This is a genomic window from Mycobacterium sp. (assembly GCF_032162605.1).
Taxonomy (GTDB): Bacteria; Actinomycetota; Actinomycetes; order Mycobacteriales; family Mycobacteriaceae; genus Mycobacterium.
Genome location: NZ_JAVROT010000506.1, coordinates 1 through 41,833 on the forward strand (window position 1 = coordinate 1; position 41,833 = coordinate 41,833).

The following is a 41,833-nucleotide window of genomic DNA, read 5'->3' on the forward strand; positions in this document are numbered from 1 at the left end:
CCGCTGATCAGCGGGCAGAAGGAATTCGACGCGATCTACGAGATTCTGCACGGCGTGTTGAGTGAGGCCGGAAGACTTCTCTAACCGCTACCGGTAACTTCTCGCAGGTGACCCCGGCAACGAGACCGTCCATCGATCCCGTCCGCTGGCACCCGCCGCCGTCGCGGCGGCTGCCAGCGCCGGATCGCGATCCGCAGTTGCGAATCGTCGTCATGCCGGGACCCGCGCCCGAGGACGTCGCCGTCGACCCCGACGGCGCCGTGTGGACCGGGCTGGCCGACGGGAAGATCGTGCGCATCGAGGCGGATGCGACGTCGCATGCTGTCGTCGCGGACACCGGCGGCAGGCCACTCGGCCTCGCCGTCGCGCGCGACGGCCGGCTCCTGATCTGCGACAGTCACCGCGGGTTGCTGCGCATGGACACCGGCACGGGCCAGATCGAGACACTGGTGGCCGATGTCGGCGCCGACGGCCGCAGCTCCGCGGGCTCCGTGCGGCGAAGTCGTCCGCTGAAGTTCTGCTCCAACGTCGTCGAATCTTCGGACGGCACAATTTACTTCACAGAGTCCACCGCACGATTTCATTACGAGCGGTACAAGGGCGCAATCATGGAGGCCCGCGGCTCGGGGTCACTCTTCCGGCGTGACGTCGACGGCACCGTGACCACGTTGCTCACCGGTCTGTACTTCGCCAACGGCGTCACGCTCACCACCGACGAGTCCGCCCTGGTATTCGCCGAGACCCAGGGCGCCCGCGTGTCCAAGTACTGGCTCGCCGGACCTGCCGCGGGCACTGCGGCTCCGCTGGCCGCCGAACTGCCGGGCTATCCGGACAACATCTCGACGGGACCGGACGGCCGTATCTGGGTGGCGATGGTGTCGGAACGCAACGCCTTCTCCGAGTGGCTCGTACCGAAGCCGCCAATCCTGCGAAAGCTCCTGTGGCGCTTGCCCTATGGCTGGCTGCCCGACGTCAAGCCCGTGGTGTGGGTGATCGGCTTCGATCCGGACGACGGCCACGTGGTCGCACAGGTGCGTACCCGGCAGCCGGGATTCGGGTCGACGACCGGTGTGGTGCAGCACGGCGACCGGGTCTGGGTCGCGGGCATCGGGGCGTCCGCCATCGCGTACTTCGACCTGTAGGCATCCACGTCCATCGAACGTGACACCAGTGCGAGATCCGGCCCCGATATTCGCAGTGGCGTCACGTTCGCTGCCGCACGCAGCGGCAGCAGTGCACGTGCAACCCCATAGGCAGCAATTGTCACTCTGGTAACAGCGTGGCAACCCGGAAATCTGCTTTCGATCTCCTAGTCTGCACACACGATGGCTACCTACGGATCAGTCTCGCGCCGCGTCGCGTGCCTCGCTGCCGCCATGGCTCTGTCGACCGCCCCGCTGCTGGTCGGGATCCCATCGGCCCACGCCGACGACGCCTGCCCGTACCGGGTGGCGACGCCACCCGCGGTCGACTCCTCCGAGGTTCCCCAGGCAGGCGACCCGCCCCAGCCGTTGCCCGTGCCCGCCTCGCCCGTCGGTGGCGATGCACTCTCCGGCTGCGGCATCGTCACCGCGCCGGGCACCGCGCCAGTGCCCGGCGACGTCTCCGCCGAGGCATGGGTGATCGCCGATCTCGACAACGGCGACATCATCGCGGCCAGGGATCCACACGGCAGGCACCGTCCCGCCAGCATCATCAAGGTCCTGGTGGCGATGCAGTCGCTACGGGAACTGCCGGTCGGCAAGCAGGTCATCGGGACCAACGATGACTCGGCGGCCGAGGGGACCCGCGTCGGCGTCGAGCAAGGTGGCAAGTACACCGTGAACGACCTGTTGCACGGCCTGCTCATGCACTCGGGCAACGACGCCGCCCATGCGCTTGCCGTCCAGCTCGGCGGCATGGACGTCGCCGTGGCGAAGATCAACGACCTGGCGGGAAAACTCGGCGGCCACGACACCCGCGCCGCGACTCCGTCTGGTCTGGACGGTCCCGGCATGAGCACGTCGGCCTACGACCTCGGGTTGTTCTACCGGTACGCCTGGCAGAACTCCGTGTTCCGCGACATCGTCGCGACCGAGACCTACGACTTCCCTGGCCACCCCGGTCGCGACGGTGGCGAGGACAGCCCCGGTTACCAGTTGGAGAACGACAACCAGCTGCTCTACAACTACCCGGGCGCACTTGGCGGCAAGACCGGATACACCGACGACGCCGGCCAGACGTTCGTGGGCGGGGCCGAGCGTGACGGACGGCGGCTCGTCGTGGTGATGCTGCATGGCACCCGCCTGCCGATCGCACCGTGGGAGCAGGCCGCCCACCTACTCGACTACGGATTCGGGACACCACCGGGAACGAAGGTCGGCACGCTCATCGAGCCCGACCCGTCGCTGACCGTCAGGGACCAGAATCCGATGGGAGACAAGGTTCCCGCACAGGACGTCGCGGCACCCCAACTCCCGACCGCGAATGCCGTGCCCGTCCGGGTGGGCGTCGGCGTCGCGGGCTCGATCGTCGTGTTCGGCCTCATCATGGCCGCGCGGTCGCTGAACCGGCGACCCACGAACTGACGTTCGCCTCCCCTAGGGGCGGCGCGTCAGCCGCGAAAGGCCAAGGGCTCCAAGTGCACCCACTCCCGCCGCAGCGATCGCACCGCCGACTCCAATGCCTTCCCTGACCTCGATCCTGGTAGTGATCTCGGCGGGATGGGGCGGACCGACCGGAGCGGCGGCGAGGCTCTCCGGCGACGTCGCCGCCCATGCCGTGGCGAAGAGGATCAGCCTCGCGGTGATGTAGGAGAAGACCATGAGGCCGAGCACGGGGCCGAACGTGGCGCCCGCCGGGCCCCGTAGCACGGATGAAAGGTAGACGGACGCGACGAGTTTGAAGATCTCGAACGCCACCGCGGCGATCAGCCCGGCCCGCGCCGCGCTGCGGAAGCTCAGCGACTCGCGTGGCAGGCGGGCGATGATCCAGGTGAAAAGCAGCCACGAGATGCCGAGGGAGACCAGCATTGATGCGACTCGCAACAGGACGCCCAGTGCCGGGAAGTCGGGGATGCCCAGCCACTCGAGCACGTTGCGCATCACCGTCTTGTTGCCGAGGACCGTCAGCCCGACGGTGACGACGATCGCGGCGAACGCCGACAGCAGCGCAAGCAGATCCGAGATCTTGGTTCTCACGAAGCCCGGCGGTTCACCGCGCTGCAGACCCCACATCTGACTGAGCGCCTCGCGCAGGTTGGCCATCCACCCCAACCCGGCCCACGCCGCGGTGGCCAGGCCGATGACGCCGACCGACGTGCGCGAGGCGATCGCGGAGTCCATCAGGTTGATGAGTTGCGCGCCGAGGTCACCGGACACGGCACCCTTGATCTTCGCCTCGACCTCCGCAAGCAGGTCTGGCCTGTTGGCAAGCACGAAGCCGCCCGCGGCGAAACCGACCATGAGAAGTGGGAACAGCGCGAAGATCGTGAAGTACGTGATGCCCGCGGCGTAGAAGTCACCCTTGCTGTCGTTGTAGCGCTCCTGGGCACGCATCACGCGGTCGAACCAGACGAATCTGGCGCGCAGCCGGTCCATCACGCCAGGCTTGGCCGGTTCGCTCACGCCGGCCTCCTGGTTGTCATGACGCTGCCGTTCTATTCTCTCTTCGCGCGAGCGCTCATCGGAAGAAACCCTAACCGGTCGTATACCCGCTGCAACGTCTTGGCAGACACCTCGTTGGCCCGCTCGGCGCCCGCGGCCAGCGCTGACTCCAGCTCGGCCACGTCGGCCAGCATTTCGTCGACCCGCGCCTTGATCGGCGTGACGAACTCCACGACGGCCTCGGCGGTGTCGGCCTTGAGGTCGCCGTATCCCCGCCCCGCGTAACCCTCGACGAGCTTGTCGACGTCGACGCCGGTGACGGCGGACTGGATCGTCAGCAGGTTCGAGACGCCCGGCTTCGCGTCCCGGTCGAAGCGGATCTCGCGTTCGCTGTCGGTGACGGCGGACCGGAGCTACTTAGCGGGCTTCTTCGGGACGTCGAGCAGGCTGATCAGCCCCGCATCGGTGGCGGCCGACTTGCTCATCTTCGCGGTCGGATCCTGCAGGTCGTAGATCTTGGCCGTCGCCTTCTGGATCATCGGCTCGGGTACGACGAACGTGCCAGGGAACCGCGCGTTGAACCTCTGTGCGACGTCTCGGGCGAGCTCGAGGTGCTGACGCTGGTCCTCACCGACGGGGACCAGGTCGGTGTCGTAGAGCAATACGTCGGCGGCCATCAGCACCGGGTAGATGAATAGCCCGACGGTGGTGGCGTCGGCACCTTCCTTCTGCGACTTGTCCTTGAACTGCGTCATGCGCGAGGCCTGGCCGAACCCGGTGAAACATCCGAGCACCCAAGTCAATTCGGTGTGGGCGGGCACGTGGCTCTGCACGAAGACGGACGATCGGGACGGGTCGATGCCCAACGCCAGGTACTGCGCTGCGGTCACCAGGGTGCGCTTGCGCAGCATCTCGGGATCCTGCGCGACGGTGATCGCATGCAGGTCGACGACGCAGAAGTAGGCGTCGTAACCGTCCTGCAGCCCGATCCACTGGCTGACCGCGCCAAGGGCATTGCCGAGGTGAAGGGAGTCGGACGTGGGCTGCACGCCCGAGAAGACGACTCTTTCGGGGGCACCGTCACTGTTCCTTGGGCTCATGATGCCTTCGATCCTTCCACTGCCGTCATCCGGTTTCGTCACGGGTCAGCCGACGCAGCACCTTCAGGAACACCCGTCGCTCCTCGGCGCCCAACTCGCCGAGCCACCGTTCCTCGCCCTGCTGAATGTCGGCCTGCGCGGCAGCCTTGACGACCCGCCCGGAGTCAGTGATCGCCAACAGGCGCACCCGTCGGTCGTCGGGGTCCGGATGACGCTCGATGTGTCCGCGTTCCTGCAGCTCGTCGAGGGTGCGGATGATGCGGGTCTTGTCGGCGCCGATCGCCTCGGCCAACGCCGCCTGGGTCCGCATCGACGACCGGTCCAGGGCCACCAGTACGACGTAGCCCCACATCGTGAGACCGTGCGCCTCCAGAACCGGCTGCTCGGCGGCCATCAGCGCGCGCACCAGCGGAGCGAGCATCGCCGCGAGGTCGGGGCGAGGGGACTGTTGCGACATCGGATCATGGTAAGCGTTGCCATATCGTACGCTTACGCCTATCGTATGCCTATGCCTATTACTTCATATGCGTTGCTCCCACTGCACCGGACCGCCGTCCTCGCGTCGATCGACGTCGTCGCCACCGTTCGACCCGAAGACCTCAACCTTCCGACGCCCTGCGCGGGCTGGAACCTCTCGGACCTGCTCGCGCACATGACCGTCCAACACCGCGGATTCGCCGCGGCGGCAGGGGGTTTCGGTACCGATCCGGAGATCTGGCGGCCCGAGACCGTCCTCTCGTGGGTCACCGCAGATCCGGCGGGCGCCTATGCCGCGGCCGCTCACGACGTACTCGACGCCTTCGCCGCCGACGGCACCCCGGACGCGGAGTTCGCACTGCCCGACTTCGGCCCTGGCGCAAGCGTCCCCGGCGTCATGGCGATGGGGTTCCACTTCGTGGACTATGCCGTGCACGGCTGGGATGTCGCCGCCACACTGGACGTCCCGTACTCGCTGCCCGCCGACGTGGTCGCCGCGGTCCTGCCACTCGTGCTGGCCGTTCCCGACGGCGACTTCCGCGCCGCGGCGGGATCACCGTTCGGCCCGGCGGTCGAATCGGCGGACACGGACGACTTCGATGCCATCCTGCGCCACCTCGGCCGCCGGCCGGACTGGGCCACCAACGACGCTCAAGTCGGGTAGTCAACTACGCAAGCCCACTTCTGAAGACCCCGTCAGACTGATTCCGAAGCGAGGGGGATCACCATGGCGGCACTGGGTAAGCACGCGGTAGTTCTCGGCGCGAGCATCTCCGGCCTGCTGGCCGCGAGGGTTCTGGCCGACTTCTTCGACTCCGTCACCGTGATCGAGCGAGACGCCCTCGGTGATGGCGCGGAGAATCGTCGCGGCGTACCGCAGGGCCGCCATCTCCACGGGCTGCTCATGCGCGGCTCACAAGTCCTGGCCGAGCTGTTCCCCGGCATTCTCGACGAACTCGTCGCCGCGGGTGCCCCACATTTCGACGGCACGGACGTCTCGCGCATGTACCTGTGCATGAACGGCCACTTGCTGGTTAGGTCGGGCGATGCCGAGCGACTCGGCGTGTACGGCCCGAGCAGGCCGCTCCTCGAGAGTCACATCCGTCGTCGCGTGAGATGCCTCGGCAACGTCACGCTGCGCGCCGCCTACGACGTCGTCGATCTCACGTCGACATCGTCCCGTGAGCGCGTGACCGGAGTCCGCGTCGCTCCCCACGGAGGAGGCGAAGCATTGGATCTGACAGCAGATCTCGTCGTCGACGCCACCGGCCGCGGAGCACGCACACCCGCCTTCTTGGAAGCACTCGGCTATCGAAGGCCGACAGAACAGAAGGTGACGGTACACCTGAAGTACTCGAGCCAGTTGCTGCGCCTGCCACAGGACGCATTGACCGAGGTGGTCTTCCTGATCACGCCGGTCGCGGGTCGTCCTTCGGGCCTCGCCATGGCCCGGTGCGAAAACGACAACTGGATGCTCACCGTCGCGGGCATGGCCGGCAACGACCCGCCCGACACCTTCGATGAGATCTGCGATTTCGCCGCTGACATCCTGCCCGCGTACGCGCTCGCGGCCGTTCGGTCCGCGACGCCGCTCGGTCCGACCGCGCAACATCGGTATCCGTCGAGTCGGTGGCACCGATATGACCGACTGCGTCGACTGCCGGACGGACTGCTCGCGGTCGGAGACGCGGTATGCAGCTTCAATCCCATTTACGCGCAAGGCATGACGGTCGCTGCTCTGCAGGCACTCGCACTGCGTGAGAGCTTGTCGAGGGGGACCGAAAATCTGCCGCAGCGGTTCTACGCGGCGGGCGCGAAGCCGATTCGACAGGCCTGGCAACAGGTGGTCGGGAACGATCTCTCGTTGCCCGAGATCGTTGGCACCCCCCCGTTGACGACAAGACTGATCAACCCGTACGTCGAACGCGTGTTGTCCGCAGCCGAGCACGACCTGGCCGCCATGGAGGCCTTCATGCGGGTCGTCTGGCTGGTGGACCCGCCACCTCGACTGATGCGTCCGACCATCGTCGCGCGGGCGCTGACTGCCGGGCGCAGGAGCCCGGAGGTCGCGAGCAGCGGCCACCGTCTAGCGGTACTCCACCGTCACGGGCGCGTGGTCGGACCAGCGCAAGGCGTAGGCGTCGGCTCGCTCGACGCGGGCTTCGACCACGCGGTCGGCCAGCAGTCGGCTGGCAAGCTGATAGTCGATCCGCCAGCCCGCGTCGTTGTCGAACGCCTTGCCTCGCCATGACCACCAGCTGTACGGGCCGGGCACTTCCGGGTACTTCACCCGAACGACGTCGACCCAGCCGGTGGCGAGCAGATCGGTGAGCCACTGCCTCTCGCTGGGCAGGAAGCCAGCCTTCTTCCGGTTGGCCTTCCAGGCCTTGATGTCGTGCTCGGTGTGCGCAATGTTCCAGTCCCCGCACACGACTGCCCCGCGGCGCTTGCGGCGTAGCACCGCCATGCGCGTGGCGACGGCGGCCATGAAGCGTTCCTTCTCCAACTGCCGACCGGTCTCGGCCTCGCCGGTCGGGAAGTACACGCTGGCGACGGTGGCGCCTGCGGTGTCGACCTCGAGGTAGCGGCCGTGGGCGGCGAACTCGTCGGCGTCCGGCCCGATGAGCACGCGAGTGATGGCATGCCGGCTCAGCACGGCAACACCGTTGCGGCCCTTGAGATGCGGGTCGGCCGACGCGAGGTGCCAACCATTGACCAGGGCGGGCGCCAACGCCTCGGCCAGCTGGTCGTCGTCGGCGCGGGTCTCCTGCAGGCAGACCACGTCCGCGCGCGTCTGCTCCAGCCACGGCAGCAGGCCGAGATTCTCCGGCGACCGTTCCTTGACTGCTGCGCGGATGCCGTTGACGTTGACGGTGCTGAGGATCACGATCGAAGACTTTAACGGCCATCGACGATTCGTCATTCTTGCGGTACCGCCGGTATCGCCTTAGGGTCGGCGGCATGGCAGAACGCGCCCCCATCCACGTCGGGTCCGGCGAACCGATCGTGATGTTGCACCCCTTCCTGTGCTCTCAGGCGGTGTGGAGCACGGTCGCGGATCAGCTGGCCGAGACCGGCCGCTTCGAGGTGTTCGCCCCCACGATGGTCGGCCACAACGGCGGACTGCGCGCTTCGTCGTGGTTCATGGACACCGCCGATCTCGTCGATGACGTCGAGCGGCGGATGGACGAATTGGGTTGGGATACTGCGCACATCGTCGGTAACTCGCTCGGCGGCTGGGTGGCCTTCGAACTGGAACGACGCGGCCGGGCGCGCACGCTCACCGCGATCGCACCGGCTGGCGGCTGGTCGCAACATTCGCCAACGAAGTACGAGACGGTGCTGAAGTTCCTCCTCGGCGGCCCGGTGCTCGTCGCGGCGCGGCTGCTCGGCCCCCGCATCCTCGACCTGCCGTTCGCGCGCCGGATTGCCACACTCCTAGTCAGCGGTCCAGCCGACGGACCGAGCCATCCCGAGCTCGTCGCGCTGGTGGATGACGCGACGCACTGCACGGCCTACCTGCAGCTCCTGGTCAAGACCCTGCGGCTGCCCGGTCTGCTGGAGCTTGCCAGCGTCGCGGTGCCCACCCAGCTGGTGCTGTGCGGTCAGGACAGGGTCTTCCCCAGCCCGCGCGGCACCAAGTACTTCGTCGACAACCTACCCACCGACGCTCGGGTGACCCGCCTCGAAGGCCTCGGCCACATCCCAATGCTCGAGGCGCCGGGGCGCATCACCGAGCTGATCGCCGACTTCGTCGACCAGCACGCCGAGCCGCAGAGACAGGCACCGCCCGCCGGTTAGGACGTCGGCGTGAGCGTGCGCAGATGCACGCACACGACGGCGTGTCGACGGGCAGACACGCGCGCTCGCGGGAAGATGGCGTCAGCTCAGGGCCTGCTTGAGATGGTCGGCGATGGTGCCGAGATACTCCTCGCTGGTCTCCCAGCCCTGCTCCGGCCCGATCAGGATGGCGAGGTCCTTGGTCATGTGCCCGCCCTCGACCGTCCCGACGACCACTTCCTCCAGCTTCTCGGCGAACTCGATCACCGCAGGCGTGTTGTCGAGCTTTCCGCGGTGCTCGAGTCCACGGGTCCAGGCGAAGATCGAGGCGATCGGATTGGTCGACGTCGCCTTGCCCGCCTGGTGCTGGCGGTAGTGCCTGGTGACCGTGCCGTGGGCGGCCTCGGCCTCGACTGTCTGGCCGTCCGGTGTCATCAGCACCGACGTCATCAGGCCCAGCGAGCCGTAACCCTGTGCGACGGTGTCGGATTGGACGTCACCGTCGTAGTTCTTGCAGGCCCAGACGTAACCGCCCTCCCACTTCAGGCACGAGGCCACCATGTCGTCGATCAGGCGATGCTCGTAGGTCAGGCCCTTCGAATCGAAATCTGCTTTGAACTCCTCGTCGAAGATGCGCTGGAACTCATCCTTGAACATCCCGTCGTAGCCCTTGAGGATGGTGTTCTTCGTCGACAGGTAGACGGGGTAATTCTGTTGCAGCCCATACTTGAGCGACGAACGGGCGAAGTCCTGGATGGACTTCTTGAAGTTGTACATGCCCATGATGACGCCGCCGCCCTCGGGGATCTGGACGACGTCGTGCACCATCGCCTCGCTGCCGTCGTCCGGCGTGAACGTCACCGTGAACGTGCCGGGCTTTTCCACCTTGGTGTTGAAGGCGCGGTACTGATCGCCGAAGGCGTGCCGGCCGATGATGATCGGCTTGGTCCAACCAGGCACCAGCCGCGGCACGTTTTCGATCACGATCGGGGCGCGAAAGATCGTGCCGCCCAAAATGTTTCGGATGGTGCCGTTGGGTGACAGCCACATCTCCTTCAGACCGAACTCCTTGACGCGAGCCTCGTCCGGCGTGATGGTGGCGCATTTGACTCCGACGTGGTGTTTCTTGATCGCGTTCGCCGCGTCGACGGTGACCTGGTCGTCCGTCTCGTCGCGGTACTCCATGCCGAGGTCGTAGTACTCCAGGTTCACGTCGAGGTGCGGGAGGATCAGGGTGTCCTTGATCAGCTTCCAGATGATGCGAGTCATCTCGTCACCGTCGAGCTCTACTACCGTGCCTTCGACCTTGATCTTCGACATGCGGGTCAGCCCTGCCCAGCCTCCAGTACCTCGTTGAACGTCTTGCTCGGGCGCATCACCGCCGTGGTCTTCTCGACGTCCGGGTAGTAGTAGCCGCCGATGTCCACCGAGGTTCCCTGCACCTCGGCGAGTTCGGCCACGATGGCGTCCTCGTTGTCGGTCAACGCCTTGGCCAGCGCCGCAAAGTGTTCCGCGAGTTCCTTGTCATCGGTCTGCGCGGCAAGTTCCTGCGCCCAGTACATGGCCAGGTAGAACTGGCTGCCCCGGTTGTCGAGTTCACCGGTCTTGCGCGACGGATTCTTGTTGTTCTCCAACAGCTTTCCGGTCGCAGCATCGAGCGTCCTGGCGAGGATCTTGGCCCGCTCGTTGTCGGTCTTGGTACCCAGATCCTCCAAGCTGACGGCCAAAGCGAGGAATTCGCCGAGCGAGTCCCAGCGCAGGTGGTTCTCCTCAACCAACTGACTGACGTGCTTGGGCGCCGAACCGCCCGCGCCCGTTTCGTACAACCCGCCGCCTGCCATCAGCGGAACGATGGACAACATCTTCGCGCTGGTGCCCAGCTCGAGGATCGGGAACAGGTCGGTCAGATAATCGCGCAGGATGTTGCCGGTCGCGGCGATGGTGTCCTGCCCCCGCATCGCGCGCTCGATCGTGTGCCGCATGGCCCGTTCCTGCGACATTATCGAGATGTCGAGGCCGTCGGTGTCCAGATCGGCGAGGTACGTATTGACCTTCTCGCGGAGCTCGTTCTCGTGCGGGCGTTCCTGGTCAAGCCAGAACACCACCGGCATGCCGGACTCACGCGCCCGGGTCACGGCCAGGTTGACCCAGTCGCGGATCGGTGCGTCCTTGACGACGGGCATCCGCCAGATGTCGCCGGCCTCGACGTTCTGCGTCAGCAGTACCTCGCCGGTGTCCACGTCGACGACGTTGGCGACGCCGTCTTCGGGGATCTCGAAGGTCTTGTCGTGGCTGCCGTACTCCTCGGCCTGCTGCGCCATCAGGCCGACGTTGGGAACGGTGCCCATGGTCGTCGGATCGAACTGGCCGTGCGTCTTGCAGAAGTTGATGATCTCCTGGTAGATGCGGGAGAAGGTCGACTCCGGGTTGACCGCCTTGGTGTCCTTGGTCCGCCCGTCGGCGCCATACATCTTGCCGCCGAGCCGGATCATCGCGGGCATCGAGGCGTCCACGATGACGTCACTGGGCGAATGGAAGTTCGAGATGCCCTTCGCCGAATCCACCATGGCCAGCTCGGGCCGATGTTCGTGGCAGGCGTGCAGGTCTCGGATGATCTCCTCGTGCTGCGAGGCCGGCAGTGACTCGATCTTGGCGTAGAGATCGGACAACCCGTTGTTGACGTTGACGCCCAGTTCGTCGAAGAGCTTCTGGTGCTTGGCGAACGCGTCCTTGTAGAAGACCTTGACGGCGTGTCCGAAGACGATCGGGTGGCTCACCTTCATCATCGTTGCCTTGACGTGCAGGGAGAACATCACGCCGGTCTTGTAGGCGTCCTCCATCTGCTCTTCGTAGAAGTCGCACAAGGCCTTCTTGCTCATGAACATGCTGTCGATGACGTCACCGTCGTCCAACTTCACCTCGGGCTTGAGCACGACCGTCTCGCCGCCCTTGATGGCGAGCTCCATCCGCACCTTGCGTGCCCGGTCCAACGTCAGCGACTTCTCCCCGTGGTAGAAGTCGCCGTGCTTCATGGTCGCCACGTGGGTGCGCGACGCCTGGTTCCACGCGCTCATGCTGTGCGGGTGCTTGCGGGCGTAGTCCTTGACCGCCTTGGGTGCGCGACGGTCCGAGTTGCCTTCGCGCAGTACCGGGTTCACCGCGCTGCCCAGGCACGTCCCGTAGCGCTGCTTGATCTCCCGCTCCTCGTCGGTCTTCGGCTCCCCGGGATAGTCGGGAAGGTCGTAGCCCTTCGCCTTCAATTCCTTGATGGCATTGAGCAGCTGGGGCACCGAGGCGCTGATGTTCGGCAGCTTGATGATGTTGGTCTCCGGCAACTGTGTCAGCGCGCCGAGCTCGCCGAGATTGTCCGGCACGCGCTGCTCTTCGGTCAGGCGGTCGGAGAACTCGGCCAGGATGCGGGCGGCCACCGAGATGTCACTGGTCTTGACGTCGATTCCGGCGGCATCGGCGAAGGCGCGTATCACCGGCAGAAATGCGTACGTCGCAAGCAGGGGCGCTTCATCGGTCAACGTGTAGATGATGGTCGGCTGCTGGTCACTCATGGTCACTCTCCCGGCGTCATGGTCGGTCAGAATCTGAGGCGCTCCGCAGGTGTCGCGGCAGCCTTCAGTATCGCGTCGAATGCGACGCTACGCGCACGTCGGGGGTCGAGAACGACCCCTCCCGAGTCGGCCCGCCGTACAGCGCCGCGAACCCGCTGGCAGGCACACGCGGTCACGAGATACGCTTCGTTTCGGTCATGAGTGCCAGCGTCAAGCCCCGGCTCGCTGGCCGGCAACCCTCCAACCGCGGTGGGGTGCCCCGGGTGATTGACCAGGTTGAGTAGCCGCAGTCGGCTACACGGCAAGCGCGGGCCCGCCATGACGGGCCCTTGAGTAGACAGGGAAACCTGATGCGGAGGCCCACATTGTGCAGTTGTCGCCGAACCATCCCCAGACTTGATCCGTGCCCCCAAGGGCACTCCCAGCTCATCTCCAGGAGACACCCGTCATGACCACACCCGAAATCGACCCGAGCGCGAACTGGGCGTTCGAGACCAAACAGGTCCACGCCGGCCAGACCCCCGACATCGCGACGAACGCGCGGGCGCTGCCGATCTACCAGACCACGTCGTACGTCTTCGACAACACCACCCACGCCGCCGCCCTCTTCGGGCTCGAAGTCGAAGGCAATATCTACACCCGCATCGGCAACCCGACCCAGGACGTCGTCGAACAGCGCATCGCGGCGCTGGAAGGTGGTGTCGCCGCCCTGTTCCTGTCCTCCGGCCAAGCGGCGGAGACCTTCGCCATCCTCAACCTGGCCAGCGCTGGTGACCACATCGTGTCAAGCCCGCGGCTCTACGGCGGCACGTACAACCTGTTCCACTACACGCTGCCCAAACTCGGCATCGAGACCACCTTCGTCGACGACCCCGACGACCTCGACTCCTGGCGCGCCGCCGCGGCGCCGAACACCAAGGCGTTCTTCGCCGAGACCATCTCCAACCCACAGATCGACATCCTCGACATCCCCGGAGTCTCGGCGGTGGCGCACGAGAACGGCGTACCGCTGATCGTCGACAACACCATCGCGACGCCGTACCTGATCCAACCGATCGCCCACGGCGCGGACATCGTCGTGCACTCGGCCACCAAGTACCTCGGCGGACACGGCACGGCGATCGCGGGCGTCATCGTGGACGGCGGGAACTTCGACTGGACGCAGGGGAGGCACCCAGGGTTCACCACGCCGGACCCGAGCTACCACGGTGTGGTGTTCGCCGAACTCGGGCCGCCCGCCTACGCGCTCAAGGCGCGGGTACAACTGCTACGCGACCTCGGCTCCGCGGGCGCACCGTTCAACGCGTTCCTCGTCTCCCAGGGCCTCGAGACGCTCAGCCTGCGCCTCGAGCGGCACGTGGAGAATGCGCAACGCGTCGCCCAGTACTTGGCGAGTCACGACGAGGTGCTTTCCGTCAACTACGCCGGCCTGCCCTCGTCACCCTGGTACGAGCTTGGAAAGAAGTTGGCGCCCAAGGGAACCGGCGCAGTGCTGGCGTTCGAGCTGGCCGGCGGGATCGACGCGGGCAAGGCGTTCGTCAACGCCCTGACTCTGCACAGCCACGTCGCCAACATCGGCGACGTCCGGTCGCTGGTGATCCACCCGGCCTCGACGACCCATGCCCAGTTGTCACCCGATGAGCAGCTCGCCAGCGGCGTGACGCCCGGTCTGGTGCGACTCGCCGTCGGCATCGAGGGCATCGACGACATCCTCGCCGACCTCGAGCAGGGCTTCGCCGCCGCCAAGGCGTTCTCCGCCGTGCCGCAGACCGCGGCATCGTTGTGAGAGTAGAGAAGTGACGATCACCCACGTGGCCCCCCCGACGCTGCCCGCCGAAGACGAGGTAGGCGTCGTCGACATCGGCCCCCTGACGCTCGAGTCCGGTGCGGTCCTCGACGACGTGCGGATCGCCGTGCAACGGTGGGGCGACCTGTCGACGGCACGCGACAACGTCGTCGTCGTCCTCCACGCATTGACTGGTGACTCGCACATCACCGGACCATCGAGTCCCGATCACCCGACACCCGGTTGGTGGGACGGCGTGGCAGGACCAGGTGCGCCCATCGACACCGACCGTTGGTGTGCGATCGCCACGAACGTACTCGGCGGATGCCGTGGCTCCACCGGACCGAGTTCCCTTGCACCGGACGGTGAGCCGTGGGGCTCGCGTTTCCCGGCGATCACCGTCCGCGATCAGGTGAACGCCGACCTCGCCGCGCTGTCCGTGCTGGGCATCACCCAGGTGGCCGCCGTCGTCGGAGGCTCGATGGGTGGTGCGCGCGCCCTCGAATGGATCGTCGGCCACCCCGACACCGTCCGCGCCGCGCTGGTGCTCGCGGTCGGGGCGCGGGCGACCGCCGACCAGATCGGCACGCAGAGCACGCAGGTGTCGGCGATCAAGTCCGACCCGGACTGGCAGAACGGCGACTACTACGGCACCGGACGCGCCCCTGGCGTCGGAATGGAGCTCGCGCGGCGCTTCGCGCACCTGACCTATCGCGGCGAGACGGAGTTGGACGACCGGTTCGGCAACGATGCCCAGGGCAACGAGAGCCCGACGACCGGAGGCCGCTACGCCGTTCAGAGCTACTTGGAACATCAGGGCGGCAAGCTGGCTGCGCGGTTCGACGCAGGCACATACGTCTCGTTGACGGACGCGCTCAGCACCCACGACGTCGGTAGGGGCCGCGGCGGAGTGGCCGCAGCGCTGAGCAGGGTCACCGTGCCGGTGGTCGTCGGCGGCATCACCTCGGACAGGCTCTACCCGATTCGACTGCAGCAGGAACTGGCCGACCTCCTGCCCATCTGTGGCGGCTTGAACGTCGTCGATTCGGTGTACGGCCACGACGGGTTCCTCGTCGAAACCGATGCCGTAGGCGAATTGATCCGGCAGACACTGGAGTTCGCGTCCAAGTGAACAATGACGAATCACGTCAGCGTCAGTCGCTGTCATTCGGTCAAGAGGCAGCCGCCTACGAACGGGGGCGCCCGTCATACCCACCGGATGCCATCGACTGGCTCCTCCAGAAGGATGCACGCAACGTCCTCGACCTTGGGGCGGGCACCGGCAAGCTGACGGTCCGACTGGTCGAACGCGGCCTCGACGTCATCGCGGTCGATCCCATTCCGGAGATGCTCGAGGTTCTCAGCCGTTCGCTACCCGACACTCCAGCCCTTCTCGGCTCCGCCGAGGACATCCCGCTACCGGATGACAGCGTGGACTCAGTGCTGGTCGCACAGGCCTGGCACTGGTTCGACCCCGCGCGCGCCATCAAGGAAGTGGCCAGGGTGCTGCGCCCCGGCGGTCGGCTCGGATTGGTGTGGAACACCCGTGACGAACGCCTCGGCTGGGTGAAGGACCTCGGCCGAATCGTGGGCCACCAGGAAGACCCCTTCAGCCGTCAGGTGACGCTGCCCCCGCCCTTCACCGACGTCGAACGCCATCAGGTCGAGTGGACGAGTTACCTTACGCCGCAAGCACTCATCGATCTCGTTGCATCGCGCAGCTACTGCATCACCTCACCGGCCGCCGTCCGCTCCAAGACTCTTGACCAGGTACGAGAGCTGCTGGCCACCCATCCGGCGCTCGTCAACACCACCGGCCTGGCGCTGCCCTACATCACGGTGGGCGTCAGGGCCACGCTGGCCTGAGCGGTCCGCTGCGCGGGTCAAGCTCGATGGTCGCCGATGAGGCACGCGAGGTGGAGCGCGATGGCCACGCCGGGTTCGCGGACGTCGGGTGTCGTCGTTCTGGAGATCTTGTCAAGGCGATAGATGACGGTGGTGCGGTGAATGGCGAGTCGCTGTGCGGTCAGGACCGTACGTCGAAACTTGCATGGTGTGCAAGATTGCCCGACGGGCAATTATTGGAGCTACACCCGCTGCGGCACTCCGCCCGCGATCACGTGGCGGACCAGCGGGACGCCCGGCCGGTAGGCCAGGTGGATGTAGGACGGGGCGTCCAGTCCGACGAAGTCCGCCCTGCGCCCGACCGAGAGAACGCCGACGTCGTCGCGGCGCAACGCTGCGGCGCCACCTGCCGTCGCCGACCACAGTGCCTGTGCGGGCGTGAAGAACATGTCACGCACCGCGACGGCGATGCAGAACGACATGCTCGACGTGAACGACGATCCCGGGTTGCAATCGGTCGCCAGTGCGACCGTGACACCGGCATCGATGAAGCGCTTCGCGTTCGGCCACTGTGCGCGAGTGGAGAATTCGGCGCCGGGAAGAAGCGTCGCCACGGTGGTGTCGGCTGCGGCGGCAAGGGCGTCGATGTCGGCGTCCGAGGCGTAGGTGCAGTGATCGACGGACGCGGCCTGCAGTTCGACGGCAAGCTGGATTCCCGCTCCGTACTCAAGTTGTCCCGCATGCAGGCGCGGCAACAGACCGGCCGCCACCCCTGCTTGGAGAATCGTTCTGGTCTCGTCGACGTCGAATGCGCCCATGTCACAGAAGACGTCGACCCATCGTGCGAGCGGCGCGCACGCCTCGAGCATGGGACCGGCGACCAGATCGACGTAACCGTCCCGATCGTCGTGGAACTCGGCGGGCACCACATGCGCGCCGAGGAACGTCGTCTCCCCGGTGAACTCACGGGCCACCCGAAGCGACCGGGATTCGTCCGCGACGGTCAGGCCGTAGCCGCTCTTGGTCTCGAATGTCGTCACGCCACCGTGGATCAGCTCGTTCGCCAACCGCCCGACACCACGTGTCAGGGTGTCGTCGTCGGCGGCCCTGGTGGCCGCAACCGTGGTGGCGATCCCGCCTGCGGCATAGGTTTGGCCGCTCATCCGCGCCGCGAACTCCGCCGATCGCTCACCCGCGAACACCAGATGTGCGTGGCTGTCCACGAATCCGGGTATCACGGCCGATCCACCGAGGTCGGTGTGCGAGTCGGCGTCGGGGGCCTGCAGTCGCTGCCCGACCCACGCGATGCGGTCGCCGTCGACGACGAGGGCGCCGTCGGAGATGACGCCGAGGGCGCTGCCGTCGCCCTGGCTGGGATCGTTGGTGACGAGCTCACCGATTCCGGTGTAGAGAGCGGTCACTGGGCGTGCTCCCTGCTGGGTGTGTCCATCAGCTGCGATATCGACTCGGCCAGTCGGGCGGCGGGATTTTCGATACCGCGGTGTCGACGTTCGGCAACGACGACGCGCCCGTCGACGACCACGTCGGTCACGTCGGCGGCACTGGCGGCGAACACGACGGTCTCCACGGTCGCGTTGCCGCCGGCGGTGCGGATCGACTCCATGTCGACGGCGACGAGGTCGGCACGCGCTCCGACGCTCAGCGTCCCCGCGTCCGTCCAGCCGAGCGCCTGCTGGCCATCGAGAGTGGCGGCGCCGAGCAGCCTCTCGGCGGCGAAGACGCCCCGTTCGCGGCGGGCCAGGCGTTCGTCGAGTTCGGTCGCCCGAGCCTCCTCGAACAGGTCGATCACCGCGTGGGAGTCCGACCCGAGACTGAACAGTCCACGGCCCGCCAGCAGTGCGGCCGCCGGACCGATTCCGTCGCCGAGGTCCCGCTCGGTGGTGGGACAGAAGCACACGCCCGTCGCCGTGCGATCGAGATCGGCGAGGTCCTCATCGGTCAGGTGGGTGGCGTGGACGGCGGTGGTCCGAGGCCCGAGCACGCCCGCATCACGGAGCAACGCCGTCGGGGTGGCGCCGTGCACGGCAAGACACTGGTCGATCTCCGCCGTCTGCTCCGACGAGTGCACGTGCAGCGGCGCCCGGTGGGTCTCTGCCCACTCGACGACGGCAGGCATGTGCTCGAGTGGCACCGCCCTCACCGAGTGCAGTGCGGCGCCGACGATCACCTGCACGCTGCCCGCTGCGGCGACCTGACGGTGCAGCGCCTCCACGCGCTCGACCCAGCGGTCGCCGCTACCGTCGCCGAAGCGCTGCTGCGGACCTGGCGCCAACGGAGCGCCGTCGACACCCGAACTGAGATAACACGTGTCGAGCAGGGTCAGACGCACACCGGCGTCGGCAGCAGCCGCGATCAGGGCCTGTCCCATCTCGTTGGGATCGGCGTATGCCACGCCGCCGACGTCGTGGTGGAGGTAGTGAAACTCTCCGACGGAAGTGATTCCCGCACAAGCCATTTCGGCATAGACCGCACTGGCGAGCCGCCGATATCCGTCAGGATCGAGCCGACCTGCCGCGCGATACATCAGGTCGCGCCACGTCCAGAAGGAGCCGCGGTCCCGCTGGGTACGGGAGCGCAGCGCCCGGTGGAAGGCATGGGAGTGCGCGTTCGCCAGGCCGGGCACGACGAGACCCGAGAGCCGATGCGACGACGGCAGCGCAGCGGCGTCGGCGACGATCGAGGTGATCCTGCCATCGGACACCGAGATCAGCACCCGGTCCGACACGGTGTCCCCGCCCAGCCAGGCATGTTCACACCACCAGGTGATCACGCCACCCACTCCGTCATGACGTCGGCCAGCGCCTCGGCGCCTATGTGACAGTCGGAGGTCTCCGCGTGCTCCTCGGGGGAGTGCGATACCCCGGTCGGGTTGCGCACGAACAGCATTGCCGTCGGCACCTTCGCGGACAGAATGCCGGCATCGTGCCCCGCCTGCGTGGGCAACACTGGCACGTCGCCGAGGCGCGCCAGCGCTCGTTGCAGACGGGTGCGGGGCCCCTCGGGGAACTCGACGATGGGAGTAATGGATTCAGCGGTCACCTGCAGGTCGATACCGTCCGCAGCCGCGAATCCCCCTGCCTCCGCGCGGATTTGATCGATCAGCGCGGTCAGCGTCGCCTCGTCGGCGGCACGGGCGTCGAGCCAGGCGCGGACCCGGGACGGTATCGCGTTGGCGCCGTTGGGAGACACCAGGATCTTGCCGAACGTGGCGACCGCCTCGTGTCGGGCCGCCGCCGAACGCGCGGCGTGCACCGAGGACGCGAAGGCCAGCATCGGGTCACGCCGGTCGCCGAGCCGTGTGGTGCCCGCATGGTTCGCCGCGCCATGGAAGGCGAACTCCCAGCGTCCGTGCGGCCAGATCGCCGACGCCACGGCGATCGGACGGTCGACGAGGTCGAGGGCGCGGCCCTGTTCGACGTGGAGTTCGACGTAGACACCGATCCGCCTCAGCAGGGCGTCGTCGACGCCGAGGTGCTCGGGATTGCGGCCGGCGCGCGTCAATGCCTCGGTGAGCGTGACGCCGTCGTTGTCGCGTAGCCCGCGGGCCCGTTCGGCGCTCAGGGCGCCGGTGACGAGCTGAGATCCCACGCACGCGACACCGAAGCGGGCGCCCTCCTCGTCGGAGAATGCCGCCACGGCAACGGGAATCGTCGGCACCACGCCCCGGTCGCGCACGATGTCGATCGCCGCGAATGCGGAGACCACGCCGAGCGGTCCGTCGAAGGCTCCCCCGTCGGGCACCGAGTCCAAATGCGAACCGGTGACGAAGGCGTCCCTCGGCTCACCGGTCCACCCCGGCGGCAGCCACCACGCCCACAGGTTGCCGTTGCGGTCCTCCTCGACGGCCATACCGCGGTCCTCGGCACAGCCACGGAACCATTCGCGCAGCGTCAGGTCGGCGTCGGACCAGGCGAACCGGCGATAGCCGCGGGTGTCCTTGTCCTGCCCGACGTCGAGGATCGCGGTCCACAACGGGTCGAACCGCGACGCCGCGATCTCCGTCATTCGCTCTCCTGCATGGGAATTCGCACTCCCCGCTCGGCGGCGACCGCGGCGGCGTGCTCGTACCCCGCATCGACGTGCCGGATGACGCCCATGCCGGGATCGTTGGTCAGCACGCGTTCGAGCTTCTGGGCCGCCAGCTCGGTCCCATCGGCCACCGACACCTGTCCGGCGTGGATCGAGCGGCCCATGCCCACTCCGCCGCCGTGGTGGATCGACACCCAGGTGGCACCGGATGCGGTGTTGAGCAATGCATTGAGCAGCGGCCAGTCCGCGATGGCGTCGGAACCGTCTAGCATCGATTCCGTCTCGCGGTAGGGCGAGGCGACCGATCCCGAGTCCAAGTGGTCACGCCCGATGACGATCGGTGCGGATACCTCGCCGGAGGCGACCATCTCGTTGAACTTCAGCCCCGCACGGTGCCTTTCGCCGTAGCCAAGCCAGCAGATGCGGGCCGGCAACCCTTCGAACTCGACGCGTTCACCGGCCATGGTGATCCACCGTCGCAGATGCTCGTTGTCGGGGAAGAGTTCGAGGATCGCCTCGTCGGTGGCAGCGATGTCCTTCGGATCGCCCGACAGCGCCGCCCACCGGAACGGGCCGAGGCCCTCCTCGAACTGGGGCCGGATGTAGGCGGGCACGAAGCCGGGAAAGTCGAACGCGCGGTCGCAACCGGCCTTCCTCGCCTCGTCGCGGATCGAGTTGCCGTAGTCGAAGACCTCGGCGCCCCTGTCCAGGAATCCGACCATGGCGGCGACCTGCTTGGCCATCGACTCCCGAGCCTGCTCGGTGAAGTAGACCGGATCCTTCTCCGACATCTTCTTCATGTCCTCGAGGTCGATGCCGATCGGTAGGTACGACAGCGGGTCGTGCGCGGAGGTCTGGTCGGTGACGATGTCGATCGGCGCCCCGCGCTCGAGCAGTGCGGGGAACACCTCGGCGGCGTTGCCGACCACGCCGATGGACAACGGCTGCTTGGCATCTCGCGCCTCGATGGCCCTGGCGACGGCGTCGTCTAGATCGGTGGCCTTGACGTCGAGGTACCGCTTGGAGATGCGGCGGTCGATGCGGGTCTCGTCCACGTCGACGCAGATCGCGACGCCTTCGTTCATGGTGACCGCCAGCGGCTGCGCGCCGCCCATGCCGCCGACCCCACCGGTGAGCGTGATGGTACCCGCCAGGGTGCCACCACTGTGGTCATAGCGACCAGACGCCGCGAGCTTCTTGGCGATCGCCCCGAAGGTCTCGTAGGTGCCCTGCAGTATGCCCTGCGTGCCGATGTAGATCCACGACCCGGCCGTCATCTGGCCGTACATCGTCAGCCCCTCGGCCTCCAGCTTGCGGAACTGCTCCCAGTTGGCCCAGTCCCCCACCAGATTGGAATTCGCGATCAGCACGCGCGGAGCCCAGACGTTGGTGCGAAACACACCAACCGGCTTGCCGGACTGCACCAGCATGGTTTCGTCGTCCTCGAGACCGCGAAGGGTGCGAACCAGTGCGTCGAAGGCAGGCCAGCTGCGCGCCGCGCGCCCGGTTCCGCCGTAGACGACGAGGTCGTCGGGGTGCTCGGCGACCTCGGGATCGAGGTTGTTCATCAACATGCGAAGAACGGCTTCCTGTTGCCAACCCTTGCAGGAGATTTCGGCTCCGCGCGGGGCGCGGACGGGACGGGGACCGGCGACTGCGGAGGTCCCAGAGGTGGTTGTCATGAGTGAAGTCCTTTGTCGGGTGTTGCCTAGGATCCGTTGATGCCTGCGCCCGCGAGCCACTTCTTCGCGATGTCGGCGAGGTTGGCGCCGGTCGCGGCCTCGGCGTTCATCTTGATGAGGTCGTCGGTGGTCAGCTTCGCCGAGACGGCGTTGAGCGTCTTGGTGATGGTGTCGTTCTCCTTCGCCGCCTTGATCACCGGGACGACGTTCTCCGCGGCGAACAGGGACTTGTCGTCCTCGAGGGCGACGAGGTTGTTCGACACCAGACCGGGGTCGGTGCTGAACAGGTCACCCGCCTGGATCTGACCGTTGGTCAGCGCCGTCATCGTCAGGGTGCCACCGGCGTCGAGGGTGACGAAGTCCTTGAAGTTGAGGCCATAGACGTCGCGCAGACCGACCACGCCCTGTACCCGCGTCTTCCATTCCGGGGGTCCACCGAGGACGAGCTCGCCGGCGTGCGGCGCCAGGTCCGACACCGTCTTCAGGTTGAACTTGTCGGCGGTCGCCTTCGTGACGGCCACGACGTCCTTGTCCTCTGCGGGTGACGCCGTGAGCAGCGACAGCCCGGCAGGCATCTTGCCGGTGAGCTGCGAGGTCACCGCGTCCTTGGTCGCGGCGGTCGACTTCGGGTCGAGATAGCTCAGCAGCGCACCGGAGTACTCCGGGACCAGATCGATGGAGCCGTCCTTGAGCGCCGCAATGTAGACCTCACGGCTTCCGATGTTGAACTGCTCCTTGACCGGAACGCCAGCGGCCTGCAGCGCTTGGGAGTACAGGCTGGCGATCAGCTGGCTCTCGGTGAAGTCCGCGGAACCGACGATGACCTCGGGCCCGGCGGATCCCTTGTCGTTCCCGCCGCCGGAGAGGGGATCGTCGCCACCACCACCGCACGCGGAAAGGGCGAGCGCAGAGGTGAGGGCCAAGGCGGACAGGATGGCGCGTGTCTTCATGATCATTCTCCTTGGTTGTCGGTACCGGACGGCACCTAGGCGGCGGCCTGCGTTGGGACGGTCGTTGCGACGGGTGAGGTGGACTTGGCCGCTGCTCTTCGGAGCCCAGGCGACACGATGATCCGGCCCAGCCACGCGAAGCTGAATTCGAGAAGCAGCGCGAGGACGGCGACGAGGATGGCACCACCTGCCATCTCGCTGAAGTTCGCCTGCGCCCGGCCGTCGAGAATGAACCGGCCGAGACCCTGAAGACCGAGATAGGCGGCGATGGTTGCCGTCGAAACGATCTGCAGGGTGGAGCCTCTGACTCCGGAGAGCATCAGCGGCAGTGCGCACGGCAACTGGACCCGAACCAGGATCTGTCGCTTGGTATAGCCCATTCCGCGGGCGGCGCCCACGGCGTCGGGGTCGGCGTTCTGGATGCCTGCGTAGGTTCCGGTGAGGATCGGTGGCACCGCGAGCAGGACCAGCACCACGATGGTGGGCAGGACGTACACGAGTTTGCCGGTGACGACCGGCGAGATGATCAGGAAGAGCAGTACCAGTAGCCCCAGCGACGGCAGGGCGCGCAAGGCGTTCGCGAACCCGGCGACCAACGCTTCTCCGCGTCCGGTGTAGCCGATCACGATTCCGAGTGGCACCGCGATCACCAGGGCGGCAAGCAGGGCGACCGCGGAGTACAGCAGGTGGTAGCCGATCTGGGTGGGGATGCCGTCAGAACCCGTCCAGTTGGCGGGGTCGGTCAGCCAGCCGAAGATGTTCACGACGTGACCGTCCTTTGCCGCCACGGGGTGGCGAGTTTGTTTCCCCAGATGATCAAGCCGTCGAAGATCACGGCGAGCACGACGCACAGCACGACACCCGTCACCAGCGGCACGTAGAGTCGCAGTTGAAATCCCTGCGTGAACAGGGAGCCGAGCTGCGATATGCCAAGCAGAGCAGCCATGGTCACGATGCTGACGTTGGACACCACCGCCACGCGTAGCCCTGCCGCGATGACGGGCACTGCGACCGGCAGCTCCACCAGGAGTAGTCGCTGCCAGCTGCGATACCCCATGGCCTCGGCGGCGGCCACGGTGTCGTGCGGTACCGAACTCAGCCCGTCCGCGACGACGCGCACCAACAGGGCCAGAGTGTAAAGCGTAAGCGCGACAACGATGTTGAGGGGATCGAGGATCTTCGTCCCCAGGATCGTCGGCAGGATGATGAATAGCGCCAGCGAGGGGATGGTGTACAGCAGACCCGCGGTTCCGACGATGGCCGCATACCCGCGTCCCGACCGGTGTGCCCACCAACCGAGGGGCAGCGCGAGCAAGAGGCCGATGATGGTCGGCACCAGTGTGAGCCAGACGTGGCTGATGGTTAGGTCCAGGATGCGGTCGAGGTTGGACGATATCCAGTTCATGCTGGTATGCCTCCCCGGTCGCTTCGCTCCTGCCCGCCGGTCGACCTCGCATCCTTGGCGCGCTTGATGGCATCGATCACGTCGTGGTCGGTGGCCGTGCCGAGCAATCTTCCCGACTCGTCGGTGACGACGCACCGACCACTCGGACTCGACAGAGCCGAGTTGAGCAGATCTCGTAGCGGTTCACCCCGGCGGGCTGAGGTGGCGCTGAGGTTGACGTCCTCATCTTCGATGGACTCCCCTGGCACGTTGGCGGTGTCGACCCAACCGATCGGCGCGTTGCCTGCGTCGACCACCAGGACCCACCGACCGTCGGACCGCGGAATCGTCGAGACCCTTTGTCCCACGGTGATCGTCGGCTCGTCGGCGAGTTCGAGGAGGTCGTCGCACGTGTGGAACCCCAGCGCCCGGTACCCCCGCGCGGATCCGACGAAGTCGGCGACGAAGGCATCCTTGGGGGCGGCCAGAAGATCGGCGGGACTGGCGGCCTGGGCCAGCGTTCCGCCCTGCCGCAGCACCACCACCTGGTCACCGAGCTTGAGGGCCTCGTCGATGTCGTGCGTCACCATGACGATCGTCTTGGAGATGTCTGCCTGTAGGCGAAGGAATTCGTCCTGCAACTGGTTCCGGACAATCGGGTCGACCGCGCTGAACGGCTCGTCCATCAGCAGAAAGGGCGGATCGGTGGCCAGTGCACGGGCCACCCCCACCCGCTGCTGCTGACCGCCGGACAACTGCCACGGATACCGCTTGGCGAACTTGGCGTCGAGTCCGACACGTTCGAGCAGTTCCATTGCCGCCGAACGGGTTTCCTTCTTACCTCCACCGAGTAATCGCGGCAGGGCGGCCACGTTGTCGACGACCGTTCGGTGGGGAAACAAGCCGGCGTTCTGGATGACGTAGCCGATCCTTCGCCGGAGCGTGACCCGGTCGAGCGTCTGCGTGTCGACACCGTCGAGTTCGATGGTGCCCGAACTCGGGTCGATCAATCGGTTGATCATGCGCATCGAGGTCGTCTTCCCGCAGCCGGACGGGCCGACCAGGACGGTGATCTTGCCGTTGGCCGCCGAAATGGTGAGACCATCGACGGCCACGGTGCCGTCGGGATACACCTTGGAGACTTGGTCGAATGTGATCATGACGGTCCTTCTGGAGTGCGTGACGTGGGGGAACTACTCAGACGGGCGGAGACGTCCGCCGTGGCTGCGACCAACATTCGGCCGTACTGCTTGGACTGTCGTGCGGTGACCCGGTAGCTCGGGACGACGAGGCTCATCGCGGCGACGATCCGGGCCTGTGAGTACACCGGGCAGGCGATCGCGGTGACGTCGGTCTCGACTCCGCGCTCGACGACGATGTAGCCGTCCTCGGAAACCTTGCCCCGCAGGGCGTGTCCGGCCGCGGAGATGTCCAGCGGCACGGTGCGGCCGACCCAGCTGGCGTGGCGCACCGAATGCGTGCCCTCAACGATGTTGATGTACACCGCGGTGGCGGCGTGGCCCTCGACGCTGAGATAGACCGACTCACCGGTCTCGGTGGCGAGTTCCTCCATCGCGGGCCCGGCGAGGTCGACCAACGACACGTCGCTGAGGGCCTGCGCGCCGAGTTGGATGATGCGGCTGCCCGGCCGGTACATGCCGAACTCGTTCTTGCGCACGAAGCCGCTGACCTCCAGGGTGCGCAGGAGGCGCAGCGCCGTGCTCGGGGCGAGCTCACAGTCCCGCGCGGTGTCGGCGAGTTTGGCCCCGCCGCGATCGCAGACGCTCGCGAGCAGGGCCAGCGCTCGCTCGACGGTCCGGGTTCCCTGATCGGCCAAGGTGACCTCCTCTCGAAACGAAACCTACGACTGCGACGTTTCGCCTAACCGCTTCACTGTTGCTACCAGATGAAATCTGATTTTCGACTAGTGGCAAGGTTGGTCTTTGGCGATAATAGGTCCCGCCGCTCACCCGTGGTCGAAAACGAGAGGATTTGCATGATCGAGTTATGCGGGACCATGAGGATCGGTGACGTCGTGGCGTTGGCGGACCGACGCGACCAGATCTCGCTTCCCGCGGAGGTGGTCGGGGCCGTCGCCCGGCTACACGTGCAGGCCGCCGAGCTCAGCACGCGATACGCGACCTACGGCCGTACCACCGGAGTCGGAGCCAACCGGATCGAAGCCATCCCGCCCGACAGCCCGGATTACGGGATGCGCCTACTGCGCAGCCACGCGGTCGACGCGGGCGACCCGCTGTCCGCCAGGACGGTTCGTTCGATGCTCGCGGTGCGCCTCATCCAGCTCTGTGTCCCCGGCGCGGGACTCGATCCGGCCATCTTGGACGCGCTCGTCCGAATGCTCAATGAGAACGCCCTGCCGGAAGTCCGTCAGTACGCGTCCATCGGAACCGGTGACCTCGCGGCGCTGGCAGGGACGGCGTTGACTCTGATCGGAGAACGGCCAGCCTCTGCGGAGCTGACACCGATGCCGCCGTGGGGCGCAGACAGCGCGCTGCCATTCATGAGCAGCAGCGCACTGACGGTCGGACGCAGCTGCCTCGCGGTCGACGAGCTGATTCGACTGGAGCGCGCCTCGAGCGTGATCTACATGCTCAGCTTCCTCGCGCTCGACGGAAACCCGTCGGCCTTCTCGCCCGTCGCGGCGCGGGCGGCGGCCGCTCCCCAGGTGGATACAGTCGCAACCCGGCTGCGCTCGCTCTTCGCCGAGGACGGCAGGCGCGATCACCCGCCAGCGCGGATCCAGGATCCGTACGGGCTGAGGGTGTATCCGGTTGCTCACGCCAGTGTCGTCACGTCTCTGGATTCGTTTGTCGCACAGCTTGAACGGACGCTCAACGCGGCGCAGGAGAATCCGCTGTTCGACGTCGACGGCGATCAGGTCGTCCATCATGGCGCCTTCTACCAGGCATCGCTGTCCCTCGAACTCGACGGGGCCACTCTGGCGTTGGCGTTGACCGCGCCCATCACGCATTCGCGGATCAGAATGCTGAACGACCCGGACACCAACGGCGGCAACGCCTTCCTCGCCGCCGATTCGGATGGGTCCTCGGGCCTCATGATGGTCGAGTACGTGGCGGCAGGGGCGATCGCCGAGATCCGCAATGCCGCGCAACCGGCATCCGCCGGGACACTGGTGTTGTCGAGGGGCGCAGAGGAGGACGCCACGTTCGCCTCGCAAGGGGTCCACCAACTCGAGCGGTCCGTCGCGGCCTACCGGGTGTTGTTGTGCTGCGAATTGGTCGGGGCCGTCAGGCTGATGCGGCAGCGCGGGCTCGAGGACCGCTTCGGAGGTGTGCTCGGGAGGGCGCTGGCCCTGGCCGCCGGCCTCCCCCACAACGACGAGGACCGCGATCTGCGTGGCGACATCGCCGCGGCGGAGCCACTTCTCGACGAACTGGGGCGCCTCATCGCGCCACCGGTCGCGCCGTCGTCGCCTTAGCTGGTGCCCAATGGGTCGATGGTCCAGGCGATGTAGAGCATGGCTGCACTGACGGTGGCGGTCGTAGCGACGTCGATGGTCCGCGAACGCACCACCAGCAGCCCGGCGCGGTCCTCGGCGAGCGCGAAACGCAGCGCTGCCGCGACGCCGACGCCGATCGCCAGCACCAGCGCACCGCGACGCCAATAGCCCGCCACGACGAGTCCGAATGCCGCCAGCAGGAACAGTCCCACCGACAGGATGGGCCACTGTCCCGCGAACACCTTGTGCGCGAATTCCCTTGGCGTCACCTCAGTTTCGCCTCATCCAGCTCGACGACGTTGGTCAGCAGGAAGGCGCGGGTCAGGGGTCCGACCCCACCGGGATTCGGCGATACGTGGCCCGCGACGTCCCAGACCCCCGGGTGCACGTCGCCGACGAGCTTGCCCGCCTCGTCACGGCTCACTCCGACGTCGACCACGGCGGCACCTGGCTTCACCATCTCGGGGGTGACCATGTGAGGCACCCCGACCGCGGCGATGACGACGTCGGCTTGCCTTGTCAGTGCAGGAAGGTCCCGAGTCCCGGTGTGGCACAACGTCACCGTGGCGTTCTCGGACCGGCGCGTCAGCAACAGCCCCAACGGCCGCCCGACCGTCACCCCGCGGCCGATCACCACCACGTGAGCGCCCGCGATCTCCACGTCGAATCGCCGCAACAGGTGCACAATGCCGCGCGGCGTGCACGGCAGCGGCGCCGGCTCGTTGAGCACCAGCCTGCCCAGATTGGTCGGATGCAGACCGTCGGCGTCCTTGGCCGGGTCGACGCGCTCCAGCGCGGCGTTCTCGTCGAGATGCCGGGACAGTGGCAGCTGCACGATGTAGCCGGTGCACTCGGGATTGGCGTTCAGCTCGTCGATGGTCTCGTCGAGGGCGGCCTGACTGATGTCGGTGGGCAGGTCGCGGCGGATCGAGTTGATGCCGACCTTCGCGCAGTCGGCGTGCTTGCCTCGCACGTAGGCCTGGGAACCGGGGTCGTCGCCGACCAGGACCGTGCCAAGGCCGGGTGTCCGCCCTGCGGCCGTCAACTTCGCGACGCGCTCCTTGAGGTCGACGAAGATCTCGTCGCGCGTGGCCTTGCCGTCCAGCGTGATCGCTCCCACGTGGTCTTCTCCCGTCACTTCGCTCGCCCAGACGTCCTCACCCGTCGCTTCGCTCGCCCAGACTGCCATTCTGACAGCCGTCATTGACACCGTGGCTGACGGCATGCTGTGGTGCGGGGATGAACACCAGCCCGAAAGTGTTCACCGACGTGTTTGGCGAGGCTAAGCTCGGCCCGGTGACGCTGCGCAATCGCATCATCAAGGCGGCGACGTTTGAGGCGTCCACCCCGGATGCCCTGGTCACCGACGACCTGATCACCTACCACCGACTGCCCGCCGCGGGCGGGATCGGCATGACGACGGTGGCCTACTGTGCGGTGACTCCAGGCGGACGCACAGACGGATGGCAGCTCTGGATGCGGCCCGAGGCAGTTCCCGGACTGCGTCGCCTGACCGATGCAATCCACGCCGAAGGCGCCGCGATCAGCGCGCAGATCGGTCACGCGGGCCCAGTCGCCAATTCCCGCACGAACAAGGCCAAGGCATACGCGCCCGTGCGGTTCTTCAATCCGCTGTCGATGAGGTTCGCCAAGAAGGCGTCCGCCGACGACATCGACGACATCACGGCAGCGCACGCCAACGCCGCGCGGCTGGCGATCGAGTCCGGCTTCGACGCCGTCGAGATCCATCTGGGCCACAACTATCTGGCGAGCGCCTTCCTCAGCCCACTGATCAACCGTCGCACCGACGAATTCGGTGGCGCGCTCTCCAATCGCGCCAAGGTGGCGCGCGGTCTGGTGAGAGCCGTCCGACAAGCCGTCGGCGACCGGATCGCAGTGACGGCGAAGCTCAACATGTCAGATGGCGTACGGGGCGGCATCTCACTCGACGAGTCGCTGCAAACCGCCAAGTGGCTGGAGTCCGACGGCGGACTCGATGCGCTCGAGCTCACCGCGGGCAGTTCGCTTCTCAACCCGTTGTACCTGTTCCGCGGAGACGCACCGATCAAGGAGTTCGCGGGCGCCTTCAAGCCCCCGCTGCGCTGGGGCATCCGCATGACCGGCAAGAAGTTCCTGCGCGAGTACCCCTACCGCGAGGCCTATCTGATGGACCAGGCCAAGCAGTTTCGCGCCGAACTCGAGATGCCGTTGATCCTTCTGGGCGGCATCACCAATCGCGAGACGATGGATCTCGCGATGGCAGAGGGATTCGACTTCGTGGCCATGGGCCGGGCGCTACTCGCCGAGCCCGATTTGATCAACCGCATCAAGGACGACGGCGCCGAGCACTCCGTGCGCTCGGCCTGCACGCACTGCAACAAGTGCATGGCCACCATCTACAGCCACACCCATTGCGTGGTGACCGGCTCGCCGGGCTGAATTCCCCTGTCGCTCCTGCCCCTGACGTTAGCGGCTACCCGCCAATTTCGGCGGGTAGCGGTGGCGGAAGGGGCGTCGTCGGGGTCACCGTCTCCGGCGCCGCGCTCGACTGCACCGATGTCGTCGGTGTCGCGCCCGGCTTCGCGGATGTCGTCGGCGTCGCACTGCCGGCCGTCCCGTGGAAGTCGATCATCGGCTCGTCACGGACCTGCTGGCCGCCGGAGGTGACGACCAGCGCGCTCGACGTCACCGTGTAGGTGATCCCGTCGTTCTCGGCGACGTAACCGCCGTCGGTCGACTTGGCCCCGAGGATGAGCCTCGCGCCGTCGCTGACCCGCACCCCCCGGTACTGATATTGGCCGGAGGCATCGTCCTTGCAGATCGCCACCCGCGAACTGGCCGTGTAGCCGAACGCGACCGCCTTGCTCGGCGGGGCGCAGCGCGCGGTGGAGTCGATGAAGCCGCTGTCATCCGTAGCGGGCGCCGCGGCAGCCGTCGGCAGGGCACCCGTCATCCCCGAGACGACCCCCGCGACGACGAACGTCCCCAACGCCGCGGCCCCGATCCGACCCCGAAGGGGCGACCACACACCGTTCACGACCCCGTCCCTCCGCCAGTGCTGCCTCACCCTCCCCATCGTCGCACCGACGAGAAACGTTGGGTGCTCCCGCCACGCGCGGTGAGCGGAATTGCTGATTCTCGTTCGCAACACCGGCGGGGACCGAACCCGCGGACGACGCCGATACCGATAGAGTTGGCCGCGATGACGCGACCTGCCCCACCCGCGCTGACCGTTCGGTACGACGGGTCCCCACGAACCTTCTCGCCCGGCAACGACGTCGTCGTCGGACGTGACCTGCGGGCCGACGTGCGTGTGGCCCACCCTCTGATCTCGCGAGCGCACCTCCTGCTGCGGTTCGATCAAGGCCGCTGGATGGCGGTCGACAACGGCAGCCTCAACGGGCTGTACGTCAACGGCCAGCGCGTCCCCCTGGTCGACATCGCCGACGGCATGGGCGTCAACGTCGGCAACCCGGACGGTCCGCGCCTCACCTTCGAGGTAGGTCGTCACCAGGGATCGGCCGGCACCCCGCCACAGACCACCTCGGTACCGATTGCGCAGCGGCAGAGCGCTTCCTGGCCCGGCCAGACGCCGTCGACGGGCTACCCGCGCACGCAGCCTCCCCCACCGCCGCGGCCGCATCCGACGTACCCGCCTCCGCGCGCACAACCGATGTATCCATCGGCTCCCACACCCGCATCCCCCAGCGGGCCGCAGGCATACCGCCCACCGAGTCCGCCGAACCAGGTGTCGCAGCCGCTGGCGAGCAGTGCCCCCGCTCCCACGCAGATGGGTCCGGCCGCTGCACCACGCTCGTCGGACGGCAACCTCGCCACCAGCATGCTCAAGATCCTGCGGCCGGGCAGGGCGCCGGACGCCCCCGCGGGATCGGTCAAGATCGGCCGCGCCACCGACAACGACATCGTCATCCCCGACGTGCTGGCCTCCCGCCACCACGCCACCCTCGTGCCGACGGCAAGCGGCACGGAGATCCTGGACAACCGCAGCATCAACGGCACGTTCGTCAACGGCCAACGCGTCGAGTCCGCGATGTTGCGCGACGGCGACGTGGTCACGATCGGCAACATCGACCTCGTCTTCGGCGGCGGAACTCTGGCCCGCCGCAACGAGACCGACGTCGCGACCCGCACCGGCGGCCTCGACGTTCACGGCGTTACGTGGACCATCGAGGGCAACAAGACGCTGCTGGACAACATCTCGCTCTCGGCGCGCCCCGGCACGCTGACGGCGCTCATCGGCCCGTCCGGTGCAGGCAAGTCGACGTTCGCCCGACTGGTCGCCGGATACACGCATCCCACCACCGGCACGGTCACCTTCGAGGGCCACGACGTGCACGCCGAATACGCCTCCCTGCGCTCCAGAATCGGCATGGTCCCCCAGGACGACGTCGTCCACGGCCAGCTGACCGTCAGGCAGGCGCTGATGTACGCCGCCGAACTGCGGTTGCCGCCGGACACCGACAGGGAAGACCGCGAGCGGGTCGTCATGCAGGTCCTCGAGGAACTCGAGATGACGAAGCATCTCGACACCCGCGTCGACAAGCTCAGCGGCGGGCAGCGCAAGCGCGCGTCCGTCGCCCTCGAACTGTTGACCGGACCGTCGCTGCTCATCCTCGACGAGCCCACCTCGGGCCTGGACCCCGCACTGGACCGCCAGGTCATGACGATGCTGCGCCAGCTCGCCGATGCGGGCCGCGTCGTGCTGGTGGTGACGCACTCGCTCACCTACCTCGACGTCTGCGATCAGGTGCTGCTGCTGGCGCCCGGCGGCAAGACGGCGTTCTGCGGGTCACCGAGTCAGATCGGTCCGGAGCTGGGCACCACGAACTGGGCCGACATCTTCTCCTCGGTCGCAGGCGATCCCGAAGACGCCAAGCGCAAGTACCTCGAGCGCCACGGACCACCTCCCCCGCCACCGCCGAAGCAGCCGCCCGCGGAGCTCGGGCAGCCGGTTCACACCAGCGTGGCCAGACAGTTCTCCACGATCGCGCGACGGCAGATGCGACTCATCATCTCCGACCGCGGCTACTTCGTCTTCCTGGCCATCCTCCCGTTCATCATGGGCGTGCTGTCGCTCTCGGTGCCTGGCGCCACCGGCTTCGGCCCACCCAACCCGCTCAGCGACGCTCCCAATCAGCCGGGCCAGGTTCTGGTCCTGCTGAACGTCGGCGCCATCTTCATGGGCACCGCTCTAACCATCCGCGATCTGATCGGCGAACGCGCGATCTTCCTTCGCGAGCAGGCGGTCGGATTGTCGACCACCGCATACCTTCTGGCGAAGGTCTGCATCTACTCGGTGTTCGCAGTCGTGCAGTCGGGGATCGTCACGGCGATCACGCTCATCGGCGTCGGGCTACCCAAGAACGGCCCGTTGGTGCTCGGCGGCGGCGAGGTGGCCGCCGCGATCGAGCTGTTCATCGGCATGGCTGGCGCGACCGTGTGCGCGGCGACCGTCGGCCTCGCGCTGTCAGCGCTGGCGAAGTCCAACGAGCAGATCATGCCGCTGCTCGTGGTCGCGATCATGTCGCAGCTGGTGTTCTCCGGAGGCATGATTCCGGTGACGGGCCGACCTCCTCTCGACCAGATGTCCTGGCTCACACCTGCCCGGTGGGGCTTTGCGGCGACGGCGTCGACGGTGGGACTCACCGATCTGGTGAAGCCGCCGATCCTGCCGGACGATCCATTCTGGAGGCACACCTCGGGAGCGTGGTTCCTCAACATGGGCATGCTGGCCGTGTTGTCGGTCTTCTATCTGACCTTCGTGCGCTTCAAGATTCGTCTCAAGGCCGGCTGACCGCTTCCCGCCTCGCCGCGAGCAGACGCAAACGTGCGCGACACGCCGCGGTAACCGCCACTTTTGTCTGCTCGGCAGGAGTTTTAGCCGCCGTGCACGTCCAGGCCATGCGCCGCGGCGTACCCGAAGGCCTGGTTTACGTCGATCTTCGCGCCGCGGATCGACGCCGTCGTCCAGAACGTCGGGTCGGTGAGCGCACCGCGCAGATCCGCGTCGTCGAGGCGCGTGTTCTGCGTCCGCGCCCCGCGCAGGTCCGCACCGCGCAGCACAGCCTTGCGCAGGTCCGTGCCGACGAGGCTCGCCTCGCGCAGCCTGCAGTCCGAGAGGTCGACGCCACGCAGATCGCAGCCACCGAGAACGGCGAGAGTCAGGTCCACCTCGACCATCGTCACGGGCCGCAATCGGCATTCGGTGAACACCGATCCGAGCAGCGTGCAATGTCGAAACACGCTGTGCATCATCGACGTCCGCCGGAAGGTGCAGTTCCGGAACGCCGACCCGTGGTGCTCGGACTCGGACAGGTCCACGCCGCTGAAGTCGCAGTCGGTGAAGACGACGCGTTCGGTGTGCAGCCGAGAAAGATCGTCGTCGCGGAAGTCGTGGCCGGTGTATTCACGGTCGGCCCACTCCTGGTCGAAGTCACTCACCGTCAACCGGGTAGCGAGCTGAGGTTCGCCAATGCGTACTCGGTGACGGCGATCAGCGACGCCCGCGCCGATTGCCGGTCGCGCGCGTCGACGTTGATCACCGGGATGTGGTCACGCAGCGCCAACGCCTTTCGCACCGCATCCGGCGGATACTTCGGGCCGGCGTCGAACTCGTTGACGGCGATGAGAAATGGCAGCCGGCGCGCCTCGAAGAAGTCGACCGCTGCGAAGCTGTCCTGCAGCTTGCGCACGTCGACCAGGATGATCGCCCCGATCGCGCCGCGAACCAGGTCGTCCCACATGAACCAGAACCGGCGCTGACCCGGTGTGCCGAAGAGATAGAGGACGAGGTCATCGGCGAGGGTGATGCGGCCGAAGTCCATCGCCACCGTGGTGGTGTTCTTCTGCGGCGTGGCATCGAGGCCGTCCACCCCGTGCGACGCATTGGTCACGATGGCCTCGGTGCGCAACGGCATGATCTCCGACACTGCGCCGACGAACGTCGTCTTGCCTGCGCCGAACCCGCCGGAGATGACGATCTTCGTGGCGGATGAGCGCTCGCGCGAAGACCCTGTGGCGGATGAGCGCCTCTCAGAGTGCCCGTAGGCCACGCAGTGTCCTCCCTATGAGCTCGCGTCGTTCATCGGTGCTCGCCGACGCACCCAAGGTGGCGTCTACTCGAAGATAGCCCTGCGTCACGAGATCGCCGATCAGCACACGCGCGACGCCGAGCGGCAACGCTAGGCGAGCCGCGATCTCTGCGACAGAGGGACTCGCCGCACCAAGCCTGAGAATCTCGGCACGGACGTCGTTGCCCGGCCATCTGGGCGCGGGCGCGAACTGCAGCGTCCGGATCGGCGCCTCGAGCGGGAGGTCGACGCGCGAGACGGTCCGGCCTGCGGTCAACGTGTAGGGCCGGACCAGGCTGACCTCATCGAGGGGTTCGCTGGGCTCCCAGGCGTCGTGCGGCGGAAAGTCCATGGTCGCTCACGAGTGCTGAGCCGTGCGGCGCGACGATTGGATCACGGTGCCGACGCGCTCCACCAGAATGGCCATCTCGTAGCCGATCTGGCCGATGTCACAGGACCTGGTGGCCAGGGTGGCGAGGTTCGATCCGTCGCCGACGCGCATCAGCAGCAGGTAGCCGTTCTCCATCTCGACCACCGACTGCAGCACGTAGCCGCCGTCGAAGAGTTGAGCGGCGCCGGTGGACAGGCTGGCCAACCCCGACGTCACTGCGGCGAGCTGGTCGGCCCGCTCCACGGGCATGTGCTCACTGGCGGACACCAGGAGGCCGTCGGCGGACACCAGGATCGCGTGCGACACACCCGACACCTCGTGGGCGAACTTGGACACCAGCCAGTCGAGGGAGTCGCGCTGGGTGGGACGGGTCATTCGTGGTCTGCCTCCCTACCTTCACGTGCACTGTCACGGGCGTGCGAACGGCCCGCATGCACGCCGCCGAAGTGGTTGCCGATGCTGCTGCGCACTGCCTCGGGGTCACGCACGACCGGGATGGGCCCGGTGTCCAACGTGGAGTCACCGCCGTCGTCCGGCTCGTCGGTTGCGTCCGCTCCCCGGTGGGCGCCACCGTTGCGACCATTGTGACCATTGTCGCCGTTGCCTGCCGCGCCGGGCACCAGACGGGCACCCGGCCGACGCATCGGCAGACCGTGCTCGGTGCGCTCGGAGACGGCCGCCTCCTCGGCGGCGGCCGCGGCGGACCAGCCGTGATCCCAAACCGTCTGCCAGTCCAGGTCGGTGCTCTTGGCCAGCTCGGTGGGATCGTCGATCAGCCACTCGGACAACATCTTCTCGAAGATGGAACCGCCGGTCTCGGCCGCTGGAGCGGGTTCGGACTCGGGATGGCCGACGGGCTGGTGGTCGTCGTCGGCGTCGACTGGGGCGGGGGATCCGAAGGTTGCGTCGGGCTGGTGCATCCCATTGGTCGCCCTGGGCGGCTGGCTTGCGGCTTCAGCCTTGGCCGCGAAGAACGACGACGTGTCCGTCGGAACCGGGCGCTCGGAGGATTCGACGGGCAGGCGCCAGCGAGGCGGCTCTTCGGCCTCGGGCGTCTGCCCAGGCATCGAGTCGGCGGGCCATTCCTCCTCCGGCCACTCCTGCTCGTCGTCCCACCGGTCAGCGGATTCGTCGATGGGCTCGATCGGCGCAGACGGAATGTCCGAGATACCGCTGGAGCCTGGGTTCCGTTGCGGCAGTAGCGAAATGGGGATATCCGCATAGCCGTTGCGGTATTCCGGCTCGGCGGCGTGGTCGTCGTCGTGGTGGTCGTGGTCGTGGTCGTCGTACCCAAAGGCGCCCGCCAGGTCCGCGTGGGCGTTTGCGGGCAGGTCGTACTCGGCGAAGTCGGTGGACGCGGCGTAATCCGGAGCGCTGACCTCGGGGCCGCCAGGGCCGTGCAGAAGCAGTTCGGCCGGGATGAACACACCCGCGGTGGTTCCCGAATTCGGTTCGCCCGCAACGGTGCTGCGCAGCCGGACGACGAGACCATGCTGGGCAGCGAGCCTGCCGACCACGAAGAGGCCCATGTGGCGGGCGGTATACGGGTTGACCTCGCCTCCGGACTGCAGACGCGTATTCGAGACCCGCAGGTCGGCGTGCGTCATGCCGAGGCCGTGGTCGGAGATCTCGATGACGAGACCACCGTTGCCCGTGTGCACCGCCGACACCCACACCTGCGAGATCGGTGGCGAGTATCTCAGAGCGTTGTCCAGCAGCTCGGCCAAGAGGTGGACCAGGTCGCCTGCGACGACGCCATGCACTTCGCTGTCCGGCACCGTCGCCGTGGCGACCCGGGTGTAGTCCTCGACTTCGGACGCCGCCGCGTTGACCAGTGCGCCGACCGGGACCGGGTCGGCCTGCTCGCGCGGCACCTTCGAGCCGGCGAGCACCAGCAGGTTCGCGCCGTTGCGGCGCATGCGGGCGGCCAGGTGATCGAGTTTGAACAGGCTCTGCAGCCGCTCGGGGTCTTCCTCGTCGCGCTCGAGGCGGTCGATGACGCCCAGCTGCTGGTCGACGAGCGAGCGGCTGCGCCGTGACAACGTCTCGAACATGTCGCCGACCTGCAACTGCAGGCGCGCCTGCTCGCCTGCCAGGAACACGGCCTGTTCGTGCAGTTCATCGACGGCGTGGGCGACCTGCCCGACCTCCTCGGTGGTGTTCACCGGCAGCGGCCGGACGGGACCCGGCGCTCCACCGGTTCGCACTCGTTCGAGCTCGCGGGCCAGGTCCTCGTGGGCCACCTTCAGTGCGCCGTCACGCAGCATGCGCAGCGGCCGCACGAGCGTGCGCGCCACGACCAGCACGATGACCAGGGCCAACAGGATCGCGCCGCCGACGATCGACGAGTCGCGAATCGCCTCCGCACGCTTGGCGCTGGCCCGGTCCTCGACGGCGGCCGTCACCGACGTGGTCGTGGATCCGATGATCTTGGCGGCGATCTCATTCGTGACCTGCAGCGACTGAGTCAAATCGGGGTTGCCGACCAGCGCAACGGCCGGATCCGACATGATGGCCATCCGCTTGACCATCTCTGCCTGCAGCCTCTGAGCGTCGGGGGAGCCGACGCCGAGCACCTGCGCCATGCCGAACAGGGTCGACGGTTCGGTACCGGCCAGCGTCATCATCGACGTGCGCAATTCGGGTTCGGGAAGATCGCCGCCGAGGTTGACCAGCAGCTGCTGCATCATCATCTGCCCGCGGGCCCCGATCGCGCGGCTCAGGCCCAGCGTCTCGGCGCGGATGTTTTCGTCGTCGATGCGGACCGAGCCGTTGACGACGTCTTCGGCGGTCAACAGGATCGGCGCGTAGGCGGTGATGCGGCCGCGCAGATCGATGCCGTTGGCGGTGATCTTGTCCAGCAGTGCCTGGCCGCCATCGAGCAGCCCGGTGACGCCGGTGCGCACGTCGGGCACGACGTCGGTACCAGCGAGCTCTCTCTGCAGGTTCTGCTTGCTGGTGTCGAAGGTGGTGAGTGCTGCCTGCGCGTCGCCGCCGGTGGAGTTCGCCAACATGGCGCCTTCCAGGGCTGCCATGTACTTCTCGATGGAGGGCACCATCGCGGCGCGGTCGGCGGCCAGTCGCAGATCGCCTGCCTCAGTCCAGCCCGCGGAGATCCGCAAACCACCGAATACGCCGGCCAACAGCAATGGCACCAAGACGACCGCGAGCACTTTCCAGCGAACGGGCCAATTCGACAGCGACCACCGTGCCGGACGCTTGCCCTCTCGCGGCTCATTACTGGAGAATTCGGTGGGCTCGACGACTTGTGGCTGCTCTACGAACGCCGTCATCGCGCCCCGGCCGTACAACCGGTCGCTCGTCGGCGTTTCACTAATCGCGCGTCCTTCATATGGCTTCCTGCTGCTTTCGCCCACGTATCGGCGGGCACCGGAAGATCCAGTCCACCCGGCAATTTCTCGAGTATGACAGCGATGTGCGGGGGTTTCCACAATTCTTACTGAACAGACAGAGTTCGTGACCGGGCCGTTGCGTAGTTGTGTGCTAAGCGAGCAAATGTCGAAACCACATTGTTTCCCGATGGCTGGCTCTCCCCCGCCGGGCTATCGAGACTCACGCTTTCGCTACCGAAGCGTCAATGTCCTGAACGAGTAATGCCCGTTGCGATGGGATTGCGGTGATGGCGTCTGCGGGGACACCGCAAAGAGATCATCAGTGTCCACATGACCTGGTCGACGGCGCCCCTGCCCGTGGTCCACCTCGCCCCGCCTACCCCTGCGCCCCTACCTGCTGCACAGCGGCCAACGACCTAGCCCCACCGCACTGGGTCGGCCGACGGCTGCCGTCGGGCGGTTTACAGTGATGACGACAGCACCAGAATAAATTCGCGTGTTAATAGGTCAGCAAACAGGAGTATCAATCATGCATCCCGGGGCTGCGATCAGTACGGCTTGTCGTGGACCTACACTGACCTGGTACTACCTAGATGCGCCATCGAGTGTCAGCCGTGGGAGTGGCAATCTGGGTCATCCCGTCGTTCTCGACAGTGAAGCGATGGCAAGTAGCCAGCGTGTGCGTGAGCGTCTCAGGGGAACAGACCCATCGAGGCGAGGTCACACACTGGCTGCACGTGGGTGGCGAAGACCAGTTCAACAATTCGGATCGGCGGCCATTGATGAATTCTCTGACCGATGCCGGGAAGCTCCTCGACTCACTCGGCTGAGAGCGTGACGACGTTGAGCGGCTTGGGATTCCGCACCAGCTGGCAACGGTGAGCTGGCCGAGCGTTCGCAATCCGATCAGAGGGTGCGAACCGCAGCGACCTCGGCATGCGACACGCGGCACGACACTCCGCGCAATGTCGGAGGCCGGGATTAGAATCGGCTATGAGCAGCAGCGACAATGCGAATACCTTTGACATTCTTCGCGAGCTGATCGAACCGCTGGTCCGCTGGCACTCCGAAACCTGTTGCCGCTGCCGACGGCGATGGCCGTCTGATCGGGCTGAGTGGCCTAGTTGGAGCTACCATCTGTACGCGGGCCGTCCCCTTGCCGGGGTCTGCCCAGACTGTCAAACGCCGGAGGAGAGGGCAGAGATCGAGATCCGAGCGGCAGCGAGCACGTCTGCGTTCGAAGATGGTCGAATGGTCCACCGTCCGAAGCCGATGAATGACGATGAAGACAACCAGGGCCATTCTCGAACCGCATAGCGGGTTACGAGAGCGCAGCGAGGAATCCCTTCCGCACCTTCTCGATCTCTGATTCGACGGATGAACCGCAGCCATCGAGAACCTCCCGGTGATCTGCCGTGTACAGATCCCGGTGTTGCCCAGAGCTGTTCACCACGCTCGCCAGGGCCAGCCCTACGGGAACGCGTGCTCTTCCCTTCGTTCTCCTCAAGCTGATTCGCGGGCGTCAGATGAGCTGCTAGAAAGCTCGATGGATGTGGAGTCCTCGGTTGACCTCGATAGACGTAGCAGTTTCCAACTAGTCACATACCGAGGAGGCTCAGGGCGTGTTCCGGGTGATGTTCAACTCGCCACGCATCGCGCCCAACACCGGCAATGCGATCCGGATGGTCGCAGCTACCGGTTGTGAATTGCACCTCGTCGAACCGCTGGGTTTCGACCTGTCCGAGCCGAAGCTCCGCCGGGCCGGTCTGGACTACCACGACCTGGCGTCGGTGACGGTGCACGGGGATCTGCAGGCGGCGTGGAAGGTCGTCATGCCGGCGCGGGTGTTCGCGTTCACCGCCCACGCCGAATCGTTCTACGGCGACATCGCTTATGAACCCGGTGACGTCCTGATGTTCGGTCCGGAACCGACCGGCCTGGACCCGGAGACGCTGGCCGACCCGCACGTCACGGCGCAGGTGCGGATCCCCATGCTCCCGGGCCGACGGTCCCTCAACCTGTCGAACGCCGCGGCGGTCGCCGTCTACGAGGCATGGCGCCAGCAGGGGTTCGACGGCGCAATCTGATCTTCACCGCGCCTCGTTGCGCGAGCGTGCGTGTCGGTACGGCGACACGCCGCAATTCATGGCACACCGCGCACGCTGGCGCAGGGGCTACCAGGTGTTCCAGTGGCTGAGCTGCTCGGCGGGCAGTCGCTTGGCCGGCTTGAAGTCGGTGCCCTTGGTGTACGCGATCGGGAACAGTCCACCTTGGGCGTACTTGTCGAAGGGGATGCCGAGGATCTCCGCAGCCTGCTTCTCGCCGTCGCCCATGAGGTGCAGTGTGGTCCACGCTGAACCGAGTCCGCGCGAGCGCAGCGCCAGCATGAAGCTCCACGCCGCAGGTAGGAGCGATCCCCAATATCCGGCGCTCATCCCGGCGGGAGCGCCGTCGGGACGGCCCTCCAGACACGGGATCAACATTATCGGGACCTCGTGCAGATGGTCGTTGAGGTATTTCGCGGAGTCGACGACCAACGGCGTGCGCTCGTCGCGGCTGTCACCGTAGGTCGGCTTGGGTGCGTCGAGGTACGGCGTCGCCGCGGTGCGGTAGATGTCGGCGATGGCCTTCTTCTTCTCCTCGTCGTCGACGAAGACGAACTGCCAGCCCTGTGCGTTGGAACCGGTCGGCGCCTGCAGCGCCAGTTCGAGGCACTCCATCACCACCTCGCGCGGCACCGGCTTCTCCAGGTCGAGCCGTTTGCGGACCGACCGGGTGGTCGTGAGCAGTTCGTCGACGGTGAGATCCAGCGGCTTCGAAGTCATAGTCGGAGACTACATTCGCTTGCATGAGCAATGATTTGACTCCTGAAGTCATCGATCGTCTGAGCGCCGCCGAATACGGCTGGCTCACCACGGTCGCGAAGTCCGGCCAACCGGTCCCCAAGCTGATCTGGTTCTACTTCGATGGCACCGCGTTGTTCGTCTACACCATGCCCAGCGCGGCCAAGGTCGCACACGTCAAACGTCATCCGCTGGTGAGCCTGAACCTGGACTCCGACGGCAACGGCGGCGGGATCGTCGTGATCGGTGGCGAGGCGACGATCGACGCCGAGGGTGTGGACTGCCGCACCGACGAGCCGTACTGGGCGAAGTACGCCGAGACGGCCGAGAAGTTCGGGTTGACCGAGGCGATGGCGGGCTACAGCATTCGCCTGCGCATCGGTATCGACAAGGTGTGGCTCACGCCGACGGAGGGTTAGTCACCGTCGGGTGTGCATCACGGCCGTCACGCGTCCGGGCACATGTTCGAGCGC

Annotated in this window: 36 protein-coding genes, 1 pseudogene and 1 riboswitch; of the genes and pseudogenes, 12 read left to right on the forward strand and 25 right to left on the reverse strand. The window is 66.8% G+C overall.

Annotated features, from left to right (window positions below):
- Positions 1-107 precede the first annotated feature (107 nt).
- Positions 108-1,142 carry an SMP-30/gluconolactonase/LRE family protein gene (locus QOI01_RS27975; RefSeq protein WP_526386406.1) on the forward strand — a complete coding sequence of 345 codons (1,035 nt, stop codon included), beginning with the start codon at positions 108-110 and terminating at the stop codon, positions 1,140-1,142.
- 183 nt (positions 1,143-1,325) lie between these two features.
- On the forward strand, positions 1,326-2,567 hold the full coding sequence (locus tag QOI01_RS27980) for a D-alanyl-D-alanine carboxypeptidase family protein (RefSeq protein WP_526386407.1): 1,242 nt from the start codon (positions 1,326-1,328) through the stop codon (positions 2,565-2,567).
- Between the two features lie 12 nt (positions 2,568-2,579).
- Here the strand turns inward: QOI01_RS27980 and yhjD are convergent, their stop codons facing one another.
- The 3 genes and pseudogenes from yhjD to QOI01_RS27995 form a co-directional block, all read right to left on the reverse strand.
- Complete coding sequence (yhjD, locus tag QOI01_RS27985) at positions 2,580-3,605, reverse strand: inner membrane protein YhjD (protein WP_526386408.1); 1,026 nt, start codon at positions 3,603-3,605, stop codon at positions 2,580-2,582.
- Positions 3,606-3,637: 32 nt separating this feature from the next.
- A pseudogene (trpS, locus tag QOI01_RS27990) lies at positions 3,638-4,684 on the reverse strand (tryptophan--tRNA ligase).
- A 25-nt stretch (positions 4,685-4,709) separates the two neighbouring features.
- A complete protein-coding gene (locus QOI01_RS27995; RefSeq protein ID WP_526386409.1) occupies positions 4,710-5,141 on the reverse strand; it encodes a MarR family winged helix-turn-helix transcriptional regulator in 432 nt (143 codons plus the stop codon).
- A 51-nt stretch (positions 5,142-5,192) separates the two neighbouring features.
- On the opposite strand from QOI01_RS27995, the gene QOI01_RS28000 reads away from it, so the two are divergent.
- Positions 5,193-5,825, forward strand: coding sequence for a TIGR03086 family metal-binding protein (locus QOI01_RS28000; protein WP_526386410.1), 633 nt, complete (start codon positions 5,193-5,195; stop codon positions 5,823-5,825).
- A 1,422-nt stretch (positions 5,826-7,247) separates the two neighbouring features.
- Here the strand turns inward: QOI01_RS28000 and QOI01_RS28005 are convergent.
- Positions 7,248-8,048: an exodeoxyribonuclease III gene (locus QOI01_RS28005; protein ID WP_526386411.1), complete on the reverse strand. Its 801-nt coding sequence runs from the start codon at positions 8,046-8,048 to the stop codon at positions 7,248-7,250.
- A 74-nt stretch (positions 8,049-8,122) separates the two neighbouring features.
- Here QOI01_RS28005 and ephH point away from each other — a divergent pair, with 74 nt between their 5' ends.
- A complete protein-coding gene (gene ephH, locus QOI01_RS28010; RefSeq protein WP_526386412.1) occupies positions 8,123-8,962 on the forward strand; it encodes an epoxide hydrolase EphH in 840 nt (279 codons plus the stop codon).
- Positions 8,963-9,043: 81 nt separating this feature from the next.
- Here ephH and QOI01_RS28015 read toward each other — a convergent pair whose 3' ends face one another.
- Both QOI01_RS28015 and QOI01_RS28020 read right to left on the reverse strand, forming a co-directional pair.
- Positions 9,044-10,261, reverse strand: coding sequence for an NADP-dependent isocitrate dehydrogenase (locus QOI01_RS28015; protein WP_526386413.1), 1,218 nt, complete (start codon positions 10,259-10,261; stop codon positions 9,044-9,046).
- A 5-nt stretch (positions 10,262-10,266) separates the two neighbouring features.
- The gene (locus tag QOI01_RS28020) at positions 10,267-12,504 is read right to left on the reverse strand and encodes an NADP-dependent isocitrate dehydrogenase (RefSeq protein ID WP_526386414.1); all 2,238 of its coding nucleotides are present in this window, start codon (positions 12,502-12,504) and stop codon (positions 10,267-10,269) included.
- A gap of 193 nt (positions 12,505-12,697) precedes the next feature.
- A riboswitch (SAM riboswitch) is annotated at positions 12,698-12,818 on the forward strand.
- Between the two features lie 134 nt (positions 12,819-12,952).
- Here QOI01_RS28020 and QOI01_RS28025 point away from each other — a divergent pair.
- The 3 genes from QOI01_RS28025 to QOI01_RS28035 are packed head-to-tail and all read left to right on the forward strand — an operon-like array spanning position 12,953 to position 16,156.
- Entirely contained in the window at positions 12,953-14,290 is a 1,338-nt protein-coding gene (locus QOI01_RS28025) for a bifunctional o-acetylhomoserine/o-acetylserine sulfhydrylase (protein WP_526386415.1), read from the forward strand.
- Between the two features lie 10 nt (positions 14,291-14,300).
- Positions 14,301-15,422, forward strand: coding sequence for a homoserine O-acetyltransferase MetX (metX, locus tag QOI01_RS28030; RefSeq protein ID WP_526386416.1), 1,122 nt, complete (start codon positions 14,301-14,303; stop codon positions 15,420-15,422).
- The gene (locus tag QOI01_RS28035; RefSeq protein ID WP_526386417.1) at positions 15,419-16,156 is read left to right on the forward strand and encodes a class I SAM-dependent methyltransferase; all 738 of its coding nucleotides are present in this window, start codon (positions 15,419-15,421) and stop codon (positions 16,154-16,156) included. Before metX ends, QOI01_RS28035 begins: the two co-directional genes overlap by 4 nt.
- 17 nt (positions 16,157-16,173) lie before the next feature.
- Here the strand turns inward: QOI01_RS28035 and QOI01_RS28040 are convergent, their stop codons facing one another.
- Genes QOI01_RS28040 through QOI01_RS28085 form a run of 10 tightly spaced genes read right to left on the reverse strand, consistent with a single transcriptional unit; the run spans position 16,174 to position 26,038 of the window.
- Positions 16,174-16,368 (reverse strand): helix-turn-helix domain-containing protein, encoded by a 195-nt coding sequence (locus tag QOI01_RS28040; protein WP_526386418.1) that lies wholly within the window; start codon positions 16,366-16,368, stop codon positions 16,174-16,176.
- Between the two features lie 9 nt (positions 16,369-16,377).
- Complete coding sequence (hutI, locus tag QOI01_RS28045; RefSeq protein WP_526386419.1) at positions 16,378-17,556, reverse strand: imidazolonepropionase; 1,179 nt, start codon at positions 17,554-17,556, stop codon at positions 16,378-16,380.
- A complete protein-coding gene (locus QOI01_RS28050) occupies positions 17,553-18,926 on the reverse strand; it encodes a formimidoylglutamate deiminase (RefSeq protein ID WP_526386420.1) in 1,374 nt (457 codons plus the stop codon). The genes hutI and QOI01_RS28050 overlap by 4 nt, the downstream gene beginning before the upstream one ends.
- Positions 18,923-20,161 carry an allantoate amidohydrolase gene (locus tag QOI01_RS28055; protein ID WP_526386421.1) on the reverse strand — a complete coding sequence of 413 codons (1,239 nt, stop codon included), beginning with the start codon at positions 20,159-20,161 and terminating at the stop codon, positions 18,923-18,925. The genes QOI01_RS28050 and QOI01_RS28055 overlap by 4 nt, the downstream gene beginning before the upstream one ends.
- The gene (gene hutU / locus QOI01_RS28060; RefSeq protein ID WP_526386422.1) at positions 20,158-21,867 is read right to left on the reverse strand and encodes a urocanate hydratase; all 1,710 of its coding nucleotides are present in this window, start codon (positions 21,865-21,867) and stop codon (positions 20,158-20,160) included. The genes QOI01_RS28055 and hutU overlap by 4 nt, the downstream gene beginning before the upstream one ends.
- Before the next feature lie 26 nt (positions 21,868-21,893).
- Positions 21,894-22,817, reverse strand: a complete 924-nt coding sequence (locus QOI01_RS28065) for an ABC transporter substrate-binding protein (RefSeq protein WP_526386423.1) — start codon at positions 22,815-22,817, stop codon at positions 21,894-21,896.
- Positions 22,818-22,852: 35 nt separating this feature from the next.
- A complete protein-coding gene (locus tag QOI01_RS28070; RefSeq protein WP_526386424.1) occupies positions 22,853-23,581 on the reverse strand; it encodes an ABC transporter permease in 729 nt (242 codons plus the stop codon).
- Positions 23,578-24,222 (reverse strand): ABC transporter permease, encoded by a 645-nt coding sequence (locus tag QOI01_RS28075; protein WP_526386425.1) that lies wholly within the window; start codon positions 24,220-24,222, stop codon positions 23,578-23,580. Before QOI01_RS28075 ends, QOI01_RS28070 begins: the two co-directional genes overlap by 4 nt.
- On the reverse strand, positions 24,219-25,361 hold the full coding sequence (locus QOI01_RS28080) for an ABC transporter ATP-binding protein (RefSeq protein WP_526386426.1): 1,143 nt from the start codon (positions 25,359-25,361) through the stop codon (positions 24,219-24,221). The genes QOI01_RS28075 and QOI01_RS28080 overlap by 4 nt, the downstream gene beginning before the upstream one ends.
- Positions 25,358-26,038, reverse strand: coding sequence for an IclR family transcriptional regulator (locus tag QOI01_RS28085; RefSeq protein ID WP_526386427.1), 681 nt, complete (start codon positions 26,036-26,038; stop codon positions 25,358-25,360). Before QOI01_RS28085 ends, QOI01_RS28080 begins: the two co-directional genes overlap by 4 nt.
- A gap of 159 nt (positions 26,039-26,197) precedes the next feature.
- On the opposite strand from QOI01_RS28085, the gene QOI01_RS28090 reads away from it, so the two are divergent.
- Positions 26,198-27,661: an aromatic amino acid lyase gene (locus QOI01_RS28090; RefSeq protein WP_526386428.1), complete on the forward strand. Its 1,464-nt coding sequence runs from the start codon at positions 26,198-26,200 to the stop codon at positions 27,659-27,661.
- On the opposite strand, the gene QOI01_RS28095 is transcribed toward QOI01_RS28090, so the two are convergent.
- Both QOI01_RS28095 and QOI01_RS28100 read right to left on the reverse strand, forming a co-directional pair.
- Positions 27,658-27,951, reverse strand: a complete 294-nt coding sequence (locus QOI01_RS28095; protein ID WP_526386429.1) for a DUF3017 domain-containing protein — start codon at positions 27,949-27,951, stop codon at positions 27,658-27,660. The two genes, QOI01_RS28090 and QOI01_RS28095, sit on opposite strands and share 4 nt — an antisense overlap.
- Complete coding sequence (locus QOI01_RS28100; protein ID WP_526386440.1) at positions 27,948-28,802, reverse strand: bifunctional methylenetetrahydrofolate dehydrogenase/methenyltetrahydrofolate cyclohydrolase; 855 nt, start codon at positions 28,800-28,802, stop codon at positions 27,948-27,950. The genes QOI01_RS28095 and QOI01_RS28100 overlap by 4 nt, the downstream gene beginning before the upstream one ends.
- A gap of 119 nt (positions 28,803-28,921) precedes the next feature.
- On the opposite strand from QOI01_RS28100, the gene QOI01_RS28105 reads away from it, so the two are divergent.
- Entirely contained in the window at positions 28,922-30,121 is a 1,200-nt protein-coding gene (locus tag QOI01_RS28105) for an NADH:flavin oxidoreductase (RefSeq protein WP_526386430.1), read from the forward strand.
- Positions 30,122-30,155: 34 nt separating this feature from the next.
- Here QOI01_RS28105 and QOI01_RS28110 read toward each other — a convergent pair whose 3' ends face one another.
- Positions 30,156-30,635 carry a hypothetical protein gene (locus QOI01_RS28110; RefSeq protein ID WP_526386441.1) on the reverse strand — a complete coding sequence of 160 codons (480 nt, stop codon included), beginning with the start codon at positions 30,633-30,635 and terminating at the stop codon, positions 30,156-30,158.
- 249 nt (positions 30,636-30,884) lie between these two features.
- On the opposite strand from QOI01_RS28110, the gene QOI01_RS28115 reads away from it, so the two are divergent.
- Entirely contained in the window at positions 30,885-33,497 is a 2,613-nt protein-coding gene (locus tag QOI01_RS28115; protein WP_526386431.1) for an FHA domain-containing protein, read from the forward strand.
- A gap of 83 nt (positions 33,498-33,580) precedes the next feature.
- Here the strand turns inward: QOI01_RS28115 and QOI01_RS28120 are convergent, their stop codons facing one another.
- From QOI01_RS28120 to QOI01_RS28140, 5 genes are read right to left on the reverse strand one after another with little or no spacing between them, the layout of a single operon-like run.
- A complete protein-coding gene (locus tag QOI01_RS28120) occupies positions 33,581-34,144 on the reverse strand; it encodes a pentapeptide repeat-containing protein (RefSeq protein ID WP_526386432.1) in 564 nt (187 codons plus the stop codon).
- A 2-nt stretch (positions 34,145-34,146) separates the two neighbouring features.
- Complete coding sequence (locus QOI01_RS28125) at positions 34,147-34,755, reverse strand: GTP-binding protein (protein ID WP_526386433.1); 609 nt, start codon at positions 34,753-34,755, stop codon at positions 34,147-34,149.
- Entirely contained in the window at positions 34,736-35,125 is a 390-nt protein-coding gene (locus tag QOI01_RS28130; protein WP_526386434.1) for a DUF742 domain-containing protein, read from the reverse strand. Before QOI01_RS28130 ends, QOI01_RS28125 begins: the two co-directional genes overlap by 20 nt.
- A gap of 6 nt (positions 35,126-35,131) precedes the next feature.
- Complete coding sequence (locus QOI01_RS28135) at positions 35,132-35,539, reverse strand: roadblock/LC7 domain-containing protein (protein ID WP_526386435.1); 408 nt, start codon at positions 35,537-35,539, stop codon at positions 35,132-35,134.
- Entirely contained in the window at positions 35,536-38,457 is a 2,922-nt protein-coding gene (locus QOI01_RS28140; protein WP_526386436.1) for a HAMP domain-containing sensor histidine kinase, read from the reverse strand. Before QOI01_RS28140 ends, QOI01_RS28135 begins: the two co-directional genes overlap by 4 nt.
- A 1,682-nt stretch (positions 38,458-40,139) precedes the next feature.
- Between QOI01_RS28140 and QOI01_RS28145 the strand changes: the two genes are divergently transcribed.
- Positions 40,140-40,604, forward strand: a complete 465-nt coding sequence (locus QOI01_RS28145; protein WP_526386437.1) for a tRNA (cytidine(34)-2'-O)-methyltransferase — start codon at positions 40,140-40,142, stop codon at positions 40,602-40,604.
- Between the two features lie 87 nt (positions 40,605-40,691).
- Here QOI01_RS28145 and QOI01_RS28150 read toward each other — a convergent pair whose 3' ends face one another.
- Positions 40,692-41,342 (reverse strand): nitroreductase family protein, encoded by a 651-nt coding sequence (locus QOI01_RS28150; RefSeq protein ID WP_526386438.1) that lies wholly within the window; start codon positions 41,340-41,342, stop codon positions 40,692-40,694.
- A gap of 23 nt (positions 41,343-41,365) precedes the next feature.
- On the opposite strand from QOI01_RS28150, the gene QOI01_RS28155 reads away from it, so the two are divergent.
- Positions 41,366-41,779 carry a TIGR03667 family PPOX class F420-dependent oxidoreductase gene (locus tag QOI01_RS28155; RefSeq protein ID WP_526386439.1) on the forward strand — a complete coding sequence of 138 codons (414 nt, stop codon included), beginning with the start codon at positions 41,366-41,368 and terminating at the stop codon, positions 41,777-41,779.
- The last annotated feature ends 54 nt before the right edge of the window (positions 41,780-41,833 follow it).

What these genes read in the sequence shown, in the direction of transcription:
- hutU (WP_526386422.1), bottom strand. Translation starts at nt 21,867, where the DNA reads ATGACAACCACCTCTGGGACCTCCGCAGTCGCCGGTCCCCGTCCCGTC.
- QOI01_RS28000 (WP_526386410.1), top strand. Translation starts at nt 5,193, where the DNA reads ATGCCTATTACTTCATATGCGTTGCTCCCACTGCACCGGACCGCCGTC.
- QOI01_RS27980 (WP_526386407.1), top strand. Translation starts at nt 1,326, where the DNA reads ATGGCTACCTACGGATCAGTCTCGCGCCGCGTCGCGTGCCTCGCTGCC.
- QOI01_RS28140 (WP_526386436.1), bottom strand. Translation starts at nt 38,457, where the DNA reads ATGACGGCGTTCGTAGAGCAGCCACAAGTCGTCGAGCCCACCGAATTC.
- QOI01_RS28105 (WP_526386430.1), top strand. Translation starts at nt 28,922, where the DNA reads ATGAACACCAGCCCGAAAGTGTTCACCGACGTGTTTGGCGAGGCTAAG.
- QOI01_RS28150 (WP_526386438.1), bottom strand. Translation starts at nt 41,342, where the DNA reads ATGACTTCGAAGCCGCTGGATCTCACCGTCGACGAACTGCTCACGACC.
- QOI01_RS28055 (WP_526386421.1), bottom strand. Translation starts at nt 20,161, where the DNA reads ATGACGGAGATCGCGGCGTCGCGGTTCGACCCGTTGTGGACCGCGATC.
- QOI01_RS28080 (WP_526386426.1), bottom strand. Translation starts at nt 25,361, where the DNA reads ATGATCACATTCGACCAAGTCTCCAAGGTGTATCCCGACGGCACCGTG.
- QOI01_RS28110 (WP_526386441.1), bottom strand. Translation starts at nt 30,635, where the DNA reads ATGACGGGTGCCCTGCCGACGGCTGCCGCGGCGCCCGCTACGGATGAC.
- QOI01_RS28135 (WP_526386435.1), bottom strand. Translation starts at nt 35,539, where the DNA reads ATGACCCGTCCCACCCAGCGCGACTCCCTCGACTGGCTGGTGTCCAAG.
- QOI01_RS28025 (WP_526386415.1), top strand. Translation starts at nt 12,953, where the DNA reads ATGACCACACCCGAAATCGACCCGAGCGCGAACTGGGCGTTCGAGACC.
- QOI01_RS28155 (WP_526386439.1), top strand. Translation starts at nt 41,366, where the DNA reads ATGAGCAATGATTTGACTCCTGAAGTCATCGATCGTCTGAGCGCCGCC.
- QOI01_RS28115 (WP_526386431.1), top strand. Translation starts at nt 30,885, where the DNA reads ATGACGCGACCTGCCCCACCCGCGCTGACCGTTCGGTACGACGGGTCC.
- QOI01_RS27995 (WP_526386409.1), bottom strand. Translation starts at nt 5,141, where the DNA reads ATGTCGCAACAGTCCCCTCGCCCCGACCTCGCGGCGATGCTCGCTCCG.
- QOI01_RS28090 (WP_526386428.1), top strand. Translation starts at nt 26,198, where the DNA reads ATGATCGAGTTATGCGGGACCATGAGGATCGGTGACGTCGTGGCGTTG.
- QOI01_RS28075 (WP_526386425.1), bottom strand. Translation starts at nt 24,222, where the DNA reads ATGAACTGGATATCGTCCAACCTCGACCGCATCCTGGACCTAACCATC.
- QOI01_RS28130 (WP_526386434.1), bottom strand. Translation starts at nt 35,125, where the DNA reads ATGGACTTTCCGCCGCACGACGCCTGGGAGCCCAGCGAACCCCTCGAT.
- ephH (WP_526386412.1), top strand. Translation starts at nt 8,123, where the DNA reads ATGGCAGAACGCGCCCCCATCCACGTCGGGTCCGGCGAACCGATCGTG.
- QOI01_RS28020 (WP_526386414.1), bottom strand. Translation starts at nt 12,504, where the DNA reads ATGAGTGACCAGCAGCCGACCATCATCTACACGTTGACCGATGAAGCG.
- QOI01_RS28015 (WP_526386413.1), bottom strand. Translation starts at nt 10,261, where the DNA reads ATGTCGAAGATCAAGGTCGAAGGCACGGTAGTAGAGCTCGACGGTGAC.
- QOI01_RS28065 (WP_526386423.1), bottom strand. Translation starts at nt 22,817, where the DNA reads ATGAAGACACGCGCCATCCTGTCCGCCTTGGCCCTCACCTCTGCGCTC.